Raw genomic sequence first — 44,910 nt, 5'->3', positions numbered from 1 at the left:
ACGAAACGAAGCTCGCTGGAGCAATCCAGTCGTCAGGAAACGCCGGATACGTGATCCGTACGTCCGGTGTTGTGGGAGGACGGCGGGGGCAACCCCGCCTCCTACCCGATTCAGTCGACATTGCGTGCGCTCGGTAATGCACTGCCACATCCGCACGAAAAGAGCATGTTTAGCTCGCGATTTATGTCGGCTGTGTCAAATGCGGGTGAAAAAGCAAGCGGAACAAATAATGCTTATTCGAAAATCTTTTCTGTTTGCCATTATTGTCTCCGTCGCGGGGACGACTCAGACCGATAGTCCCGATCCTCATGAACGGCCCGCGCGCATGAATGCGGCGGACGGCACACTGGCCACGTGATCGCTTGCTAATGGAGCAGCAAGGAAAAAAGCCTCGAACACGAGGCGTGATCGAGGCTGCCGAAGGACAGACTCAATGCCTGTCTGGGAAGGTCGATCGGACCCGTGATCGACCTTGCCCACTATAGCCAGTTATCCGCCGAGCAACTGTGAACAAATGTCGCGGTCGAATCGACCGGCGAATTCCCGAATAGATCTGAATCGTAGCGTCGGATTCGATTAGCAGCGCGCACAGGATTTCCGGCGGGCGAGATCGCCGCAGTCGAATTCGCTGCTGATCCGGATTCCCTGGTCAATGCCGCGGCGCCGACCGTGCGCACGACGTTCATGGGTCTTTACGGCGTCGACGCGGCGATGCCGTCGCACATGATCGACGAGATCGTGATGCGCGAGGAAGGGCACGAAGCGGTCGAGGCCTTTCTCGATCAGTTCAATCATCGTTTCGTCACGCTGCTGTATCGGGCGTGGAAGAAGTACCGCTATCCGGAAAGCTTTCGCGCGGGCGGCAGCGATGCGCATTCGCGCAATCTGTTGTGCCTCGCCGGCTTTGGCTGGGGCAACAAGCCGCAACGCGCCGGCTTGTGCGATTCGCGGATGCTCGCGCTGCTCGGCCTGCTGATCCAGCGAACGCGCACACCTGAAGGGCTCGCGGGCGTGATCGCGCTCGCGGTGCCCGGCGCGGACGTGCGCGTCGATGAGTTCTTTCCCGCGCTCGCGCGCGCGGGCGAGCCGCAGCCGCTGACGTCGTCGGCCGGACCCGCGCCGCGCCTCGGCTGGACGACCGTGCTGCCTGCCGTGAACGAACGCCTGATCGACGTCGCACACGGGGTCTATCGGGCGCTTCCGAAGCCCGCCGCCAATCCGTACCTGACTCATGCCGCGTCATGAACGACGCGCCGAAAGGACCATTGATGAACCTTCGTTTTACCGTTTCCATCCTTGCGTCCGTCGCGCTGCTGTCGGCATGCGGCGCCTGGCAATCCGTATCGGACGCGTCGTCGAGCGCTTATCACGCGGTGTTTTTCAAGCAGATCAAGGTGCTCGACATCGATCTGTCCGCGCGCGAAGCGCTGAACCCCGACGATGCTGGTCGTGCGACATCGGTCGCGGTGCGCGTGTATCAGCTGAAGGACCGCAAGATGTTCGATGGGGCGTCGTACGAGGATCTGCTGAAGAACGACCGCACGGTGCTCGCGCAGGACTTGCAGGCGAGCATGGCATCGGTGCTGAATCCCGGTGCGTCGGCAAGCCTGTCGCAACCGATGCGGGCCGACACGAACTATGTGGCGGTCGTCGCGTTCTATCGCAATCCGGGTAGCGGGGATGGTTGGAAGTATTGATCGAGAAGAAGAAGCTCGATGCGGACAAGCCGTTGAAGATCTCGTTGATGGATCAGTTTCTAGTGCCGGCGGGCAGAGCGGCCCACGATTAAGTGGACCGCCGACTCAATCCGTGCGACCGAGATAGCCCGGTAGCCCCAATGCAGAGTCGCTCCTGGCCAGCTTCAAGGCTTCCTTGAGCAAAGCTGTGAACTTTTCGTCGCTATCGGGCCGCGGCAACGTCGCGCGAAAGAAGTCGGCCCAGCGAAATTCTTCCAGCGGGACACTGGTTTTTTCATAGCCGCCGGCATCGCGGACCGCTGCCGCGAGGCTTCGGTATTCATCGTCCTTCATTTCCCACACGTGCTCCGCCAATTCGGCAAACGGCCGGCGCATGCCTTGCGCGTCATACGGAAAGGTCCATCGTTGGTTTTCCATGCTGAGCCAGAACGACGCCCACGTAGACGAGGAAAGATCTCGCACCAGCACGACCGGAACCGCGCGCACGCCCACCTGCCACAGCGCCGCCGCCACATGGTGATGATCGATCGCAAACGGTATGCCGTTGGGTCCGCAGACGACCGGTATCGGCTTTTCGGCGATGGCCATCTCCAGGTCATGGCTGCTCAGGGACCGGTATTGGCGGGCTTTTTCGCGGACCTCCCGCGCGCCGTGGGTCATTTGTGTGGGACGGAGCTCTTCGATTTGCCGCGTGTCCATGTCGGTCTCCTTGTCTGGATGCGATGACGCGGCTCCCGCAAATTTCATGCCCCCGGGCGAGGCGTCGCCCACTTTCCGCCAGACGTCTACGGCGCATCGTCCACACACAGCACCGGATCGCTGACCAGACAATCCGCATCAGACGCGGCAGGCCTGGTCGATTCCGGCACGATGTCGATTCATCCAGTTAGCGCCGCGACCGGCAAGCCTCTCCATGACCGGCTTCACTGCACGCAGGTAAACGAGCTCGCGCTGTTCACGTCGCCCGCGCCGTTATAGCTGGGCCACGCCGGATACTGGCATAGCGGCCGCGTGCGTCCCGGCACACCCTCCGTATCGGTGACCACCTGATGCGCCGGCGGTGTGCCGTGCTCGACCCAGTTCTCCAGCGTCGTCAGCGAGTCCCACGACGCATTGAACTCGGTGCCGACCGCGTGCTGCAGCCCCGGAATCTCATAGAAGCGCGCGAACGAGCCGACCGCGCCAAAGCCCATCGTCACCAGCATGCGCTGATAGTAGATCTCGGTTGCCCGCGTGCTGACGGTCTGATCGACGGTGCCGTGCGCCATCAGCAACTTGCCGCCGTGCTGCATGAAGGGCGTCAGGTTCGCATCGGTCGCGTCAAGCCCCGACAGCATGCTGACGCGGCCGGACCATCGACCGGCAATCGCGGGGTTGTACTGCAGCGAGTCTGCGTCCGGGTCGTCCATCACCGTGTAGCGGACGAAGTCGTCGGCGATCTGGCCGTCGAACATCGCGGTGCTTTGCAGCGGATACGACGGCTGCGTCGTGCCGAGCGCGAGCGTCGTGACGGTGCCTTCGAGCGGTGAACTGCTGCCCACCCCGAGATCGGCGCCATACACGTTATAGCCGGGATACAGCGTTTCGCCGCTTTCGAGCGGGTACGCAAACACGAGCGGCGTGTTCATCGTGTTCAGCGCCGCGATCTGCCGGTCCGACAGGCACGTGTCGCCGCGCGCGATACCGCCGGCGCAACGCAAAGGCTTGCCGTCGACGCTGGCCGTCGCCGGGTTGAACGTCGCATTGCACGCCTGCACGTTGCTGATGAGACCGTCGACTACACCGTCGAGTCCGTCGCAAGCCTGCATGACCGCGTTGAGCAGCAGCGCGCGCTGCGCTGTGTCGAGATACGCGCCGGGCGCTGCGAAGCCTTCGGTCACGCGCAATTGCTGAAGGCTCAGCGTCGTAAAGTCGTACGCGGGATAGAACGCGATGATGCCGTCCCAGTCGCGCGGCCAGCGCTGCGCGACGGTCAGTGCCTCGCGCCCGCCAGTTGAGCCGCCCGCGAAATACGCCCTGGACGGATGCGTGCCGTAATGCGCGTCGATGGTCACGAGCGAGGCGTCATGCGTTTTCTTCAGCGCTTCTCCCATGAAGTTGTCGTAGGCCTCGGCGTTGACGGAGAACGCGCCGTTCACCGAACCGTTGCTCGCCTCGTGCCCGGAATCGCTCGCGAACACCGCGTAGCCGCGCGACAACGGTCCCGGCAGAGCCGCCGGCGCGCTCGGCACGTTACCTGTGATGGCGGGAATCGAGCCGTCGAAACCCCCGCCGCCGAGCATCAGGATCTTGCCGTTCCACTGGTCCGGCAACGCGACGTTGAACAGGATGTCTGGCGCGGATGGATCGACCGGATGAATCGCGCCGGCCACGAGGCAGTACGATCCGGTAGCCGTCGCGCCGCTGCCGCTCGCCGCCACCTGGGTCGTCGAGGTGACGACGGCGCCTGTCGTCGGCAGACCGATCTCACGGGCGCGGATGGTCAATCCATTCAGATTCGGACAGCTGAGTTTCGATCGGGGTGGCGGCTCGTGCCTTTTGCATGCCTCGCCCTGGCATTGTCCTGCTGTCGAACCCGCGTACGCGCCGTGGCTCCACATGGCGCACAGCGCCAGCACACAGCACGCCCCCACCCACGACGGCACGCGCCCACGCGCGCGCCACGACTCTCTGCTCAAGTTCATCGCCGTGTCTCCTTCCAATGAGGCCTGGAGACGGCACCGGACGTCGCGGCATCAGCCCCCTATGCCATGACGTACCCATGACCTTTGACCTTTATTGTTTTTGCCAACGGCGCGGCCACCGCGTGCGCAACGCCACGTCGCGTCTTGCGCGCAATACCGCCCGACACCGCATATCCGCACTTGTATTCGATTTGGTAGAAGTCTTTCATCGGCCTGTCGATGTGGTTCCGGTCGGCCAAAATCAACCAATCAATCATAGTCGCTAACTCACGCAACGCGCGCCGAATCGTCATCGCGGGCACGCCAGAGTGTCGTACTCGCTCGACACTGCGAAGCCGGTGCGATGTTGATGGCCAATTCGGCGAGCCTGTATGCGCAAACTGCGTCGGAGCCCGAACCTCATCAAGTCACCCGCGCGGAAGTCATGCACGAACTCGAGGAGCTGGAAGCGGCCGGATATAACCCGTCGGTCGGCGACGACGGTTCGTATCCCGCCGACATTCAAGCTGCCAAAGCGAAGGTCGCGGCCATGCATCGAGCGGAAAGGGGCGCGGCGATGAGTGCGGGACAGAGCGGGCAACCGGTGCGCACGCATTGAGGGCAAAGGCGAGACCCGGAATGGAACCGGGTTGGCTGCGTCATCGTATGTAGGTCGAGGCCGCCAATCGCTAATTGCGCCCGGTCGTCGCGGAGCTGTTCGTCAGTGGGAGCAGTCGCTCGTTGCTCCCGCTGCGGACAAAGGCACGAAGCTTTCGCACTGAACCAGATTCTCCGCATTCATCGGCTTCGTCAAAAAGAACCCTTGCACGTAGTCGCAGCCTGCGTCGCGCAGCGCATGCAGCTGTTGATTCGTTTCGACACCTTCGGCTGTCACTTTGATGCCGAGTTCGTGCGACATCTGAATGATGCCCCGAACGATCGAGGCGGCCGCCGCGTCGCGTCCCAGCGTTGCCGTAAACGAGCGGTCGATCTTGACGATGTCCGGCGAAAAATCGGCCAGATAACGCAGGCTCGAGTATCCCGTTCCGAAGTCGTCGATGGCGATGCGCACGCCAAGCCGCTTGAGCGCCATCAGCGTTGCCTGCGCGAGTGAGGGGTTTTCCATCAACGCACTTTCGGTCAATTCGATCTGGAGGCAGCGCGGCGGCACCCGGTGTTTTCGCAGCGCCTGGTCGACTATGGCGACAAGCGAGTCATCCCTGAGCTGACGCGCGGACACGTTCACCGACATGGACAGTTCTTTCCTGCCGGCGGCCTGCCAGACGGCCAGTTGAGCGAGGGCCGCGTCCACGACCCATGCCCCGACTTCGACGATGAACCCGCTTTCTTCGAGGATCGGAATGAAGCTGCCCGGACCCACCAGGCCTCGTGCTGGATGATTCCATCGAACCAGTGCTTCGACGCCTTTCACCGCCAGAGAGGCTGGCTCATGAATACCCTGGAAATGCAGCACGAATTGGTTCGACGCCAGCGCCGTGGGCAGATTGCACTCGAGTTCGAAATCGCCGAGCACATCGCTGGATGCTTCGTCGGCAAACCGGAAGCCGTTGCGACCGCCTTTTTTCGCCGCATACATCGCGATATCCGCGCTCGTCAGCAGCGCCTCGTGATCGCGGCCGTGCTCGGGAAAGATCGATATGCCGATCGACGCCGTGACGAATGGCGCAGCGTGGTCTTTGCGAACGTCGCTTGAAAACAGGTTCAGCAGAGACTGCGCCAGGCTCGCCAACGTGGCCTTGTCGCTCTCGCCCCTGACGATCACCGCGAACTCGTCTCCGCCGAGGCGCGCTACACAGGCATCCGGCGCAAGCGCTCCCTGAATGACTTTGGCGATGTCCTGCAACAGACGGTCAGCGGCCGTATGGCCCAGCGTATCGTTCAGGACCTTGAATCGGTCGAGATCGACGAACATCAGACTGAAGGCGACGTTCTGCCTGCAAAGCGTCTTCATCTGGCGGATCAGCGCGCCCCGGTTAGCCAAACCCGTCAGACCATCGGTGTAGGCCAGACGGTCGAGCGCCGCGAGGCGTTCCTGTTCCAGCGTGATGTCTTCGCTGACACCGACGATGCGCACCACGTTCGCGGAGCCGTCGCACACGGGATAGGCCGTGCTTCTGATCCAGCGCAGGCAACCATCCGGACGGCGGATGCGGTATTCGACGCGACCTTCCGCCACTTCGGACGCGACGCGGTTCATCTCGGCGAGCAATGGCTCCAGATCCTCCGGCACCACGAGATCGAGCCACGCGGAAGGCCTGTTGCCAAGCTCTTGAGGCGTAATGCCGAACACGCTTTCGACACCTGCGCTGACATGATGACAGTGTTCAAAATGCGAGCTATACGAATAGAACACGAGCCGGACATGCAACTCCATCTCATGCATCAATTCATCGCGTTCGCGCAGTGTCTTCAACAGCTCGGATTGCTGGGTGACGTCCTCGGAAGCACAAAGCAGCGCGCTCACCGCGCCGTCGTCGCCCGTCACTGGCGTGAGCGTGGAGTTCCACCACCTGGTACGCCCCCTCGTCGTCGCGCAGCTTCCAGTGAACGATGTGCTCTTGCCGGAAACGGCGCCCGCCAAAGCCTTCTCGGCCGCCGTGCGGTCCTCGCCGGTCCAGAATGCGAGCCAGTCCGAGCCGGACAGTTGCTCCGGTGACTCCGCTTCCATCAACATCGCGCCATGCTCCGACACCCGCAGCATTTTTCCGTCGGTAGCGAGCACCTTCAGGCAGTCGCGATTCGCGTGCAGAAGCCCGCTCGCCAGTGCGGTGGCGGCGCTTTGCCGCGCGTAATCCAGGCCGAGTTTGCGACGAACGATCGCGAGGCCGGCAACGCCCGACACCATCGACAATGCGACACGTAGGGTAATCGCCGCTTCACCGGCCGCCTGATGCACAAGAGCACCGATGCCAACGCCGGCAACGACGGCAATGCAGAGACTCGACAACGGTATGGTCCTGCGTTGACCGTACCGCGACAGGAAATAGGAAAGAAACTGCTGGTTGCGGGCTGACCAGCCATTGGCATGTGCGTCGCTATCGACCCGGGACTCAATCGGTTTGGTTTCTTTAGGGCACGAAGTCGCTTTGAATCTCACGCTGTTCTCCGACTACCGGGTTGAGCGACGGCTCGAACGCTGCGAGCCGCCTCACTTTTATTATTACGGTAGGAAGTCACCAATCTTTAATGCGGGGAAACGCGCGGGAACCGCGGTTCGCATCAGATCGGGGGCGGATTGCGCGCCCATCAGCCTTGGTGGGCTTGACCTGCGCGAACTGACGAATGCGCTCCGCAAGAGCGGGTATTCCCGAGTCGCGAGCCACGTAGTGAGCGACCTGCCGGGTGGCCAGATCGATGGTCACCTGATCGTCGGGGGTCTTCGTGTTGGGTCCGTCAACGGCGGGATGGTATTCGATACGCAGTTGCCTCGCGTTGGCGACGAGCCGTAAATAGCCGAAGTTGCGGTCGTCGTAGCTTTCGAGGACCACGGCATCCGTGTCTTTCGACGCAGCCTGGATCAGCTGCGGCGCGCGAAGGGGCGGTTGTCCGTTGGTGGTGAGTCGCTGTACGGCGTGACCGCCGTTCCCGCAAACGATGTAAGGGATGTGGGTGCCATCGGAACGGGTTCGCGTAAAGCGCTGATAGTTGTGCGCGTGTCCCGCGAGGTCGGCATGCGGCCAGATACCGACTTCATTGCAAACCGTATCGATCTGCTGTTGCATTTCGACGCTCCAGCCATGACGGCCACGCGCCACATAGGGCGGATGGTGATGCGCGAAAAGCAGGGCGCCTCGATAGTTCTCTTTCTTCACTCGCAATAACGCCGCTTTCAGGAACTTCAACTGGCTGTTGCCGATGTGACGGTCCGCGATCACGCCTGGGTCCTCGAGCGTATTGCTGTACAACGCAATGATGCGCACGAACGGCGCCTCGAACGTGAAGAAAACGCCTGGCTGAATTTGCGCCGTCCGTGAAAGGTTGCCCGCATCGGGAGAGACCTGGAAGCAGTCGGAGCAGAAGTTCCTCAGAAACGCCTGCAGGCTCTTCTCATGCTGCAACGGCGAAACCATTCCGTCGTGGTTGCCGGCAGCGGCGAGAATCGGCGCATGATAGTTGCGGTACGGATCATAGAACTGATCGTAGTAATACTGCGCTTCGCCAAAGCTGTAGACGATGTCGCCCAGCAGGAAGTTGAATTGCGGCACCTCGGCGGGATCGGCTTCGTCGAAGTCGCTGACCATCTTGTCCGAAACTTCATTCTGGGTGGCCGGACCTTTCGTACCGCCGCAATCGCCGGTGGCGTGAAAGACGATCTGTCCGTTCGCGCTGATCGTATCGAGGAGCTTCTGGTTGTTGTCCACCACCTCCGCAAACGTCAGCCGGGGCTCGGTGCCGCCGCGCGGTGGCGGAAACGGCAGCGCCTTCAGCTTGTGCTCGCGGTTCAGTTCGTCGATGACCTTGTAGGCTGCGGCATCGGATGCGTGCCTGACCACGAAAGTTTGCGGGTCCGGCGTGGGTTGCGGTTGCGAGAAAACGGGCGCGGCGAGAATCCTGTCGCTGCGGTTGCCGCGTGCGGCTGACGATTCATCTGAACGCTTTTTCGGCATTTGCAATCCTCCTTGATCGTCGAACGGGAGCGGCCACGCTGTTGTCGGCAAACCGTCAGCATGTGACGGCGCTGGCGCCGGCCGGATGCACCGTTCAGACGAACCTGAAACGGGGAAGTTCAGATCCGCTTGCCGTTGCGCAACCCGTGCGGCCCGAATTGCGGCGCACCGCTGTTCCGTGCGAAAGCCGGGTTCACGGTGGCACGCGTCTGTTACGACGGCACGAACACGCCCACAGCAGCCAGCGCCATCGCGAGCGTTGCGAGCCATCCTCCCCAGGCCAGCATGCCCTTGACGGCGAACTGTCCCATGACCCGCCGGCTTCGCGCCATCAGCATCATGATGACCATGATCGGCACCGCGGTAACGCCATTGATCACCGCGCTCCAGTACAGCGCGCGGATCGGGTCGAAATGCATGAAGGTGATGGCCACACCGCCCAGGATGGCCAGTGCGATCACCGCATAGAATTCACGCGCGAGCGTCAGATGCAACGCGAGACTGCTGCGCCAGCGAAAGCTGCCCGCGGCGGCGTAGGCGGCCGAGCCGGCGAGGACCGGCAGCGCGAGCAGGCCGGTTCCGATGATGCCGAGCGCAAACAGGACGTAAGCGAAGCGCCCGGCAAACGGCTCGAGCGCGCGCGCGGCATCGGCCGAGGTTTTCACGTCGATGTGATGCAGATGCAGCGTAGCCGCCGCCGTCAACATGATGAAGAATGCAATGAAGTTGGACACCCCCATGCCAACCCACGTATCGAAACGGATCCTTCGCAACTGCGCGGGCGCCTGGTGCGGTACGCGGCGCAACGGCGCCTGTTCCGGTGCCGAGCGCATTTCTTCGACTTCCTGCGACGCCTGCCAGAAGAACAGGTACGGACTGATCGTCGTGCCCAGCACCGCGACGACCATGGTCAGATAGTCCGACGTCAGCGAGATGCGCGGCAACACAACGGCGCGCGCGACTTCAGCCCAGGGGATCGGAACGATGAATGCGACCGCGACGTACGCGAGAAGCGAGAGGGCGGTCCACTTCAGAACGCGCGCATAACTGTCGTAGGGGACAAAAATCTGCAGAACGACGCAGAGCGTCCCGAGGCCGACGACATAAAGGTGCTGCGGACCTGGCAGCAGTAATCCGGCCGCGGCGCCCATCGCCGACAGATCGGCGGCGATGTTGATCACGTTCGCCACGACGAGCAGGGCGACTGCGCCGTACAGCAGCCATGCTGGATAGTGCGCGCGTATGTTGGACGCGAGGCCCTTGCCGGTTACCCGGCCAATCTGTGCGCTAACCAGCTGTATTGCGGTCATCAATGGATACGTGATCAGGATCACCCACAGAAGATTGAATCCGAACTGCGCGCCGGCCTGCGAATAGGTGCCGATTCCTGACGGATCGTCGTCCGCGGCGCCCGTGATCAGGCCAGGGCCCAGGCGTCTGATCCAGGATCGCTCCACGGAATCGCGTACGGCAGATTCCGGCTCGATCAATTCTTCGTCGTTCATATATGTGTCACCTCGCGGCAACGTTTAGCAAGTCGCGGGCCCGGGCATTCGTGCTAGCGTCGCGCGGCTTCGGGAGGCGGGCATAGGAATCGGCTGCACATCATGGACGCGCTCGACGAGCGCACCGGCGAAGATGCACAAGGCGCCTCCGCTGACAGTGCGCGGAAATGCGGGTTTCTAAACGGGAGTAACGAACTTTGGGCCGTGCCGGCGGACACCGTCACGCATGGTGTGCAAGAGGCTTCGTCCGCAACTGGATCTCGTCGATCGCGTCAGGCAAGTCTTCGAGCACGATTGGCTCGGCGCGGCTCAGTCCAGTCGCGGCTTGAACGCATACTGCCCAATCTCGCCGCCGCGCGCGACCACCGCCGTGCTCTCGGGAATTTCCTCCCAAAAGCCCGCCAAGTCCGCGAGCGGCTCGGACAACACGAGGAACGCATTCTCGCCGGCCGTCTTGATGCGCTCGTCGTCGGGATACAACTCGCGCAGATGACGGAACGACGTGCTGTGAAACAGCGAGCGCGACTGTCCTTCGCTCGAATAGCGGACCGCGATGATCTGCTCGCCGTCGGTCGCGCACACGGTCATGTTCAGCGGTTCATCCACGCCATGCCGGCGGCCGGTGGCTTCGACGAATCCGACCATCCGTTCGAGCGCGGTGACGGGCGCGAGCTCCAGCCCGAAGGTCAGCGCGAGAAAAAACAGCACCTCGGAATCGGTCGAGCCTTCGATGGACGGGAACAGATCGGGGTCGATCTTCACCATCAGGTCGCGGCGCACCGCCGGATAGTTGCGCACCAGGCCGTTGTGCGCGAACAGCCAGCGGCCGTGGCGGAACGGATGACAGTTGGTTTCCTGCGACGGCGTGTCGGTCGCCGCGCGCACGTGCGCGACGAACAGCGGCGAGTGGATTGCCCGCGCGGCCTCGCGTAGATTGCGATCGCTCCACGCGGGCTGGATGCAGCGGTAGCGAAACGGAATGTCAGTGGGATGTCCATACCAGCCGATCCCGAAACCGTCGCCATTGGTGGTGGTGGCGCCGAGCCGGGAATGCATGCTCTGATCGATCAGCGAATGCCGGGCGTTGAACAGCACGGTTTCGAGCTGAAGCGGATTGCCGGTATAAGCGAGCCAGCGGCACATGATTGCTCTCCTGTCGGTTGCGCGTGACAACCCTACACCACCCGCGGGCGGCGATTGTAGGACCAAAGTCCGATTGAGGCAGACACCGTACCTGTCACTATGCCAGATGGCGTTTAGGTGCTTGCGTGCCGGGCATCGCTTTGAGCTTGCACCGGCCTGATCTGACAGAGGCAGGACGCGCATGAGCCTCTTTCTGGACAGGTTACGTTACTTCAAGGCCCCCCGTCCCCAGTTCTCGGATGGTCATGGTGCTGTCACAGATGAAGACCGGCAATGGCAGGATGCTTACCAGCCAGCGCTGGCAGCACGACAAGATAGTTCGCTCCATGGGCGTCGTCACCGGGATCGTCTGGGTTTCGCTGATCCTGACCTACCTGTCGGAAGTGCGGCGCACACCGGTCGTGGGTTCCGTCGCTTAGCCGTGTTCGTGTTTGCTCCGCGCGAGTGGTCGACTGCGCCGTTGCCGCTCGACGGACCTCCCCCCGCAAAAGACGAGGCGGCAAATGTGCAGCACTGAGATTCGCGCAGGCTGCAGGCTCTGCCAGCCAGCCTGCTTTCTTGCTGATGGAGGTGCCGATGAAACGCCGTGAACTGTTGGTTGCGCTGGCCGCAGGCGCGCTCGCCGAGGGTTCTACCGGCCTGGCGCAGGCAAGCCAGGCGAAATTCACCGGTCAGATCGATCTGCCCAAGCCCAACCTCAAAGGCACGATGTCCCTCGAAGAAGCCATCGAGAAGCGCAGGTCCGTGCGCAGATTCGCGCCAAAGCCGCTGCCGGTCGAGGCCATTGGCCAACTGCTGTGGGCCGGGCAGGGCATCACCAGCTCGGACGGCAAGCGCGCGGCTCCGGCGGCCGGCGCTTTGTACGCGCTCGAACTTTACGTGGTGACCGCCACGGAGGTGATGCACTATCTGCCTGATGGCCACCGGGCCGAGACGCGGGCGACCCACGACCTGCGCCCCGAGCTGAGAGCACTGGCGGTCAACCAGGCGTCCGTCGAGGCGGCCCCGGCCTTGCTCGTGGTGGCCGCCGACCCCAGTCGGCTGAGCGCGAGGTATGGCGGGAGAGCGAATCTGTATGCCGATCTCGAGGTCGGGCACGCGACCCAGAACATGCTGCTCCAGGTCGTCTCGCTTGGGCTCGTCGCGGTGACCGTGGGCGCCGTCGACGGGGCTCCGGCGGCGCGCAAGCTCGGCCTGCCTCACGCCCAGACCGTCGTCTATCTGGTCCCGGTAGGTTTTCCGGTCTAAGTCATTGCGTGAGAATGAAATGAACGCGCCCCACCCGCGAACGAAAGGTGCTCGATACTTTCAAACAGGACCTGGACCTCGCGTTCGATACGCTGACGGCAATAGAAGACACCTACAAGGCATCGCCCGCTCCCTGACACGCGGTCCTTCCCGGCGGGACGGCCGGCGCGGACATCGATGCACCGGCCAGCAGTGCGGCAAACGCGAACTTCGAAGGAGCGGGTATCGTGTGTGCCATGTCAACTCCGCGTGGTGCCTATGAAGCCGATTCTCGTGCGCTCGACCCTGGTGGAATATTCGAAGCGTCGTGCTGTCCGTTTCGCGATGACGGTGATCGCGACGATCATGGCCGGATGCGTTTCCTCCTCACAGCTGAGCGGTCATGTCACACCTTCGCAAGCTTCCGAGGCGAAGGCGCTCGACCTGGCGGTCGCCAATCCGCAACGCAGTCAGACCGCCCGGGCGCGCGACGTCTATCGTCACCCGGCGCAGACGTTGCGCTTCTTCGATCTGAGTCCGACGCAAACCGTGCTGGAGATCGCGCCGGGCGGCGGGTGGTACACGGACATTCTGGCGCCCTATCTGCACGACGCGGGTCACCTGTACGAAGCGCAATATCTGAGCACGTCCGCGGACCTGGCCTCGGAAGACCGGTCAATCGATGCAGAGTATTTGCGTAAGCTCGCGGGCGCCCCCGCAATCTACGGGAACGTCGTGGTCGGCACATTGCACGCGGGCCAGTTTTTCGGCTTCGATGCACACGAGCGGTTCGATCGCGTACTTACTTTTCGCAACATTCACAACTGGATCAAGGATGGGCAGCTCGATGCCAATCTGCGTGCGTTCCATGACGCGCTGAAGCACGGGGGCGAACTTGGTGTGGAAGAACATCGCGCCCGGCCCGGCTCGACGGAACAGCAGATGATCGAAACCGGATATGTGACTGAAGCTTTCGTGATTGACCGGGCACAGGCGGCCGGCTTCGTGCTCGCGCAACGCAGCGAAATCAACGCGAACGCGCGAGATACGAAAGATTATCCGCATGGCGTATGGTCGCTGCCGCCGGGCTACGCGGGCGGTGACGTCGACCGCTCGCGCTACGCCGCAATCGGTGAATCGGATCGCATGACGCTGAGATTCGTCAAGCCTTAGCGTGTTCTACGGGCGCCAGCCGCGAGCGGTAATCGGCCGACGCGTTGGGCTGCGCTCAGTTTGTTGCACGACCCGCAGTAGCGTATCGACACAGTCCAGCGCGTCCGACAGTCGCCCGAGCACGATCAGCGAGCGGGCCGCATCGAGACGACCGTGAAACATCGCGTCGCGCGGTCCGGCCCGTTCCACCATGTCGATGAGCTGCCTGATCTCGGCCTTGACCCGCGGGTAGTCGGCGGGCCAGTAGCGGGCAATCCAGTTGCGTAGTGCGCGGATCAGCACCATGCAATCGTCGTACTCGCACTGCACGCTATCCATTGTCACCCTCATTCGTATCCCGCCCGGTGCCGCAAGCGGGATGTCGACTCTTCCCAGCTCAGTCTCATTGCCTGTTCGCTTTTTGCAGATCGCACGACTCCGAAGCTCGATCGTCCATCTGCGGCCCCCATTGGGGGGAAACCACCTCCCCAATCTCGCCTGCATCTGTGAACGAAGCAAGCGGCGCGCCACGTGTCGCCGCCCGGTCGTGAGCTTGGTCCAGCCGATCGCGCGCGTTGTCGACCCGCGCCGCGAGGTTCCCGCCACGTTGACTCATTGCCAATGAAGTGACGCAGCGCGTCGACAGCGGCTGCCCGGCGGCTTCTATCGCATCCGCCACAACGGTCTGCCTGCCGCCGACGCGGGGGGCCAATGTCGCGAAGTTGCGAGAGCTGCTGGACGTTGTGTTGACGTCGAGTCTTTCGTTCGCTCACCAGATTTCGGGCAAGGCAGGACGGCCGGGTAGCTGCATCGTCGCGCTCGGAAACAAATCGTTCGATTCGAACGGGGTTCTCTCTTGCGATTCAGACTACCGCTTCGATGCGTACCGGCATCGCGCTCATTACCGGCATGGCGTTGATCGGATCAAGACCAACTGTAGTGCTGAGCAACTGGTTTGGATTGGCGCCGGCGTAGGTCTCGGGCTCCTCGTCGGGCATCGGTCCCCAGCCGTGCGGGATGGACACGACGCCTCGGCGCAGTGCGGCGTCCGCTTTGACGATGGCTCGAATGCGGCCATGCGGCGAAACAATGGCCACGCACTGGCCTTCGGTCAGTCCTTGAGCAGCCAGGTCATCGGGATGCACAAAGGCCGGATTGAACGGCATGCGTCGACGGACCGCGGGCAGGTGGTGGTACATGGTGTTCTGCACGTCGCGCACGCGCCGCACCGCCAGGCGATGCGTGAACCCCGGCGGCGCCCCCGCTTCGTTCAGTACGCCCGCCAGTTCGCACTCGACGTCGTCCGGCATCACGTCGAAGCGTGCGGCGTTCCCTGGCTCGCCGGGCTGAACGATCATCGGTTCGATCTCGTAGACTTTCCCTTGTGGGTACAGCTTCAGTTCGTCAAATGAGATCGAGCCGTGGCGAACCAGGATCGCAAGCAGCTCTTCGGTGGTCGGCGCTGCGCGCATATCGAGCGGAACGTCGTCGAATATGATGGTCTTGCCCAGGCGCCGCGCCAGATCCCAGAATACGAACCAGTCGTCCACGACTTCGGATCCCTCCGGCGGCGTCGCCACGGCGGCCGAGTATTGTGCGTAAGGCTGAAACATGATGTAGGACTCGTAGTCGCGCGAATGCAGGTCGGCGCGCTCGAACATCAGCTTCGGTGGAATCACATATTGCGCGAGCCGCGCAGTGTTAGTCATGAAAGGCTCGATGCATACCAGCAGTTGCAGTTGGCGCAGCGCATCGGCGATACGGCGCTGGTCGGGCACGGCATCGACTGGATTGCCGCCGTCGACCAACAGCGCGCGGATCTGGCCGGCGCCAGGCGTAGTGATTTCCTGGGCCAGCGTGCCGCTCATCTTCTGGCCGAACAGCATGCCATAGCCGCCGACACGGCTCTTCCAGCCGGATTCCCAGGAACGGCGTGGCGCAATCACTTCGGCCCGGCGCTGGTAGCGTGGGGCGACTACGCCGGGGTTCGGTACAGGGTCGCCGGGGCGAGCGAAGCGGCCACACACGACGTTGAGGCATTCGACCAGATGCTCGGCCAGATTGGAGTGCGGCGCCATGTTGGGCCCGGTTCCCGACGCGGCCGAGCCACGCTTGCGGCGCAGGCCGCCGGCCTCCCGCACGGGTTCCGCGAAGGCCGCAGCGGCGGCTTCGAGCCCTTCGACGCTTACGCCGGCGCGCTGGGCGACGTATTCGGGCGTGAACGGCTCGACCGCGCGCGCCAGTCGTCGCAGGTCCTTGACGTAGCGCGCGCAGAATTCGGCATCGTGCCAGCCGCGACACAGAATGATGCGCAGCAGGCCAGCCAGGACGGTCGGGTCCTCGCCCGGCAGCACCTGCAGGAAGACATCGGCATGGCGGGCGGTCTCGGTCTCTCGTGGATCGATCACCACCAGCTTAAGGCCGCGCTCCTTCGCTTCGTGGAGCTGCTTGACCGGATTCTGCAATGCAAAATTGAACGTGGATAGCGACACCAGCGGATTGGTGCCGACGAACAATAGCGCGTCGGCGAGCGCATACGGATCTTTGCCGGCAGCCCAGCCGCCCAGTCGCTCAAATGCCACCCATTTGGCCGACTGGTCGATGGTCATTGTGGAGAAAAACGAATTCGAACCCAGCGCCGCGAGGAAGGCGGGCAACATATGATTGGCGGCGAGGTTAGAGTAGTTCATGGTGCCGCGAAAGGCTGCGACCGCATCGGGGCCGTGGCGCTCGATCAGTGCCTGGAGTTGCGCCGCGATCTCGGCCAGCATCACGTCAAGCGGCATCTGCACGAAGCTGCCATCGGGCTGCCGTTTCAGCGGGTGCAGGACCCGCTCGGCGCTGTTATGCGCCTCATGCAGATACGCGCCCTTGATGCAGGCGTAGCCGCGCGTGAGCGGATTGTCGCGGTCGCCGCGCGCGGCAACGACGCGTCCGGCGTCGTCCAGGGTCAAGCGCAGTGAACAGTTGCCGGCGCAGATGCGGCAGGCGGTGACGGCTTCGCGTGGCACGGCGAGCTCCTCGTGTAGTGTGGCCCACACCTCGTAACCACCCACAACTTTCGGCGTAAAGGTTAAAGCCGTGCCGGATACCTGCGCGATGACAGAGCATCCGCATACGACTAGCGTTAGATCGCCGCCAGGTTGCGGCCGTTCATTCGCTATTATAAACGACGTTCATATTTTGGCAAATAGCCCGGTGACCTGTTGCGAGCGCCGCTGCCCGACCGACACTGTCATCGAGAGGCCTCGCTGTTCTAGCGCCCTGCTGCTGTCTCACACGACTTTGGCGCGCCGTGCTTTCGCCCGTTGTCGGCCAGAGGGCGATGCCCGCGTCTCTCATATGAATGACGGCTGAGTCCGTGAAACCGGCCCGTCGCGCCTCACGTCCGCAGTACCGCCGGAGGGCCGAGCGAACGGGCGTAGTTCGCAATGGGCGCTTTGAGCTGCTTCATGCAAAATAGCCGCATCCAGGATGTGGAGGATGACTCGTGGGTATCAACTTCGACTTGAACGACTTGCAGGCGTTTCGAGCAGTAGTGGAACTGGGAAGCTTCCGCAAGGCCGCCGAGGCGGTGAGCATTTCGCAGCCGGCCTTGAGCCGCCGGATCGACAAGCTCGAGGAAGCACTCGGCGTGCGTCTATTCGAGCGCACCACGCGCAGCGTCACGCTCACCACCGTCGGCCGGGTATTCGCGCCGAGCGCCGAGCAGCTGCTTGATGATCTCGACGTCGCGTTGCTCGGCATCCGCGATGTTTCTTCGAGCCGACTGGGACGTGTCACCATCGCCTGCGTGCCTTCGGTGGCCTACTACTTCCTGCCGAGCGCCGTCGCGAGCTATCACCGCCGCTTCCCGCGCATCAGGGTCAAGATGCTGGATATGAGCGCGAATGAGGTGCTTGGCGCCGTCATCAGCGGAGAGGCGGATTTCGGCGTGAGTTTTCTGGGCAGCCAGGAGTCCGAGGTCGAGTTCAAGGTTCTGCTGCAGGAGCGCTTCGTGGCCGCCTGCCGCCGTGATCACCCGCTTGCCCGCAAAAAACGCGTGACCTGGAACGAGCTTTACGAGCACGAGTACGTCTCGGTGGACAAAACTTCCGGCAACCGACTGCTGCTCGATCAGGCGCTGTCGGCCGTGGCGCCGCGTGCGCCGAGCGTCTGCGAGACGCGTCACGTAACGACCATGCTCGGTTTAATCGAAGCGGGGCTCGGTGTCGCCGCAGTGCCGTCGATGGCCATGCCCGGGCGCGATCACCCCATCCTCACGAGCGTGCCGCTCGTTGAACCAGTGGTGAAGCGGCGCGTGGGAATCGTGAGACGCCGCGGACGTCCACTTACACCGGCTGCGCAGGAGTTTCACAGAACGATTGTCGAGATGAAGCGCGGCGGCGTCGCATGCAGCGATGCCGTGGGCAATAACACGTCTCCAAAAGAGCGGCCAGGCAGGAAAACCGCATCATGAGGTTGGCAAGACCGCTTCGATCGCTCTATCTGCAGGTTTTGCTGGGCATGATGCTCGGCATGGCGCTCGGTCACTTCTTGCCGCAAGCGAGCCCGCTGCTCAAGCCCTTGAGCGACGGGTTCATCGGCCTCGTGAGGATGATGATTGCGCCGATCGTTTTCTGCACGATCGTCTCGGGGATCACGTCGCTTGCGAGCGGGAAGGCCATCGGGCGCACAATTTTTCAGGCGCTGGGATTCTTCTATTTTTTGACAGCCGTGGCGCTTGCGCTCGGACTCGTCACGGCCTTCGTGCTGCGACCCGGCGCGGGCATGCACATCGACGCTAACCATCTGGACGCGAGCATCCTCGCGCAATATGCGAAGCACGCGCAGCCGGGCGGCCTTGTCGCATTTGCGCTGAGCGTCATCCCCGAGACGATGTTTGGCGCCTTCGACAAGGGCGAGGTGCTGCCGGTGCTGCTGCTCTCGCTGCTCTTCGGCTTTGCGCTAAATTCCTGTCCGGAGGCGGGCAGGCCGGTGCTCGCGCTCATCGACGGCATTGCCCAGGCTCTGTTCCGCATCCTCGCGATGATCATGCGACTCGCTCCGCTCGGGGCATTCGGCGCGATGGCTTTCACGGTGGGCCGCTTCGGCATCCGCTCGGTCGGATCGCTCGGGATGTTGATGGTGTCCTTCTACGTGGCATGCATGCTGTTCATTGCGCTGGTGCTCGCTCCGCTCGCGCGGCTGCACGGCTTCGCACTTTGGCGGCTCTTGCGCTACATGCGCGAGGAGTTGCTCATCGTTCTCGCGACGTCGTCGACGGAGCCGGTACTGCCGCGCCTGATCGCGAAGCTTGAGGCGCTCGGCTGCGACAAGGGCGTTGTGGGGCTTGTGCTGCCCGCAGGCTACTCGTTCAATCTCGACGGCACCGCGATCTATCTGACGCTCGCCTCGATGTTCATCGCGCAGGCGTGCGACGTGCCGCTTTCCGCGCCGCAGATCGCGATGATGCTCGCCGTTATGTTGCTCACGTCCAAGGGGGCGGCGGGTGTGTCGGGCAGCGGATTAGTGGCGCTCGTCGCGACGCTGACGGTGATTCCCGATCTGCCCGTCGCCGGGGTGGCGCTACTGGTGGGCATCGACCGCTTCATGTCCGAGGCGCGCGCCCTGACGAGCGTGATCAGCAACGCCTGCGCGGTGATCTTCGTTTCCATGTGGGAGGGTGCTTGCGATCGTACGCGTCTTGCGCGAATGCTCGGGGCGGCAGCGCCAGGCGGCGCGGACGGTGCGGGGGATCCCGCGAGAGATACCTCGGGGATGTGACAGGAAGGCCGCCTGAGGCAAGCCTTCATTCAGGTTTGCGTCAATGAGCGGAGACGGTATCCAGCCCGGTCGATTTGACGTCTGCCTGTACGCCAGGTGAAGCGAGGTAGTCGAGCAGGGCTTTCGCTTCCTTCGGATGCTGTGCGCTGACGGGAATGCCGCCGGCGAAACGCGTGACCGACTGCAGGGACTCAGGAATCTTTCCGACGAAGGTCACCCCCTTGACGGGCAGCAACTCGCTCACCTGCTGGAAGCCGATTTCGTAGTCGCCGTTCGCCACCACCGAGGCTACTGGAATCCGCGGGATCATCTTCGCCTTCGGCTTGACCTGATCCTCGATGCCGAGCTTCCTGAACAACTCCCGCTCAATGTAGACACCGCTTGCGCTGTCCGAGTACGCGATCGACTTCGCATGCAGCAGGGTCTGCCGGAGGCCTTCTGCCGAACTGATATCGGGTTTCACCGCTCCTTCGCGCACGACCATGCCGATGCGCGAATCGGCCAGCTCGACCCGCGATCCGGGGATGACCTTGCCTTTCCGGATCAGTTCGTCAAGCGCATATCCGACCATGATAACGGCGTCGGCGGGCTCCCCACGCTCAAGCCTGTTGGGGATCGCTTCGGGCGAATTGCCCATCGACGGACCAAGCGCGGTGTCGAGCGTGTTGCCCGTTTCAGATGCGAACTTCGGGCCGAGCACCTTGTACGCTGCGGTAAAGCCACCCGAGCTCATGACGTGCAGGTCGGCGGCTTGCACGTTCGCCGCAACAGCCGAGGTTGCGACCAGTGCTGCGCCGCATAGTTTCAGAAACAGATTTCTCATGATCGGAGTCGTGTCAGATTGTGTGTTTAGCCGCATGCGGAGCGAGACGCGAATCAGTGCGCCGGAGTCAGTGTCGCTGCGCGGCGGCGATAGAGTGCAAACGTGGCCATCAGGGCGCACGCTGCCGCGAAGCTCATCCAGTAGCCGGGTGCGGCCTTGTCGCCAGTCATGTGAATCAGCGCCGTGGAGATCGCCGGTGTGAAACCGCCGAATACGGCGGTCGCGAGGCTATAGGCGAGCGAGAAGCCCGCGACGCGTACCTGCGCCGGCATCACTTCCGTCAGTGCGACGATCATCGCGCCGTTATAGATGCCGTACATGAACGAGAGCCAAAGGAGGGCGAGCAGCATGTTGAGGAAGCTGGGCGCGTGAGCGAGCAGCGACAAGGCCGGGTGCGCGGTCACGATGGCGAGCACCGTCATGGCGATGAGGAGCGGCCGGCGGCCGATCCTGTCGGAGAGGGCTCCGCCGATCGGCAGCCACACGAAGTTCGACACGGCCACACACAGCGTCACAAGCAAACTATCGGCGGTGCTGAGGTGCAGGACCGTCTTGCCGAAAGTCGGCGCGTAGACCGTGATGAGATAGAAGCTCGCGGTGGTCATCGCCACCAGCATCATGCCTGCAATCACGACGGTCCAGTTCTGGACCAGCGTCGTGAATACCTCCTTCATGCTCGGGCGATGCTGGCGAGCCTTGAACTCCTCGGTTTCCTGCAGATTACGACGCAGCACGAAGAGGAACGGCACGATCATGCAGCCGACGAAGAACGGCACGCGCCATCCCCACGCCGCGATGGTAGCGGCGTTCAGCGATTGGTTGAGCGCGAAGCCGAGGCCCGCGGCCACGACGATCGCCACCTGCTGGCTCGCGGACTGCCAGCTCGTGAAGAAGCCCTTGCGGCCGGGCGTGGCCATCTCGGCGAGATACACCGACACGCCGCCCAGCTCCGCACCCGCGGAGAAGCCCTGCAACAACCGCCCGAGCAGCACAAGCGCGGGCGCCACAAGGCCAATGGTCGCGTAGCCCGGCACGAACGCAATGAGGATGGTGCCGCTCGCCATGATGGAGAGCGTGACGATGAGCCCCTTGCGGCGGCCGACGTCGTCGATGTACGCGCCGAGAACGATCGCGCCGAGCGGGCGCATCAGAAAACCGGCACCGAAGACCGCGAACGTCATCATCAACGAGGCAAATTCGCTCCCGGCCGGAAAGAAGACGTTGGCGATCTGCGTCGCATAGAAGCCAAACAGAAAGAAGTCGAACTGCTCCAGAAAATTTCCGGCCGTCACGCGGAAAACCGCCGCGGCCTTTGAATGTCCCAGCGAAAGGGTAGAGGGCGAGGGGTGCATCAATGTGTCTCCTGAAATCCCGAGATATGCGGTGGTCCCGCTCTTTGTCTGTTCGGGAATTTTGGCCCGTGGCCAATCAAACGATAAGTGCAATCTTCCGAACGATTGATGTCGAATGGTTATCAATCGGCGCCCTTTTTCGCCGCCGCCGCGCGTTAGCTGTGCGCCAGCGCGTGGCGGCGACCATCAGAGGCCAGCGGTCAGGCCACGAAACGACACTGGGAAGCGGCCGTACGCGTGTCCATATTGCGTCCGCGGTTCAAATGATCGTCAATTTCCGCAGCGCAGCCCAGCATGCGCGGATAGAGGAAGATCGTGAACGCGGCCGTTTCAAGGTCCGCCTCGCTGAACTCCCCGCGCTTGAGCGGCTGCCACAGCATCTTCAACAGCAACGCGGCAATCACGGCATCGACATTGACGCAATAGACATTGCGCGAGACACCTGCGTCGAACAAAGCCTGCACCAGCACACGGTAAAACGCATGAAACGCGTTGTACTCGCCGCGGGCTTCATAAAGGTTGGCGATGAAGATTTCCCGCGGGTCGTGGTTCACCGGCTTGTCTTTGAAGACCGGATGATTAATACCCGGAAGTTTCGCAATATCAAGGCTCCCCAACTGCTTCTGGCGCGTCTTGTACTGCGCGTATCGCTCGACGGAGCGCCGGGCGAGCGCTTCGAGGTCCACGGTATGACGAGCATCGGTCGGATCTTCAAGGCCGCTGCTGCGGAACGCCTCGTTGAGGAACGCAATGCCTTCGTAGCCGTTGCCGCCATGCGTATATCCAGTGTGCGTGAGGAACCCCGCCAGAGCCTTGTTTAGCTGCACCCGTTCGGGACTTTCCGGGCCATCGGCAGATACTGCGCCCTTTGCGCCTTGCGCCGAAATGGCGCCGGGTCCGTTCGTGAGCAGCAAACCGACAAGGGTCTTGAACGCGAAAAGGTCGTCGACAGTCGGTTTCAGGTTCAGCAGCGCTGCGAAGGCGATTTCCGTCAGAGTGCGTTCGCCGAGTAATTCTTCGGTGGCGAAGCCGCAAAATCCGTCCGGGCCGTGCCGCGAGGCGTCCGCTGAGGCGCCGATCATGGTGCCGAAGAGCTTTGTCCACCACGGCAAGCTTTCTGCGGTCAGGCGGGAGATCCGCTTGCGCATGAGCGGGCCCCAGGCGAGTGTCGTCGTGATCGCCGCGAGTACTGCTTCCGGGCGCGGATGGCCCGGGCCACACGACAGCCATCGGATGATTGCGGAACTTACGCCGCGCGAGGCGAGCCCGCCCAGCATGGCTTGCGCCTCTGGATCGGGTTCATCGCAGAACAGCGCTGCAGTGTCCGCGGTGTGGACGGCCTCGACATCAAAGGTCTCGTCGAACGCGTCCGTGAGCTTGGCTGTCGCGAAGGCGTCGATCATCAGTGCTGCCGCCTCGCGCGCAGCACGCTGGCGATTCGGCCCGACGATCGCCGCCGCGGCCGCGAGCACGGCATTGGGCGCATTGCCCGCCTCGCGCGAAGCCTGCGCGGCCGCCAGTTCTGGTGTCCCGTGCAGATTCACTGCAGCGCCAACAGCCACGTCGATGAGCTTTGTGTCGTTTGCCCCGCCGAACTCCCGCAACAGCGCGAGGCAGATGTTCTCCTCAAGCGAGCGCGTTGCTGCTTCGAGCATGGATACCCCGTGCAGGCTGCTCACCTGCGTTTTTGCGTCCATCTGCGAGGCGCCCGAAGCGTCCTTCAAGGGTTGGCGCGGCGGGATTGCGCCGATCTGGCTGTTCGCCCGCGTAATCTGTTCGTTGTACGGCGCGACTGCTTCCACGACCGGCAGGGCGAGGTCGTCTGGCAGTTCGATTCCCTGATCCGAGCCAAACCACGGTTTGAGCGAGAGGCTGCCTTCCGGCTCAAAGTCGGGCATCGTCGCGTTCGCGCGCATCACTGCGGTGAGCGCGGCGGGAATGTGCGCGATGTTTGTCACAACGGCGCCCTTCACCGAGCAGCATGGATCGTCCGGCGTAAAAAGACGCTCGACGCCGAACTTCTCCATGAACCAACGCTCCTTGGCAAGAGCATCGTCGGCGCCGCCCGCCATTGCGCCCGCATGCCCCACCGCGCGCGTCAGACGACTCTTCCAGCGGCCTACCACGCAGGCAATGACGGGTTTCGTAAATGTGGCGTCGGCCTCGTAGTAGCCGCCCGGCTCGCAGTACAGTACGGCAGCCTTGCTGCGCGCGTCGTTGGCGAGGGCAAAGGCGAACTCCGGCGCTGCATAGTGGATGTAGACGTCCTTGCCGCTGGATACGACGGTCGTTGTACCCCAGCCGCTCATGCGCAGATATTGCGCAATGGTGGTGCTAAACCCGCCCGAGTTGGAAAAGATCGCGATCGAGCCCCGCCGCAAAGTTGCGCCGGGATCATCGCCGCCGAGCGCACCCCCGATGCGCACCCGCTGCCAGGAGTCCGCGACGCCCAGCCCGTTCGCGCCAAAAATGTCGATGCCTGCTTGCTGGCCCATCGCGCGAATTTCCCGGGCGTCGTGCACGGAGATCTTCTCCGTAATGATAAAAATCTTGCGCAGATCGGGATTGACGCGGATCAGTTCGGCCACCCCATCGCGCGCGGCCGACGGCGGCAGATAGACGACACCGCAATTGAAACGATGCCCGGCTTCGAGGCCTTCGCGCACGTTGTTATAGACGGGGATGTCGCCGGCAGGCGTCACGAGCACCTGCCCGCGCTTGCCAGGCGCAGTGCCGAATACGATATTCCCACCGGAAAACGCGTGGCTCACCGGCGTCACGTCCGACGACTCGCCTCCCAGAATGTTGAGCACACAAACGCGGTCCTCGCGCGTGACTATTTGTGCAAGCGACTGGATGCCGACGAAATACCTGAAATGATTATTGCCTTGCTTGACCATATCGATCTCCTTACGCCTTTGCCGTATCCGCCTGCGGTTGCGTCTGACGCGCGCCGATGCGCGCTGCGACCTGCGCGCGTCCTCCCGATTGCATCCACGCATCGGCCTTCCGTGCGTACTGGATCACTTCGCTGATGTCGGAGTCAAAGCCGAACAGGCGATAGGGAAGGCCGAGCGAATCACAGGTGTCGCGCAGTGCCGACATGCCACGAACAAGGTTTGGACCGCCGCGCCCAAGGACGACATAAAGCGGGGTGGGACCGTGCTCGCTGAAGTGCTCGCGTAGCGCATCGGCCATCGCGCGCAGTGTTTCGTAGATATCGGTGTTGTTGGACTTGCCGCCGATGATGAACAGTACGTTGGACTGCTTCAGCCAATGTCGGAAGCAGATGCGCGCCACTTCCTTCATTTTTTCGTAGGGAGGATTGCCGCCGAAATCCGAAGAGATGATGGCTGCGTCGCCCAACATCTCCGTGACGAGCGAGTTGGCCCCGCCGCCGAACGTGGGCGCGAGGATCGTTCCCTTGTCATTGATCACATAGACATCGCTTTGACCCTGGTGCGTGCGAAGCTGGTTGATCTCCTGCTCGAAGTCTGAGTAGTCGGCAGCGAACAGGTGAGCAGGCAGGCCGAGGCGCGAGAAGCGCGGGTCGTCACGGTCGAACCCGCACTTGAAGTCGCAGGCCACGGGTGTGAGCCGACCATTCTTGTCCTCGCGCATGCGGATCGGATTCAGCTCGAGCGTCGTCATGCCGAAGTCGTGAAAGAGCTCCCAGAGCTTCGGCAATTGCTGCACGAGTGGGGAAATGATCTCGCGCGGCGCGCCGATCTCGCTCAGCGCATTCGCGACGACGAACGCCTTCAGGCCGGTCAATGCATCAAAGGGCACCATTGCGACGTGCTTTGGATCGACCTCTTCGATGTCCATGCCACCCGCGTGCGACAGCGTCATGGTGGGAGCGCGAAAGCGGGTGGAATCGGTGATCGAGAAGTAGACTTCATGTTTGGCCGGTACGCCTGCTTCGAACGTGACGCCGTTCGCCTTGGCCCTCACATGACCCACGACGTGCTCGGCGAAGTACAGCCGCTCTTTCTCGGCGAGCGCCGTCTTGAGATCTGTCGCGCGCCCGAGCAACCCGGCCTTGCCCTTCTTGCCCACGCCGCCCTTGAATACCGGCTTGATAAAGACCTGCCCGTGGCGGTCGATCAGCGACTTTATCTCCTCTTCGCTGGCGCTCGGCCCCAGCACTTCGCTAGCCGGGAATCCGACGAATTGCAATAGGCGCGCGCCGTGCAACATTCCGGTGATCTGCATATGAGTGTCTCCTGAAATTCAAGGCAATGACGAATGAAGCAGGTACTGAGTTCGCTTAGCTCGCTGCGCAAGGCGCGAAATGCTCATCTGCCGTGGACTCGCTCGAAAGCGGCGGCAGGATTCACAACGCGAGGTGGGTCATGCGAGATCGGCATCGGCTACCGTTGGCGGCACCCGTGACCGGGTTGCACTGGAATGCGGCGAAACGCTGTTCTGCGTTTCGCGCCTGTCTCCGATGCGTTCTCTGTCGACGCGTTTATGAACTTCTTGAGCATCGATATTTGCTCAAGACGCCCCGAACGAGAAGTGCAATTTTTTGAAGCATTGATGTTCAACGGTTATCAATATCGTCGAACGCCGTTACGTTGTGGCGGATTGCGCAGGGAACTGGCCGAGCTGAAGGAACAGGCCGATTATTTGATTTATGGATTTCCACGGCACCGATCTGAACCTCCTGGCCGCGGCCCTTTGGGTCGTATTTGTTCATCGTCGCGCGCCGGCCGCCACCGTCCGTAGCTCACCCCGTGCCGACGAGGGAAAAACTCAGGAGGACGTCGACCCGCATCACGCGAATCTCGGCGTTCCTTCTTTGGGGCGACTTTGTACGCGAGCGCCAGGAAGGCGAAATTTCGGCGAAAGCTCTAACCGGTCGACTTCGCAACTCAACCCAGTCGCACGCGGCCAGCTTTACCGTCGGCATCGTTGGGCGCAACTTTCTTGATGTCACTTCCGACCCAACGCTCTTCAGAAGATTTCAGATGCGATCGCATCGCCGCTTCTGCAGCAATAGGGTCTCCTGCTTGCAGTGCATGCAGAACATTTTCGTGCTCCTCAACCGCAGCCATCCATGTGGCCGTATTTTCGACGAGTTCGCTAATCCTCGCCCCGATCGGATCGCGCCTCGCGTCAAACAGATCGGCCACATACCGGCTCAACACCGTATTGCCGGCCGTTTCCGCGATGATCAGGTGGAATTGCCGGTCCGGTTCCACAGGAGATTTGCCGGCAGAGGCGAGGCGATGCATCGCATCCACGCTGCGCCGCAACCGGTCCAGAGAGCCGGTCGTAAGCCGCGTGCTGGCGAGCACGACGAGGCTGCCTTCGATGACGGCCCGGGCCTGCATGATTTCCGTCGGACTTTCGCCTAATACAGCCAGTGACCCTTCACGTTCGTTTGCGGTTTCGAGCACATAGACGCCCGAACCCATGCGGGTCTCGACGCTGCCGCCGATTTCCAGTGCGATCAACGCCTCGCGCAGAGACGGGCGCGAAACACCCAGTTGCTGCGACAGCTCGCGCTCCGGCGGCAGTCTCGATCCCGGCGGGAAATCCCCTCCGTGGATGAGGCCGCGAATCTGGTCGGCGACTAATTGGTAAAGCCGCTTTGGCTCGGTCTGTTTCATTTTGCTGCCGGAAGGATAAATGGCCCGGGTCGTCCGTCGACCAGCGATCAAAGTCTACCACGCAAGCCTGACAAGGTTTTCAGCGCATTTTGCAGGAACAGTTCGGGTTTGCCCTTGGTAAGGCCGGAAGAAGTATCTTGCAAATTGGCTTGACCAAAATCGGCGTTTATTCTTTAATCTGCATCAGATTGGCCTGACCGACGGCAGCGACTCTACACAAAAGAAGGAGACAGGTGTGACAGATCTGAGCACTGACCTGGCCCCGCGCGTGGTGGACGGCTTCGCTTCGAAGGAACCCCCGGAGCTATTGAAACTGAGCGGGCTGGGCAAGCGGTTTCCCGGTGTCGTTGCACTGGAGGACGTGCACTTCGAATTGCGCCGCGGCGAAGTACACGCGATTTGTGGCGAAAACGGCGCCGGCAAGTCAACCCTGATGAAAATCGTCAGCGGGCAATACCAGCCGGATGCCGGCACGATCGTTTTTCGCGGCATGCAAAGGCGGTTCGCGTCCTCACTCGAGGCACAGGAAGCAGGCATTGCGATCATTCACCAGGAACTGAACCTGGTGCCCCACCTGTCGATTGCGGAAAACATCTACCTGGCACGCGAGCCCAAACGCGGGCCGTTCATCGATCGCGCACGACTGAATGGGAACGCCCAGCGTGCGCTCGCCCGCATTGGATTGTCGTTGCCGCCCACGAGGCTGGTGGGGACGCTGTCGATCGCCCAGCAACAGATGGTCGAAATCGCCAAGGCGCTCTCGCTCGACGCCCAGGTGCTGATCATGGACGAACCCACTTCGTCGCTCACGGAATCCGAAACCATGCACCTGTTCCGGATCATCAAGGAGTTGCGCGAGAGCGGGGTCGGCATTGTCTACATCTCTCATCGTCTCGACGAAATGAAGCAGATTGTCGATCGCGTGACGGTGCTGCGCGACGGGCACCACATTTCAACCGACGATTTCGCGGCGACCAGCATGGATGAAATCGTTGCGCGAATGGTCGGCCGGGCGCTGAACGATGCGTACCCGCCGCGCCGCTCGGTCCCGACGCAGGACGTGCTGCTGCGTGTCGACAATCTGTCGCGCGCACCGGCATTTGGGCCGGTTTCGTTCGAACTGAGGCGAGGCGAGATTCTCGGCTTCGCCGGTTTGATGGGCGCAGGCCGGACCGAAGTGGCACGGGCGATTTTCGGCGCTGACCAACCGGACGGCGGCGAGATTCATATCGGGAGCGAGCGCGTCTCGATCCGCTCGCCTATCGATGCGATTCACCACGGTATCGCGTACCTGTCGGAAGACCGCAAGAGCGACGGTCTCGCGCTGAAGATGCCGGTCGCGACCAACATCACGCTGGCCAATATCGAGGCGGTGTCGGGTCGCGCCGGCTTCATTCGTTTCGCCGAAGAAGCGGCCATCGCACAGCGTTACGTCGAAACGCTCGGGATCCGCACGCCGACCGTCCATCAACTCACGCGCAACCTGTCCGGCGGCAATCAGCAGAAGGTTGTCATCGGCAAATGGCTGTTTCGCAAATCGAAGATTCTGTTTTTCGACGAGCCCACGCGCGGCATCGATGTCGGCGCGAAATACGCGATCTACACGCTGATGGACCAGCTCGCCGCGCAGGGCATCGGCGTTGTGCTGATCAGTTCGGAATTGCCTGAAATTCTCGGCATGTCCGATCGCGTCGCGGTATTCCACGAAGGCTGGATCGCCACGATCCTGGAGACGCGCCACACCAATCAGGAAGAAATCATGCACTTCGCATCGGGACGAAATCATGCTTGAAATAACATCCGAACAGGCCACTACTGTCGACACCAGCGCGAAGCTCCGGCGTCGCGACCTGATTCAGAAATTTGCCGCGCTCGGCAGTCTGATCATGCTGGTGGCCGTCTTTTCATTGACCAGTTCCGCTTTCTTCTCGGTCGACAATGGCATGACAGTGGCCTTGCAGGTGACGTCGATTGCCTATCTCGGCGTGGCGGCAACCTGCGTGATCATTACGGGCGGAATCGACCTGTCCGTGGGTTCCGTACTCGCGCTGTCCGGTGTGGTCGCCGCGTTGCTCGTCAAGGCCGGCGTGCCGATCCCTCTCGGCATGCTCGGCGGCGTCGTGGTGGGCGGCCTGTGCGGATTCGTTAATGGCCTGTGCGTCACGCGTATGGGTCTGCCGCCTTTTATCGCCACGCTCGGCATGATGCTGGTCGCGCGTGGTCTCGCGCTTCAGATCACTGGCGCGCGCCCGGTTTCGGGACTCGGCGACGCGTTCGGCGAACTCGGAAATGGCGCATTGTTCCGCATCTCGCATATCGGTGCAGACGGGTTCCCCGATACGGTATTTCCGGGGATCCCGTATCCGGTGATCATCATGGTCGTGCTGGCGGTGGCCGTGTCGATCATGCTGACGCGCACCTCGCTTGGCCGCCACATCTACGCAGTCGGATCGAATGCCGAAGCCGCGCGGCTCTCCGGCGTCAATGTCCGCCGCGTCACCTTGTTTACCTATGTGCTGTCCGGCGTGCTCGCCGGTCTGACGGGCTGCGTGCTGATGTCGCGCCTCGTCACGGCGCAACCAAACGAAGGCGTCATGTACGAGCTCGATGCGATCGCCAGCGCCGTGATTGGCGGGACGTCCCTGATGGGCGGTGTAGGCACGATCTCCGGTACGGCTATCGGTGCGTTTGTGATCGGGGTGCTGCGCAATGGCCTGAACATGAACGGCGTATCGAGTTTCATCCAGCAAATCATCATCGGACTGGTCATTCTCGGCACGGTCTGGATCGACCAGGTCAGAAACCGTCGATGAAGCACATCGAATGAAGCCATTCGAGAAGTCCAACAAAGCAGTGCAATCACCAACCCAAGGAGTGAGACATGAGAAAGATGTATCTGGCATTGGCCGCCGCACTTTTGACCGCAGTGACGGCGCACGCGAATGCAGCGAACGGAGAGATCGCCGTGATCGTCAAGACGGCCAACTCGAATTATTGGCAGAACGTGCAAAAGGGTGCAACGGAGGGCATGAAAGGGCTGAACGGCTACACGATGACGTTTCAGGGACCGGCGACCGAGTCAGCCGTGGCGGACGAGGTCAATATGGTCGAGAACGCGGTGAACCGGCATGTCGCGGCGATCGTGCTCGCGCCGTCCGATCCCGACGCGCTGATCCCGGCAATGAAGAAGGCCTGGGAGGCAAAAATTCCGGTCGTCCTGATCGATTCGCTCGTGTCCGATTCCGGCAAGCAGTATTACCAGTCGTTTCTCTCGACCGATAACGCCAAGGCCGGTGAGTTGTGCGCGAAAGCGATGATCGACCGTGTCGGACAGACGGGGAAAGTCGCTGTGATGTCGTACGTCGCCGGCGCCGGTTCCGAGATTGGCCGCGTGGGTGGGTTCCGGAAGTATCTCGCGCAGCACTCGAAGCTGCAGATTGTCGGACCGTTCTACTCGCAGTCGCAGATGGCGACCGCGCTCAATCAGACCACCGACGTGCTGTCGGCCAATCCGGATCTGAAGGGCATCTTCGGTGCAAATGAACCGACTGCTGTGGGAATGGGGCGCGCGTTGGCGCAGTCCGGGAAAGCCGGCAAGGTCGTCGCGATCGGCTTTGACGGCAACCAGGACCTCCAGGGCTTCATCAAGGACGGCACCATCCAGGCCATCGCTGTCCAGGGCTCGTATCAGATGGGCTACAAGGGTGTCAAAACGGCGGTGGATGTCATCGAACACAAGCCGGTTACGAAGCAACTGGATACCGGCGTCGTGATGGTCGAGAAGGACAACATCGATCAGCCCGCCGCGAAGAATGTCTTGTATTGAAGCGCGATGCGGACGACGCCAGACGGCGTTGTCCGCCCTTGAGTCCAGCGCTACTCAAGACGCGCTGTGAAGCGTTGAACATCCGGCAATGAATCCCTGGGAACGGAATTCCTGATGAAAGCAAGTGATCTGCGTGAGGTGTCGCGTGCCGGGGTGCAACTGAGCGCACTGGGTATGGGCTGTTCGCAACTTGGCGGCTTGTATCGCACGATGCCGCCGGAACAGGCGCGCGCGCTGATGGACGAAGCATGGTCGCTCGGTCTGCGCTATTTCGACACTGCACCGTTCTACGGCTACACGCTTTCGGAACGCCGCGTGGGCAACGCGTTGTCAGCGCGGCCACGCGACGAGTTCGTGCTGAGTACGAAAGTCGGCAGGCTTCTTCGGCCGGATCCGACTGTTCAATGCGGCGACGACGGCTGGGCTGAGCCGCTTCCTTTCCGGCCGCACTACGACTACAGCTTCGACGGCGTCATGCGGTCTTTCGAAGACAGCCAGCAGCGTCTCGGTATTGCGCAGATCGATCTGCTGTATGTGCATGACATCGGTCGAATGACACACGGGGATGCAAACGTCGAATTCTGGAAACAGCTTACAGAAGGGGGCGGTTTCCGCGCGCTCGACACGCTGCGCAACGCGGGGGCGGTCAAAGCCATCGGCCTCGGCGTGAACGAGTGGCAGGTCGCGCATGAAGCCATGCAGGAATTACAGCTCGATGTGACGTTACTGGCGGGCCGCTATACCCTCCTCGAGCAGGATTGTCTCGCGCCGTTTCTCGACAATTGCGTACGGTATGGGAATTCGATCGTGGTCGGCGGTGTGTTCAATTCTGGCGTGCTGGCAGGTAACGGCAAGTTCAATTACGGGGACGCCCCCGCCGGTGTCGTGTCGCGCGTCAACCGGCTGGCTGAGGTTTGCCGCGAATTCGAGGTTCCGCTACCCGCCGCGGCACTGCAGTTTCCGCTTGCGCATCCTGCGGTTGTGTCGTGCGTGGTGGGCGCGCGCAGTGTCGAACAACTCCAGCAGAACGTCGCGTGGTTTGAGCAGGCGCTGCCAGCCGGATTGTGGCAGGAGCTGAAGTCGGACGGTCTGATCGCGGAGACCGCACCTGTGCCCGAGGTGGTCGAGTGAGCCTGTGTATCGACGCACATCACCATTAATAGGGAGAACGTAGTGCAACGAATGGGAATGGTCATCGGTATCGATCCGCAGCACATCGACGAATACAAACGCTTGCATGCGCAGGTGTGGCCGACGGTGCTCGATCGCCTGAAACGCTCGAATGTCACCCGCTACTCGATTTTCCTGCGGGAGCCCGAGAACCTGTTGTTTGGTTACTGGGAATACGTCGGAACTGACTATGAAAGCGATATGGCCGAGATTGCGAGCGACCCGGAAACACAACGTTGGTGGAGCCTGTGCAGCCCGTGCCAGAAACCGTTGGTGAGTCGTGCGCCGTCGGAACACTGGGCACAGATGGAAGAGGTCTTTTACCTCGAATAGCGTTGTCTCGACACGGCACTCGTTTGACCTCGCCATGAAGAAACAAATTAACCGGGCTCGCATCGAAACCGCACTATGGCTTCGCGGGTTCTGTAGCTGAAAAAGGAAACCTCATGCTCACTATTATTTGTGAAACTCCCGGCGTACTACGCGCTGAGACGCGCTCACGGCCACCGCGCGATCGCGGCGAAGTGTTGCTACGCGTGCGACGCGTCGGCGTATGCGGCACCGACCTGCACATCTTTACCGGCAATCAGCCATTTCTCGCCTACCCCCGCGTGATGGGACACGAACTGTCAGGCACGGTCGAAGAAGCCGACACGGATTCCGGCCTGGACGCCGGCGACCCGGTCTACGTGATGCCCTACCTGTCATGCGGCCAGTGCATTGCCTGCAGGAACGGAAAAACGAACTGCTGCGTGAACATTCAGGTATTGGGCGTGCATCGTGATGGCGCATTGACGGAGTATCTGAGTTTGCCGCGTCAGTTCGTTCACAAGGCTGAAGGAATCACGCTCGATCAGGCGGCAATGATCGAGTTTCTCGCCATTGGCGCGCACGCCGTTCGTCGCGCGGACGTTCAGGCGGGACAGCGCGTGCTGGTAGTCGGTGCAGGTCCGATCGGTATGGCCGCAATGATCTTTTCACGTCTGCGCGGGGCCACGGTGACGGCGCTCGATACACGGCTCGATCGTCTCAACTTCTGCGCTGAGAAAATTGAAGTGGCGGCTACTGTGCAAATCGGTGATACCGACGTCGACGAGCTGGCGAAACTCACCGACGGCGAATTCTTCGATGTGGTCTTCGATGCGACGGGTAATCCGGCTGCCATGGAGCGCGGCTTTGAGTTTATTGCGCACGGCGGGAAATACGTGTTGATTTCCGTGGTGAGAGACAAGATCACTTTCTCCGATCCGGAGTTCCACAAGCGCGAAGCCACCTTGATCGGAAGCCGCAATGCGACTGCGGAAGATTTCGAAACTGTGCTCAGGGCCATGCGTGCCGGTCAGGTGCCCGATGCGGCACTCAACACGCACCGGATGAAGCTTGCCGATGTTCCTGCCGAATTTTCGAAACTGCTCGAACCGTCCGCAGGTGTAGTGAAAGCCATCGTCGAATGCTGACTCTGACGCATATCGGATATTTGCCATGAGCCAGCCAATTCTCCAGTTCGGCACTAGCCGCTTTCTTCAGGCGCATGTCGACCTGTTTGTTTCGGAAGCCATGACGCGGGGTGCCGCGCTCGGTGGCATTACGGTCGTGCAGACCACCAGCAGCCAGTCCAGTCAGAAGCGTATTGCAGCGCTGGCAGAGGGCGGGCGATATCCGGTACGGGTTCGAGGCATGCGTCACGGCGTGCTGGTGGACGAGATGCTGAGCGGCAACGCGGTGCGCGCAGCATGGCACGCCGAGTCTCATTGGGCACAAGTGCGAGACGCCGTGGCAGAGCACGTCGAAGTGATTGTTTCCAATACGGGAGACAGGGGATTCCGGCTCGATGACCGGGATACCGCGACGCTCGTGAATCATCCGGAGCGCGTGCCACAGAGCTTTCCGGCCAAGCTGCTGGTGTTGCTTCATGCCCGTTGGGAACGAAACCCTGATGCGCCGCTCTCCCTTTTTCCATGCGAACTCGTGGTCAATAACGGCGATACGTTGCGCGAACTTGTCGTGACTCTCGCGACAAATTGGCGGATGCCGGAGCTGTTTATTACCTACCTTCGAACGCATTGCATATGGGCCAATTCGCTCGTCGACCGCATCGTTTCGCAGGCGATCGAACCGGTGGGCGCCGTTGCCGAACCGTATGCGCTCTGGGCAATTGAGCAGCAGCCGGGGCTGGTTCTACCCTGCACTCATGAAAACATCGTTTTGACTGACGATCTGCAGCACTTCGAGCGCCTGAAGTTGTTCCTGCTCAATCTCGGTCACAGCTATCTGGCGCAGCGGTGGCTTGAGGACCGCAGACCGGTTGACGAGACCGTATGTCAGGCAATCAACGACCCGATACTACGCGCCAGCCTGGAAACTGTCTGGGCGGAAGATGTGCTCCCGACATTTGCGGTCCTCGGTCAGCGCGAGCAGGCTCTCGCCTATCTCGTCGAGTTACGCGAGCGCCTACTCAATCCGTTTCTTGAGCACCGGATAGCGGACATCGCGCAGAATCACACAGAAAAATTGCAGCGGCGTTTTTTGCCGCTCGTGCAACTTGCCGACAAACTCGGCGTGAAGCCTGGACCGCTGCGAATACGAGCGATGCTGGAGCGCGTCGCATGTCGTTTGCCTTGACGTTCTTCACGTCCTGATAGACGTACGACGCGATTATCGACCGGTCCCGCGTTACATTTCCGACGTCGGCCCTCGTAACGCGGCGTCCGACGGACTGGATGTTGTCGACTGCACGAAAGAGCTGAAGTCGTTCGACGAGTCGGCGGCGCTCGTCGGCAATCTCGATCTGGTCATTACCGTATGCACGTCGGTTGCTCATCTGTCAGGCGCGCTCGGTGTGCCGACACGGCTGCTGCTCGACGTCGACCCGCATTGGGTGTGGATGCTCGGGCGCGACGACAGCCCGTAACATCACGGCGCGCTTTTCAAAACCGATTCCCAGCGCAAATTCGGGAATAATCGGACGCCCAATAAAAAGCAAACGTTTGACTGACCGTATTTAACATTTTAAACGCTTAACTTTGCGCTGAAATGGCCGATATATAGATTGGAATTATTTGGGTCCACGCATTAAGTTCCGCTGTACAATACGCGCCGCTTACACGCTGGTGCCGCAGCGGCGGGGCCCTCGGTTGCCTTGGCTGAAAAATAAGGCCTGGGCGCGGCTCTCCTGAAGAGGTCTCTAAAGGGCGAGTGTATCAACGGTGCCGCCTCACGATTTGGGAATTATTATGGCGGACGCAATAATGTAACGGAAATAATGGTTATCCTTATTCCTAAGTAAAAATTACAGCAGATTGCCCGACCGGTACGCGGTGCAGCCTGCAACAAGCAATATGGCCAGTTCGACGGGGATGGCGTATGAGCAGTGCATCAGACATTTCGAATCTCTTCCAGATGTTGGGCGTGAGCCCGTCGCATTATCAAGAAATAGAAAGAATCGAGCAGGGGCAAGGTTCGCGTGGGCGTTGGTCCATGCAGACCACCTCGTCGCCAGGGGACACGACCCGGGACGACTCGGCTCGCGAGGCTGAAGCCGTTCTTCCCACCGATGTGACTGAAGTGGCCCCCGCCGCGCCGCCGCAGCTGATTGCGCCAGCCGTCCCCGCTGCCGTGTCCGGATCTCTTCCGGTATTGCAAGCCGCCCCCGAACAGCCGGTCCTTCAGTTCAATCCCGAACCTGTCACCGCTCCTCAACAGCCGGACTCTCTGAGCGCCGTGTTTGCGCGCCTGCGGGAACGGAGTGAGCCTCAAGAAGGTGTTCCGCAACGCCAGACGTCATGAACTTCGTCACAGTCTTTTCCGTCAATGACGGCCTGGTTAAAACCACGGTGGCCGCGAACCAGCGCGTCGTGCCGAACCGGCGCACGCGCTAGAAGACCTTTCCATGGCACAGATCAAACGCAGGCTGAGCAAGACGGAGCCGCGGCGGCAAACGCGCAACACGGACCAGAGTGACGATGCCGGAAGTTGGGACGACAAACTTTTGGAAGCGGGGACACGGCTATGGGCGTCGAACTGGCTGCGGCTGGCAGTGACGCTATTGGCCGCGCTGTTGTTCACCTCTGCCATGACGGTCAATCTGGCCGCGTCGAAGCAATGGACGTTTGGCATCCTTTGCATGGTCGTCGCGGTTCTGCTGAACCGCATTCGCGGCAGGATCATCACGGTGTCCCTGGTGGCATCGTCGGTGTTTGTGTCCTTGCGCTACCTGTACTGGCGCCTGACGCAGACGCTGTCCTTTACCACCTCGCTCGACATGACCTTCGGCTGCCTTCTGCTGCTGGCCGAAGGGTACGCGGTGCTCATGCTGTTGTGCAGCTACTTTCAGACGCTCTGGCCTTTGCATCGCCGGCCTGCGCGATTGCCGGCCGATAGCTCGGCGTGGCCGACGGTGGATGTGTACATTCCCACGTTCAATGAGCCGCTGCAGGTCGTGCGGCAGTCGGTGCTGGCCGCCACGCTGCTCGACTGGCCGGCCGACAAGCTGCGCGTGTATGTGCTGGACGACGGCCGTCGTGACGAATTCCGGCAATTCTGCGAGCAGGCTGGCGTGGATTATCTGACCCGGCCGGACAACGCGCATGCCAAAGCAGGCAATCTCAACGCGGCACTCTCCAGGACGAGCGGCGAGTACATCGCAGTGTTCGACTGCGATCACGTCACCACGCGCTCGTTCCTGCAGGTCTGCATGGGTTGGTTCCTGAAAGATCCGAAGATGGCCATGGTGCAGACGCCGCACGTCTTCTACTCGCCCGATCCGTTCGAGCGCAACCTCGAAACCTTCCGCAAGGTGCCCAACGAGGGTGACCTGTTTTACGGCGTGCTGCAAAACGGCAACGACTTGTGGAATGCCGCTTTTTTCTGCGGTTCCTGCGCGGTGCTGCGGCGTTCGGCGCTGGAGGATGTAGGCGGCGTGGCGACGGAAAGTGTCACGGAAGATGCGCTCACCGCGCTCAAGATGAGCACGAGGGGCTACAACACGGCCTATCTCGCCATCCCTCAGGCAGCGGGTCTCGCCACCGAGAGTCTGGGGCGTCACGTCGGTCAGCGCATACGCTGGGCACGAGGCATGGCGGAAATATTCCGTCGCTTCAACCCGCTGTTGATCGCAGGGCTAACACTGCCTCAGCGTCTGTGTTACCTGAGCGCGATGATGCACTTTTTCTTCGGCTTGCCGCGCATCGTGTTTCTGATCACACCGATGGCGTATCTATTCTTTGGCGCGCACGTCTTTCATGCTTCCGCGCTGATGGTGCTGGCCTATGTCGTGCCGCACCTCGTCATTTCGAGCCTCGGCGCCTCGCGCATTCAAGGGCGTTTCCGACATTCGTTCTGGAGCGAAGTCTACGAAACGGTACTGGCCTGGTACGTGATTCTGCCCGCGTTGCAAGCCGTACTCTTTCCAGGCAGCAAAGGCTTCAACGTGACGTCCAAGGGCGGGGTGATCCGTCAGTCCTTCCTGGACTGGGCGATGGCCCGGCCCTACATCGTTCTGCTGCTCATCAATCTGACCGGATTCATGGTGGGTGTCGCAGGTCTGATCCGCAGTCCGGGCTGGCCCGAAGCGACGAGCATTCTGTTCAACCTGGTATGGGTAACCTACAACATCATGAACCTCAGCGCGGCCGCGGGCGTAGCGAGCGAATCGAGACAGTTGCGTCTCGCTCCGCGGGTCCAGATCGAACTGCCGGCCGCCGTGATTCACGCCGACGGAACTCGCATCGACTGTCAGACCAGCGACTATTCGCACGGTGGTCTGGGGCTGGTGCTGCCTGAGGGCGCACCGTTGCCGGAGCACGGCGATCGCATCACGGTGGCGGTGTTGCGCGACGACTACGAGGACGTTTTCCCGGCCGAAGTGCAGGTGTGCCGCGGACGCACCATCGGCGTGAGTTTTCCGACCTTGACGATCGCTCAGGAGCGCGCCTGGATAGGGGCGACGTTTTCGCGCGCCGACAGCTGGATCGCCTCATGGGGCAGCTATCGTCCCGACAGGCCGCTGCGAAGCCTGTTTGAGGTGCTCGGCGTCGGCATGCGCGGCTTCGGGGAGTTGTTCCGGCATCTGTTCCTGGGTGGGCGTGAGCGCCTTGGCCGTTCGTCCGCAGACCCGGCAAGCGACTTGGGAACAAAGCAATCGTGAGTGTCGGCTACCTGTCGCTTTTGCGCTCCTTGACGAGCGCGCGCCGGTCGGGCGCGGTGTTGTGTTCGGTCCTGTTGCTCGGAGCGGGCGACGTGCTGGCCGCGACGGTGCCCGCGTCGGCTGTCCCGGTCGATGCCGTGCGGCAAGGCCCGCACCCGGAACTCAGCGCGGCGGCGCCGGCCGACGCGTATACCTACCGGATCCCGCTGCTGCGGCAAAACGCGGAGCAGGGATTGACCTTGCTCGGCGAGGATGCCTATGCGGGCATGGACTTCGGTTTGCGCCGCGACGAGCGCGTGGTCAGCGCGCGGCTCGTGCTGGACTACAGTTACTCGTCCACCTTGCTGCCTACGCTCTCGCATCTCAAGGTGTTGCTCAACAGCGTTGTGGGGGCGACCGTAGCGTTGCCCGAACCGGCGCCGCGGACGCCGGCGCATATCAGTGTGGATCTGCCGGTGTCGCTGCTGTCCGGGTTCAACCAGCTCACCCTCGAGTTGATCGCGCATAGCAAGGCGAGCGATCAGGGCAACAATCCGCTGAGTTCCGACCTGTGGCTGAAGCCCGGGCCGGACAGTGCGCTGGAACTGACCGTGGTTCCGGCGACCCTGTCCAGTGACCTGTCGCAACTGCCCGCGCCGTTCCTCGACGTGCGCGATGTGCGCAGGGTGGACCTGCCCGTCGTGCTGCCGCAAGCGCCTCGCGCGCAGCGCCTCGAATCGGCCGGTATCGTGACCTCGTGGCTGGGTGCGCAGGCGGGCTATCGCGGTGCGCACTTCTCCGCGAGCCTGGGTGCGATACCCGCGCACGGACATGCGGTGGTGCTCGCGCTGCCGGGCGAGGTGCCGGGCTTGACCCTGCCTGCGGTGGAAGGGCCGATGCTGGCCATCGTGCCCAACCCCAATGACGCTAACGGCAAGCTGCTGCTGGTCATGGGCCGCAACGACGCGCAGATCCGCGAGGCCGCGACCGCGCTGGTGCTTGGCGCAAAGACGCTGTCGGGCTCTCGGGTCAAGATCGACGCCCCGGTTTCGGTTGTGCCGCGCAAGCCTTTTGACGCACCCAACTGGCTGCCGGGCGACCGCCCGGTGCAGTTGGGCGAGATGCTAGCGGCGGACCGCTTGACGGTACAGGGCTTTCGCCCTGGGGCGATCAATGTGGACCTGCGTCTGCCGCCGGGTCTGTTCGGTTTTGACAACAGCGGCGCGGTGCTGAACCTGCACTACCGTTATACGGCCCGTCCGGAGTCAACGCGCTCGGAGCTCGGTGTGCTGGCCGGCAACACGCCCTTGCAGACCTTGCCGCTGACAGGCGACGCGTCGGACGGTGATGCGGTGATACGCGTTCCGACCTATCTGCTGCCGCCGTTGACGACGCTGCAATTCGACTATCGCTACGAGTCCGTGGCGCCGAAAGACCTCGTCGAGGATGTGCCCGGCGGCCCGCTCCTGAGCGCCATCGATCCGACTTCGACGATCGACATTTCCCAACTGCCGCGTTACGCAGCCATGCCGGATCTGCGCGCCTTCGCAGACGCAGGCTTTCCGTTCACGGGGATGGCCGATCTGTCCGAGACGGCGGTGATCCTGCCCGCACAGCCGGTCGCTGGCGACTATTCCGCTTACCTGACGCTGATGGGCAGCATGGGTCAAACCACGGGTTATCCGGTGCTGGGCGTGACGGTGGGCGATCCAGCGCAGGTTGACGCGCTGCGTCGCAAGGACCTGCTCGTGCTGGCGTCGGGCGATAACCAGCCCTTGCTCAAAGCATGGCGTGATGATCTGCCGCGCGGCTTCTTCGCTCCGGTTGCTTCATCGGACCGCTGGATCGCCGCGTGGTGGGAAAAGCTGACGGGTGGGCATGCGCAGGCTGAACGCGAGGCCGCCATCGCCGCACTGTATGGCAGCGACGACCATGACGGCATGTTGGCGGGACTCGAGTCGCCGCTGGCTCGCGGCCGCAGCGCGGTGGTCGTATCGGGCAATACGCCGGACGGTCTCGACGCTGTCGTGGACGTGCTGCAAGCCAACCGCTACCTCATCAGCAAGCGTCCGGACGACAAGATCAGCGGCAGCCTCGTGGTCGTGCATGACGGCACGCTCACCACGCTGAGCAACGATCAAAGCTATTTCATCGGGTCCTTGCCGCCTCGGCTCGCGCTCGAATGGTTCTTCGCGAGCCACATCCTGCTGCTGCTCGTGGCGACGCTCGCCAGCGTCGTGCTCATAGGTTTGCTCGGCGGCGTGTTTCTGCACCGGCGTGCCCTGAATCGATTAGACCTGGATATTCCCCAGACATCGCAACGTGAAGAAGGACGAAGAGGTTCTCATGTTTAGAAGACGGCCTGACATCTCGCGGGCACGCCTTGCGCGTTGCATGACTGCGCAACCAGTATGGCCGGCACTGTTGCTCGGTTGTATGTTTGTCACATCGACGCTAACCCAGGCCGCGCAACCAGCGGCGGCTGCCGCCGCTGCGCGGCAGGACGCGTCGGCTTCGGCCGGCGGCGCGGCCAACCCGTCCGCGCGGCCGGCAACGGCAGATAGCAACGCGGCGCCGCTGCAGTCCGCGCCGGACGCCGGAGCCGCTACCGCGGCTTCTTCGACGGTGACCTATTCGCTGCAGCAACTCGGCGCGCAATACGCGCTCAACCTGCGCGGCGTCGACGGCAGCAATACGCTGCCGGTCGGCGTGCGCGACGATCGGGTCGTCACAGGTGCGCGACTGAACCTGCGCTATGCCTATTCGCCGGCGCTGCTGCCCGATCTGTCGCACATCAATGTGCTGGTCAACGATCAGGTGGCGGCATCGATCGACGTGCCCAAAAACACGTCCGGCACCAACCTGCAGCGCACTATCACGCTGCCGCCGTATCTGTTCACCGCGAACAGCAAGCTGCGTCTGCAACTGATCGGCCACTACACCAACCAGTGCGAAGACCCGCTGCATTCGAGCCTGTGGGCCAACATCAGCAACGACAGTACGCTGAGCATCGACACCCAGCCGCTGGCGCAGGCCGGCGATCTGGCTCGCCTTCCGCGACCCTTCTTCGACGAGCACGATATTCGCCGGTTGGACCTGCCGTTCGTGTTCGCCGGCAATCCTGATACGGCCGCGCTGGAAGCGGCCGGCGCCGTGTCGTCGTGGTTCGGCGCATTGGCGAAATATCGCGGCGCGCAATTCCCGGTATCGATCTCTACCGTGCCTGCCAGGGGCAACGCGGTTGTCATCGTCGACAGCGCGGCGCAAGCGAGCCTGGCGGACTCGCCGCTGCAAGGTCCGACTCTCGCCGTCGTGACCAACCCCAACGATCCCAACGGCAAGCTGTTGCTGGTGATGGGCCGTGACGGCAAGGAACTCAAGCAGGCCGCCGACGCGCTGGTCACGGGCAGCCAGACGCTGTCGGGTTCGAGCGCGCTCATCACGCGGTTCGCCGAGCTCGCGCCGCGCAAGCCGTACGATGCGCCGCGCTGGCTGCGCACCGACCGTCCGATGTCGTTGGGCGAACTCGTCGATGCCAAACAATTGCAGGTGTCGGGCTACAGCCCCGATCTGATCCGCGTCAATATGCGCGTGCCGCCCGACCTGTTCGGCTGGCACGCGCCCAACGTGCCGATCGACCTGCATTACCGCTATACGCCGCAGCCTTATATGGTCAATTCCTCGCTGCTGTTCAGCGTCAGTGACCAGTTCATGAAGTCGATTCCGCTGCTCTCGCTCGAACGGCTCGAGGGCGGCAGCAAGCTGCGGGGTGAAGTTTTGCCCGACAGCAGCCTGCCGCGCCAGGCGAAACTGGAAGTGCCGCTGGAGGCGCTGTTGCAGCCGAATACCCAGTTGCAGTTCCGCTACATGTACGACTACATCAAGCAGGGCGAGTGCCGGGACATCATCATCGACAACGTGCGCGGCGCGGTCGATCCCGAATCGACGATCGATCTGTCGCAGTATCCGCACTACATCGCCATGCCGAACCTGGCCTCGTTCGCCCAGGCGGGCTTCCCGTTCACGCGCATGGCCGACCTGTCCGGAACGGACGTCGTATTGGGCCCCAACGCGGGCACACCCGAATACAGCACGTATCTGGCGGTGATGGGCCGCATGGGCGATTCGACCGGCTATCCGGCGCGCGGCGTCACCGTGCTGCGCGGTCAGCGCATCGACGCGATGCCGTCCGACAAGGATCTGCTCGTGATCGCCTCGGGTGCGGATCAAGCCTGGCTCAAGGACTGGGCGCGGACCATGCCCGCAGCGTATGACCACAGCGCGCAGTTCGCCGTATCGGATCTGCCGGGTCGCGTGCTGGGCTGGTTCCATGCCAACCCGCGGCTCGACGCCGAACCCCGCCGCCTGTCGCTGGCCTGGTCGGGGCCGGGCGTGAGCGCCGTGCTCGCAGGCTTCGAATCGCCGAAGCAGCCGGGCCGCAGCGTGGTCATGCTGGCCAGCAATCAGCCCGACGGCCTGACGGATGCGGTCTCCGCGTTGCTGGATGCGCCGAGCTCGGGCAAGCAGCCCATCCAGGGAAGCCTCGTGTCCATCCGCGGCACGGAAGTCGATTCGCTCGTGAGCGAGCATACCTACTACGTCGGGCATCTCGGCATCTGGCGCGGCCTCGACTGGTGGCTGGCTTCATTCGGCCTGTCGCTCGCGTGGGTGCTGAAGGCGCTGGACATCATCGCGCTCGTGCTGATCGCGGTTGGTCTGTTTTCGTTCTTGCGGCGCCGCCAGGCCCGGCGCGACGCTGAAGCCCGTGAGCGGCTGCGGGCATCGCGGCAGCAACAATCATAATCAAGGAAAGTCATGGTAGTCAGACGCAGCCGCAACCGGGCCTGGATTCTCGGACTGATGGTCGCCTCGGTCGGCCACCCGGGCTGGGCGCAGGATGCTACGTCCAACATGCTGCTGGAACAGGGCCGCTACTGGCAAACGCATGACAAGCCCGATCTGGCCGCGCAGTCCTGGTCGAAACTGCTGCTGAGCGACCCGAAGCAGCCCGAGGCGCTGTATGGGATGGGCACGATCGCCGTCGGCAAGCAGCAGTTCGCGGCGGCGAACGGGTATCTGGCCAGACTTCGTGCGGCCGCGCCGGACAGCCGCTTCGTGCCGCTGCTCGAGCAGAGCTTGCGCCTCGCGGTCGAACCGGGTAAGTCCACCTTCGCGAAGGCGCGCCAGATGGCGCAAGACGCCGTCAACCAGAAGGATCAGGCCGCGTTGTTGGCGGCCATCGCCGAATATAACAAGGCCTTGGGCGGTAAAGCGCCGCAGGGCAGTGTGGCGCGAGAGTATTACAGCTATCTGGGCTATACGGATGGCGGTGTGGATCAGGCCATCCAGGGCCTCGAGCGCCTGAATGCCGAGACGCCGAACGATCCGAACACCATGTTGCCGCTGGCCCAGCATATGGTGCGCGACGAACAGGATCGCGCGGCGGGTGTCGCCCTTCTGGAAAAGCTTGCCGCTCGTCCGGACATCGGCGGCGAAGCGACCGAAGTCTGGCGCTCCGTGCTGACTTGGGTCACGCCCACGCCGAAAAACAGATCGTGGTTTGAAGACTATCTCAAGCTGCATCCGGACGACGACGAAATACGCCATCAGATGCTGGCGCCGCATCCGCTCGCACCGGCCGGTCCGGTCGTGGATGCACGACTGACACGCGGTTTCGCCGCGTTCAAGTCAGGCGACATCACCACGGCCGAGCAGTCCTTTTCCGCTGTGCTGCGTGACAAACCCGACAGCACGGATGCGCTGGGGGGACTGGGCCTCGTGCGCATGCAGCAAGGCGACCTGGCGCAGGCGCAGACGCTGCTGTCGCGGGCGGTGTCGCGTCCGGGCGCGGGCGCGAACTGGGCCAAGGCCCTCAATTCCGCGCGCTACTGGCTGCTGGTGAACCAGGCCGAGGGCGCGCAAAACGTGGGCGACTTCGCCGCCGCGCGACGCGAACTCGATCAGGCGCTGCGGCTGGATCCAGCCGAGCCGGGCGGGCGCAATGCGTCGGCCCGGTTGGATGCGGCGCAGGGCGATCTGACGCGTGCTGAAAAGGGCTACCGCGACGTGCTGGCGAGAAGCCCCGATAACCGCGAGGCGGCGAGCGGCCTCATCGATATCCTGGCGCAGACGGGACGCGCCGATGAGGCCCAGAAGCTGATCGACGGCATGTCACCCGAGCAGAAGGCCGGCATCGGCGGGCTCGATCGGCTGCGC

At 62.4% G+C, this 44,910-nt stretch carries 32 protein-coding genes and 4 pseudogenes (1 of these 36 running past the window's edge); 22 read left to right on the top strand and 14 right to left on the bottom strand.

Going from position 1 to position 44,910, the window contains the following annotated elements; translation table 11 throughout:
• Nucleotides 1-567: 567 nt before the first annotated feature.
• A pseudogene (gene tssG, locus HWY30_RS24585) lies at nt 568-1,245 on the top strand (type VI secretion system baseplate subunit TssG); the annotation flags it as partial.
• Nucleotides 1,246-1,268: 23 nt separating this feature from the next.
• Nucleotides 1,269-1,789, top strand: a pseudogene (gene tssJ / locus HWY30_RS24580) (type VI secretion system lipoprotein TssJ).
• Between the two features lie 13 nt (nt 1,790-1,802).
• Here tssJ and HWY30_RS24575 read toward each other — a convergent pair.
• The 3 genes from HWY30_RS24575 to HWY30_RS24565 form a co-directional block, all read right to left on the bottom strand.
• Complete coding sequence (locus HWY30_RS24575; protein WP_090806655.1) at nt 1,803-2,396, bottom strand: ParB-like protein; 594 nt, start codon at nt 2,394-2,396, stop codon at nt 1,803-1,805.
• 224 nt (nt 2,397-2,620) lie between these two features.
• Nucleotides 2,621-4,381 carry a tannase/feruloyl esterase family alpha/beta hydrolase gene (locus tag HWY30_RS24570; protein WP_244144985.1) on the bottom strand — a complete coding sequence of 587 codons (1,761 nt, stop codon included), beginning with the start codon at nt 4,379-4,381 and terminating at the stop codon, nt 2,621-2,623.
• 59 nt (nt 4,382-4,440) lie between these two features.
• Nucleotides 4,441-4,674, bottom strand: a complete 234-nt coding sequence (locus tag HWY30_RS24565) for a hypothetical protein (protein WP_090806653.1) — start codon at nt 4,672-4,674, stop codon at nt 4,441-4,443.
• 50 nt (nt 4,675-4,724) lie between these two features.
• On the opposite strand from HWY30_RS24565, the gene HWY30_RS24560 reads away from it, so the two are divergent.
• Entirely contained in the window at nt 4,725-4,979 is a 255-nt protein-coding gene (locus HWY30_RS24560) for a DUF4148 domain-containing protein (RefSeq protein ID WP_090806651.1), read from the top strand.
• A 102-nt stretch (nt 4,980-5,081) separates the two neighbouring features.
• On the opposite strand, the gene HWY30_RS24555 is transcribed toward HWY30_RS24560, so the two are convergent.
• The 4 genes from HWY30_RS24555 to HWY30_RS24540 form a co-directional block, all read right to left on the bottom strand.
• Nucleotides 5,082-7,328: a sensor domain-containing protein gene (locus HWY30_RS24555; protein ID WP_244144984.1), complete on the bottom strand. Its 2,247-nt coding sequence runs from the start codon at nt 7,326-7,328 to the stop codon at nt 5,082-5,084.
• A 226-nt stretch (nt 7,329-7,554) separates the two neighbouring features.
• A complete protein-coding gene (locus HWY30_RS24550) occupies nt 7,555-8,988 on the bottom strand; it encodes a metallophosphoesterase family protein (protein ID WP_244144983.1) in 1,434 nt (477 codons plus the stop codon).
• Between the two features lie 212 nt (nt 8,989-9,200).
• Nucleotides 9,201-10,493, bottom strand: coding sequence for an NRAMP family divalent metal transporter (locus HWY30_RS24545; protein WP_090806647.1), 1,293 nt, complete (start codon nt 10,491-10,493; stop codon nt 9,201-9,203).
• Nucleotides 10,494-10,802: 309 nt separating this feature from the next.
• On the bottom strand, nt 10,803-11,636 hold the full coding sequence (locus HWY30_RS24540) for a class II glutamine amidotransferase (protein ID WP_090806646.1): 834 nt from the start codon (nt 11,634-11,636) through the stop codon (nt 10,803-10,805).
• A gap of 181 nt (nt 11,637-11,817) precedes the next feature.
• Between HWY30_RS24540 and HWY30_RS43025 the strand changes: the two are divergent.
• The 3 genes and pseudogenes from HWY30_RS43025 to HWY30_RS24520 form a co-directional block, all read left to right on the top strand.
• A pseudogene (locus tag HWY30_RS43025) lies at nt 11,818-11,962 on the top strand (nitrate reductase); the annotation flags it as partial.
• A 250-nt stretch (nt 11,963-12,212) separates the two neighbouring features.
• Nucleotides 12,213-12,884: a SagB/ThcOx family dehydrogenase gene (locus tag HWY30_RS24525; protein WP_090810154.1), complete on the top strand. Its 672-nt coding sequence runs from the start codon at nt 12,213-12,215 to the stop codon at nt 12,882-12,884.
• Nucleotides 12,885-13,142: 258 nt separating this feature from the next.
• Entirely contained in the window at nt 13,143-14,036 is an 894-nt protein-coding gene (locus HWY30_RS24520; protein WP_425199398.1) for a class I SAM-dependent methyltransferase, read from the top strand.
• A gap of 6 nt (nt 14,037-14,042) precedes the next feature.
• Here the strand turns inward: HWY30_RS24520 and HWY30_RS24515 are convergent, their stop codons facing one another.
• Nucleotides 14,043-14,354, bottom strand: coding sequence for a hypothetical protein (locus tag HWY30_RS24515; protein WP_090806639.1), 312 nt, complete (start codon nt 14,352-14,354; stop codon nt 14,043-14,045).
• Between the two features lie 524 nt (nt 14,355-14,878).
• Complete coding sequence (locus HWY30_RS24510; RefSeq protein WP_090810152.1) at nt 14,879-17,026, bottom strand: molybdopterin-containing oxidoreductase family protein; 2,148 nt, start codon at nt 17,024-17,026, stop codon at nt 14,879-14,881.
• Nucleotides 17,027-17,505: 479 nt separating this feature from the next.
• On the opposite strand from HWY30_RS24510, the gene HWY30_RS24505 reads away from it, so the two are divergent.
• Both HWY30_RS24505 and dctA read left to right on the top strand, forming a co-directional pair.
• A complete protein-coding gene (locus HWY30_RS24505; RefSeq protein ID WP_090806635.1) occupies nt 17,506-18,474 on the top strand; it encodes a LysR family transcriptional regulator in 969 nt (322 codons plus the stop codon).
• Nucleotides 18,471-19,781, top strand: a complete 1,311-nt coding sequence (gene dctA, locus HWY30_RS24500; protein ID WP_090806633.1) for a C4-dicarboxylate transporter DctA — start codon at nt 18,471-18,473, stop codon at nt 19,779-19,781. Before HWY30_RS24505 ends, dctA begins: the two co-directional genes overlap by 4 nt.
• A 40-nt stretch (nt 19,782-19,821) precedes the next feature.
• Here the strand turns inward: dctA and HWY30_RS24495 are convergent, their stop codons facing one another.
• The 4 genes from HWY30_RS24495 to HWY30_RS24480 form a co-directional block, all read right to left on the bottom strand.
• Nucleotides 19,822-20,604 (bottom strand): substrate-binding domain-containing protein, encoded by a 783-nt coding sequence (locus tag HWY30_RS24495; protein WP_090810150.1) that lies wholly within the window; start codon nt 20,602-20,604, stop codon nt 19,822-19,824.
• A 53-nt stretch (nt 20,605-20,657) separates the two neighbouring features.
• Nucleotides 20,658-21,956 carry an MFS transporter gene (gene tcuC, locus HWY30_RS24490; protein ID WP_090806631.1) on the bottom strand — a complete coding sequence of 433 codons (1,299 nt, stop codon included), beginning with the start codon at nt 21,954-21,956 and terminating at the stop codon, nt 20,658-20,660.
• Between the two features lie 200 nt (nt 21,957-22,156).
• Nucleotides 22,157-24,856, bottom strand: a complete 2,700-nt coding sequence (locus HWY30_RS24485) for a CoA-binding protein (protein WP_090806629.1) — start codon at nt 24,854-24,856, stop codon at nt 22,157-22,159.
• A 10-nt stretch (nt 24,857-24,866) separates the two neighbouring features.
• Nucleotides 24,867-26,171 carry an ATP-grasp domain-containing protein gene (locus HWY30_RS24480; RefSeq protein WP_090806627.1) on the bottom strand — a complete coding sequence of 435 codons (1,305 nt, stop codon included), beginning with the start codon at nt 26,169-26,171 and terminating at the stop codon, nt 24,867-24,869.
• Between the two features lie 258 nt (nt 26,172-26,429).
• On the opposite strand from HWY30_RS24480, the gene HWY30_RS24475 reads away from it, so the two are divergent.
• Nucleotides 26,430-26,687, top strand: a complete 258-nt coding sequence (locus HWY30_RS24475) for a hypothetical protein (protein ID WP_143037200.1) — start codon at nt 26,430-26,432, stop codon at nt 26,685-26,687.
• A 146-nt stretch (nt 26,688-26,833) separates the two neighbouring features.
• Here HWY30_RS24475 and HWY30_RS24470 read toward each other — a convergent pair whose 3' ends face one another.
• Complete coding sequence (locus tag HWY30_RS24470; RefSeq protein ID WP_090806625.1) at nt 26,834-27,574, bottom strand: FadR/GntR family transcriptional regulator; 741 nt, start codon at nt 27,572-27,574, stop codon at nt 26,834-26,836.
• A gap of 244 nt (nt 27,575-27,818) precedes the next feature.
• Between HWY30_RS24470 and HWY30_RS24465 the strand changes: the two genes are divergently transcribed.
• From HWY30_RS24465 to HWY30_RS24410, 13 genes and pseudogenes are all read left to right on the top strand, one after another.
• The gene (locus HWY30_RS24465) at nt 27,819-29,366 is read left to right on the top strand and encodes a sugar ABC transporter ATP-binding protein (RefSeq protein WP_244144986.1); all 1,548 of its coding nucleotides are present in this window, start codon (nt 27,819-27,821) and stop codon (nt 29,364-29,366) included.
• Entirely contained in the window at nt 29,359-30,387 is a 1,029-nt protein-coding gene (locus HWY30_RS24460) for an ABC transporter permease (RefSeq protein ID WP_090806623.1), read from the top strand. Before HWY30_RS24465 ends, HWY30_RS24460 begins: the two co-directional genes overlap by 8 nt.
• A gap of 68 nt (nt 30,388-30,455) precedes the next feature.
• Nucleotides 30,456-31,400 (top strand): ABC transporter substrate-binding protein, encoded by a 945-nt coding sequence (locus tag HWY30_RS24455; protein WP_090806621.1) that lies wholly within the window; start codon nt 30,456-30,458, stop codon nt 31,398-31,400.
• A 114-nt stretch (nt 31,401-31,514) separates the two neighbouring features.
• Complete coding sequence (locus HWY30_RS24450; RefSeq protein WP_090806619.1) at nt 31,515-32,531, top strand: aldo/keto reductase; 1,017 nt, start codon at nt 31,515-31,517, stop codon at nt 32,529-32,531.
• Nucleotides 32,532-32,588: 57 nt separating this feature from the next.
• Nucleotides 32,589-32,903, top strand: coding sequence for an L-rhamnose mutarotase (locus HWY30_RS24445; protein ID WP_090806617.1), 315 nt, complete (start codon nt 32,589-32,591; stop codon nt 32,901-32,903).
• Between the two features lie 113 nt (nt 32,904-33,016).
• Nucleotides 33,017-34,027 carry a zinc-binding alcohol dehydrogenase family protein gene (locus HWY30_RS24440; RefSeq protein WP_090806615.1) on the top strand — a complete coding sequence of 337 codons (1,011 nt, stop codon included), beginning with the start codon at nt 33,017-33,019 and terminating at the stop codon, nt 34,025-34,027.
• A gap of 25 nt (nt 34,028-34,052) precedes the next feature.
• The gene (locus HWY30_RS24435; protein ID WP_090806613.1) at nt 34,053-35,192 is read left to right on the top strand and encodes a mannitol dehydrogenase family protein; all 1,140 of its coding nucleotides are present in this window, start codon (nt 34,053-34,055) and stop codon (nt 35,190-35,192) included.
• Nucleotides 35,193-35,283: 91 nt separating this feature from the next.
• Nucleotides 35,284-35,478 (top strand): annotated as a pseudogene (locus HWY30_RS41805) (tetratricopeptide repeat protein); the annotation flags it as partial.
• A 455-nt stretch (nt 35,479-35,933) separates the two neighbouring features.
• Nucleotides 35,934-36,356 carry a BcsR/BcsP family cellulose biosynthesis protein gene (gene bcsR / locus HWY30_RS24430; RefSeq protein ID WP_090806611.1) on the top strand — a complete coding sequence of 141 codons (423 nt, stop codon included), beginning with the start codon at nt 35,934-35,936 and terminating at the stop codon, nt 36,354-36,356.
• A 103-nt stretch (nt 36,357-36,459) separates the two neighbouring features.
• Entirely contained in the window at nt 36,460-38,715 is a 2,256-nt protein-coding gene (gene bcsA / locus HWY30_RS24425; protein WP_090806609.1) for a UDP-forming cellulose synthase catalytic subunit, read from the top strand.
• Nucleotides 38,712-41,048 carry a cellulose biosynthesis cyclic di-GMP-binding regulatory protein BcsB gene (bcsB, locus tag HWY30_RS24420; RefSeq protein ID WP_167368700.1) on the top strand — a complete coding sequence of 779 codons (2,337 nt, stop codon included), beginning with the start codon at nt 38,712-38,714 and terminating at the stop codon, nt 41,046-41,048. The genes bcsA and bcsB (HWY30_RS24420) overlap by 4 nt, the downstream gene beginning before the upstream one ends.
• 40 nt (nt 41,049-41,088) lie before the next feature.
• On the top strand, nt 41,089-43,497 hold the full coding sequence (gene bcsB, locus HWY30_RS24415) for a cellulose biosynthesis cyclic di-GMP-binding regulatory protein BcsB (protein WP_244144982.1): 2,409 nt from the start codon (nt 41,089-41,091) through the stop codon (nt 43,495-43,497).
• Nucleotides 43,498-43,809: 312 nt separating this feature from the next.
• Nucleotides 43,810-44,910, top strand: the 5' end (the start) of a protein-coding gene (locus HWY30_RS24410; RefSeq protein WP_176078938.1) for a cellulose biosynthesis protein BcsC. Its footprint extends 2,646 nt past the window's final position; only the first 1,101 of its 3,747 coding nucleotides appear in the window; it begins with the start codon at nt 43,810-43,812; its stop codon lies off the right edge, out of view.

The organism is Paraburkholderia tuberum STM678 (genome assembly GCF_902833905.1).
GTDB lineage: Bacteria > Pseudomonadota > Gammaproteobacteria > Burkholderiales > Burkholderiaceae > Paraburkholderia > Paraburkholderia tuberum.
Note: the sequence above shows the minus strand (reverse complement) of the source record. Positions and strands in the feature narration are given on the sequence as shown.

Excerpts from the sequence above, each read along its gene's own strand:
- HWY30_RS24570 (WP_244144985.1), bottom strand. The coding sequence starts at position 4,381 with ATGAACTTGAGCAGAGAGTCGTGGCGCGCGCGTGGGCGCGTGCCGTCG.
- dctA (WP_090806633.1), top strand. The coding sequence starts at position 18,471 with ATGAGGTTGGCAAGACCGCTTCGATCGCTCTATCTGCAGGTTTTGCTG.
- HWY30_RS24485 (WP_090806629.1), bottom strand. The coding sequence starts at position 24,856 with ATGGTCAAGCAAGGCAATAATCATTTCAGGTATTTCGTCGGCATCCAG.
- HWY30_RS24440 (WP_090806615.1), top strand. The coding sequence starts at position 33,017 with ATGCTCACTATTATTTGTGAAACTCCCGGCGTACTACGCGCTGAGACG.
- HWY30_RS24520 (WP_425199398.1), top strand. The coding sequence starts at position 13,143 with ATGAAGCCGATTCTCGTGCGCTCGACCCTGGTGGAATATTCGAAGCGT.
- HWY30_RS24435 (WP_090806613.1), top strand. The coding sequence starts at position 34,053 with ATGAGCCAGCCAATTCTCCAGTTCGGCACTAGCCGCTTTCTTCAGGCG.
- bcsA (WP_090806609.1), top strand. The coding sequence starts at position 36,460 with ATGGCACAGATCAAACGCAGGCTGAGCAAGACGGAGCCGCGGCGGCAA.
- HWY30_RS24450 (WP_090806619.1), top strand. The coding sequence starts at position 31,515 with ATGAAAGCAAGTGATCTGCGTGAGGTGTCGCGTGCCGGGGTGCAACTG.
- HWY30_RS24460 (WP_090806623.1), top strand. The coding sequence starts at position 29,359 with ATGCTTGAAATAACATCCGAACAGGCCACTACTGTCGACACCAGCGCG.
- HWY30_RS24550 (WP_244144983.1), bottom strand. The coding sequence starts at position 8,988 with ATGCCGAAAAAGCGTTCAGATGAATCGTCAGCCGCACGCGGCAACCGC.
- HWY30_RS24455 (WP_090806621.1), top strand. The coding sequence starts at position 30,456 with ATGAGAAAGATGTATCTGGCATTGGCCGCCGCACTTTTGACCGCAGTG.
- HWY30_RS24470 (WP_090806625.1), bottom strand. The coding sequence starts at position 27,574 with ATGAAACAGACCGAGCCAAAGCGGCTTTACCAATTAGTCGCCGACCAG.
- tcuC (WP_090806631.1), bottom strand. The coding sequence starts at position 21,956 with ATGCACCCCTCGCCCTCTACCCTTTCGCTGGGACATTCAAAGGCCGCG.
- HWY30_RS24480 (WP_090806627.1), bottom strand. The coding sequence starts at position 26,171 with ATGCAGATCACCGGAATGTTGCACGGCGCGCGCCTATTGCAATTCGTC.
- HWY30_RS24525 (WP_090810154.1), top strand. The coding sequence starts at position 12,213 with ATGAAACGCCGTGAACTGTTGGTTGCGCTGGCCGCAGGCGCGCTCGCC.
- HWY30_RS24495 (WP_090810150.1), bottom strand. The coding sequence starts at position 20,604 with ATGAGAAATCTGTTTCTGAAACTATGCGGCGCAGCACTGGTCGCAACC.
- HWY30_RS24545 (WP_090806647.1), bottom strand. The coding sequence starts at position 10,493 with ATGAACGACGAAGAATTGATCGAGCCGGAATCTGCCGTACGCGATTCC.
- HWY30_RS24445 (WP_090806617.1), top strand. The coding sequence starts at position 32,589 with ATGGTCATCGGTATCGATCCGCAGCACATCGACGAATACAAACGCTTG.
- HWY30_RS24560 (WP_090806651.1), top strand. The coding sequence starts at position 4,725 with ATGTTGATGGCCAATTCGGCGAGCCTGTATGCGCAAACTGCGTCGGAG.
- HWY30_RS24565 (WP_090806653.1), bottom strand. The coding sequence starts at position 4,674 with ATGACGATTCGGCGCGCGTTGCGTGAGTTAGCGACTATGATTGATTGG.
- bcsR (WP_090806611.1), top strand. The coding sequence starts at position 35,934 with ATGAGCAGTGCATCAGACATTTCGAATCTCTTCCAGATGTTGGGCGTG.
- HWY30_RS24475 (WP_143037200.1), top strand. The coding sequence starts at position 26,430 with ATGAACTTCTTGAGCATCGATATTTGCTCAAGACGCCCCGAACGAGAA.
- HWY30_RS24575 (WP_090806655.1), bottom strand. The coding sequence starts at position 2,396 with ATGGACACGCGGCAAATCGAAGAGCTCCGTCCCACACAAATGACCCAC.
- HWY30_RS24540 (WP_090806646.1), bottom strand. The coding sequence starts at position 11,636 with ATGTGCCGCTGGCTCGCTTATACCGGCAATCCGCTTCAGCTCGAAACC.
- HWY30_RS24515 (WP_090806639.1), bottom strand. The coding sequence starts at position 14,354 with ATGGATAGCGTGCAGTGCGAGTACGACGATTGCATGGTGCTGATCCGC.
- bcsB (WP_244144982.1), top strand. The coding sequence starts at position 41,089 with ATGACTGCGCAACCAGTATGGCCGGCACTGTTGCTCGGTTGTATGTTT.